Origin of the sequence: Desulfovibrio sp. (assembly GCF_041907885.1) — a bacterium.
GTDB lineage: Bacteria > Desulfobacterota > Desulfovibrionia > Desulfovibrionales > Desulfovibrionaceae > Desulfovibrio.
In genome coordinates, this window is record NZ_JAYRGM010000019.1 from 1 (window position 1) to 52,243 (window position 52,243).

A 52,243-nucleotide genomic window follows, 5' to 3' on the forward strand; every position below is an offset into this window, starting at 1 on the left:
GTGCATAGCCCATACGCCCTTCAATCTTTGGTTGGATGGAGAGGCTAAAGGGCTATACCACCTTGCCTTTTCATTCAACTTTGAGGGTGTTGCACTTGTAAGTTGAATCCGCCCTTGTTGATATCCTGCTGGAGCAGGGACTCTGTAGCCGTGTTGGCTATGATGATCTTGTAGTCGTCGTCCACCCCAAAAATGGGGTCTGGTACGGCGTTGAGCAGATTTTTGTAGCCCTGCACTTCGGTGAGCATGCTTTCAATCTTGTCGAGCAGCTTGTTGAACCACGCGGCCAGCGCGCCGATTTCGTCGCCGGAGTTGTATTGCAGTCGGTTGGCCAGCACTGCCCTGTCTTCGGCGATTTCCTGAATGGTCTGCCTGATGCTTTGAACCGGGCGCAGTACCGTAATGCTCAGGACAACAAAGATCATGAGTAGCGGTACAACAAGCAGGGTGAGGAATGTGGTGGTAATGATGATGCCCGCACGGCTCATGATGTTCTGCTGTTCTGTAAGATCAGTGCTGAACACGAGAATGCCGATCTGCCTGTCTTTGTAATCGGTAATGGGCATGCCCGAAACAAGGGTGGAGCCCACAATCCTTGTGGTAGATCCCTTGCGGGCGGCATCCAGAAATGCCTTGTCCAGCAGGGCCTCGGTCTTGCCTTCCTTGGTGCCGCGCACAAGCACGTACGAGTCGGCAACAATGGGATTTTTGTCCTTGTTTTGCAGACCGGTGGCAACCTTGAGGTGCTCAAGGTTCATGTACAGCAGCGACGATTGCCCTGCGCCTGCGTTGAGGCCATCAAGCACGTGGGTAAAGCTGACCAGTACTTCCACAGACCCCAGGCGGTTGCCCGCAAGGCCTGTCACAGGCGCAAGCCCCCGAATCTCAAAGCCGCCACTGCCGATTTCTACACCGCACAGGGCTTTGCCGTTTTTGTTCACGTCGAGCACCGTGGGGCGGAAGGAAGAAAGGTCGTCTGAAATATCAACCCACTTGTCCCCCTTCTTGGTCTGCTTATCGCGCCAAAGGCGTGCAAAACTGCGGGCAGGGGGCAGATGGTAGTGGATCTGCGGCTTTTCGCCGATCACTGCCGTAAAACCGTCAATCATGGGCGCAAGCGATGTGCGCAGCATTTCACGCCCGTGTTGGGATGCAGCGCTGTTTTCGTCGTTTATGTCCCCTTCCATGGCCTTTTTGTATGCGGCCTCAACTTCGGGCAGTCTGCTCATGAGGGCGGCCATGCGCATGGCCTGCTCGCTGCACAGCTCAATGGCCTGTTGCATCTGTGATGCCTTGGCCTCTACAAGATTTTGTATGTTTGTATCGTTGAGATTTTCAAACTGTTTTTGGATGATAAAATAACAACATACGCCAATGGCAAGTGTAATTGCGGCAATAGGTATGCATACTTTTTCTCGTAATTGCATCAGGTATCTCCATATGCAATAGTTTGATTTTCTTATCGGCAACGTGCAAAAAAAGTTTAGATAACTAACTTGCTGTGCAGAAAGGATAAATTGCGTTTGTCACTATTTTGTAAAATAGGTGAGCTAACTTGGCGGAATTTTTCCAGAAAAAAAGTTGTATTTATACTACCATTTTGATGCAAAAAAACAAGTTGCCAAATGATAATGTTTAACAATGAGAATTAATTCTCAAATTATTGCGGCACAACCAGATGATGTTAAAAATGAGAATTGGCAAGCCCAGCGGGCAATTCAAGGCCAAACATTGGTCACAGCCCTGGCTTGTTGCCCGGCGGCAGCTTGCGCCTGTGCATATGATGATTAGCTAGTATTGTAATATGTTGTATGCTGCTGGTGAGCTTGTGCAAAAAATATTTGCCAGGTGGGCCAATTTTGCCTTTTGGCAGACCTTGCCGTATTTTTACGATGCGGCTGCTCTGGCAGCCCCTTATTGTCAGCCGGAATTGTCCAGCCGCAGGGTGCTTGCGGTCTGGTTTGTTTGACTTTCAGATTACGCGTTGTAACGCCAGGGAGCGTATGAATCCATTTACAGTAGATGCAGATCTGTGCCGCAAAGACGGCATCTGCGCCAAGGTGTGTCCTATCCAGATCATTGATGCCAAGGTGGGCGAATTGCCCACAATGGCCGCCCACAAGGCCAGGGTATGTATTGGCTGTGGCCAGTGCATGGCCTTTTGTCCGGCCAATGCCTGTTCTGCCCCCGGTTTGTCGTCGCGTGAGAGCCAGCCTTTGCAGCCGCAAAATATGCCCACACCCGAACAGGCCGAAGAGCTTGTTTTTTCGCGTCGGTCAGTGCGTACATTCAGAAACAAGCCCGTGCCACGCGAGACCCTGACGCAGCTGCTTGAGGCCGCGCGCTTTGCACCCACGGCAAAAAATACGCAGCAATTGCGCTGGATTGTGCTTGAATCGCGAGAAAAGACAGAAAACCTGGCAGGGCTGGTGATAGACTGGCTGCGAAAATTGTCAGAGGTGGACCCGGAAAATGCCAAGGCTGTACACGCCGAAAGCCTGGTGCGTACCTGGGATTCTGGCTATGATGTCATCTGCCGCAGCGCCCCCCAGGCTGCGCTGATCGTGGCCCCCAAGGGACACTGGGGCGCCCCGGACGCGGCCATTGCTGCCGCCTATCTTGAGCTGCTGGCCAATGCCCGTAAGGTTGGCTGTTGCTGGGGTGGGTACATTTGCTTTGCGATGGGGCATCCCTCTGCGCACGAACTGCGTGCCTTTGCGGGCGTGCAGGAACATGAGCAGGTGTATGCGGCGCAGCTGATGGGCTTTCCCTTGCTGACCCCCCACTTCAGGCCGCCGCGCAAGGCACTGGATGTGACATGGCTGTAATGCAGCCCGTGTGCTGACTTGAATGCAAGGCGGCCCCCCGCGCAGGCTCAGACCTGACGCGGGGGGCCGCCTGAAGTTTGGCGCTTGCCTCTTACTGCTTGCGGCGGCGCACGGTAACGCTTTCGCCACCTATGCCCCAATTGTCGGTGGAAACTTCTTCAATAATAACCACGGTTGTGGCGGGGTTTTTGTTCAGCACCCGTTGCAAAAGTTCTGTGGTACCCTTGATGAGTTCCTGTTTCTGCTCTGCTGTGGGGGCTTCTAATCCCCCAGTAACCTTGATGTTGACAAAGGGCATGGAGTGCTCCGCTATTCTGGATTGTTGGGTAATTTTTCCATTGTAACCTTGATATCTGCCGGTTTGCCAAAATACGGCCAGCTGGTCACCAGCACGTCCACGCCGGTGGCGGCAAACTGGGCGGCATTGTCGCCATTGATGCCGCCAGCGGCAAGAATGACAATGTTGTCGCGTACAGAGCGCAGCGCCCCCACTGTTTCTGCCAGCAATTCGCAGGCGAATTTTTCGCACTGCACAATATCTATGCCCGCTTCTGCCACCAGCATGGCCTGCTCAAGCGAATCTACCTCAGCGCTGATCTTGTGCTCGGGAGACCGGGCGTGCAGTTTTTCCATCATGGCCGCAAGGCTGCGCAACGAGGCCTGCGGCGCGCAGGGCAAAAATGCCCTGTGCTGTTCGAAAACAAGAATACTGTCAGAGAGGTTCTGGCGGTGAACAATGGCCCCGCCGTCCATGGCGGCCTCAAGGCACACAGCCTTGGCCCCGGGAAAATTTTTGCGTGTAACGGCCACCCGCACGCCTGGGTTGACGGCGCGGGCCTGGTCTACCATGTGCGCACAGCGGGTAGCTATGCCGCTCATGTATTCCATAAGGGTCTGGGCAAGCTTCCAGCCACGGTGCTGGGCAGCCGCCGGGCCCGTGGCTTCCAGGCAGGGTTGCCATGCCTGAAGCTTCTGGCCGTTCGCGGCAGCGCGGCTGACATCAAGGCCGCACTTGCGCAACAGCAGCTCTGCCTGTTCGACACCGCTGATAACGCAGTCGCTCTTGGGGGCGAACCGCATGATTCCCTGCGCTGCGCCGATGCCCAGCAGTTCAACGGTAAGATCAAGGCCGGGGCAATCGTCTGCCAGCAGCCCTTCAAGCCAGGAATCGGAACAGGTAAAGTGCATGGCTTGCTCCTGCTAAATACCGGGTGAAATGCAGTGGGGAACCCCGCCGCAAGCTGAAGCTTGCTCCGTTCCACATTGCCCTAAAAAGACCGTTTTTGACACCATTCAATGCCAAGGTACAGCAAAAGGCTGATGATCGCCAGTATGGCGCAGAGCATGGCCGCACGCTGGAATTCGCCAGTGGATACGGCATTGAAGACTTCCAGGGAAAGCGTGTTGGTGCGCCCGGCGATGTTGCCACCAAGGATAAGGCTGATGCCCACCTCGCCCATGGCCCGCGTGATGCCCAGCAGCAGGCCCGCGCCCAGACCGTGCCGGATGAGCGGCAGGGTTACAAGAAAAAAGCAGCTTTGGGGGGATGCGCCGCAAACACGTGCGGCCTGCTCAAGCCTTAGCAGTTCTGGGTTACCAAGGGCTGTCTGCACGGGTTTGATGACCAGGGGCAGGCCCGCCAGCCATGCGGCCAGAATGATGCCTCCCTGCGAGAAAACAAGACTCAGGCCAAGGGCCTGTTGCAGGGCCACGCCACCCCAGCCGTTTCGGCCAAAGAACATGAGCAGCAAAAAACCCATGGCCATGGGTGGAAAAACCAGCGGAAGCGTGATGGCAAAGTTGACCACGCGCCGCAGATACGGTTGTTTTGACATGCCCATACGGGCAAGCGGAATGGCCGTGAGAGCGTGCAGGGCAAGGCACGCAACGCACACCCGCAAGGTCAGGAGAACAGAAAAGCTGACATCGGCGCGCAAAGGGCACGCCACAGGTCATTCAGCTGCATGGATAGGGCGCAGGCCGTTGCCAGCAAGTATGCGCTGCGCTTCGGGCGTTTTCAGAAATTGCAAAAACGAAAGCACATCCGCATTGTTTTCCTGCCCGGCCACAACCCCCGCCACCAGCAGCAGCGGCGTATAGCCTTCGCGCACTTCCATCCAGCCGCCAATGCTGTCGGCCTGTTTGCGGGCCACGGCCTCGTTGACAAAAGCGGCGTCAAGATCGCCTGAAACAAGGTACGAAAAGACCTGAGGCACGGTGGAGAGCATGGAAAGTTTTGCTTTAAGGGGTTCAAACAGCTTGTTTCCTTTCATAAAGGCCACGGCAGCCCGGCCATAAATGGCCGCCTTGGCGTCGGGATAGCCAATTTTGGCAAATTCCAGCCTGTTCAGGTCTTGCGGCGAGGCAAGCTGTAAACCTTTGCGCCAGGCAAGCACCAGCACCGCTTCACCAAGCGGGCGGTATTCCGCAAAGGCAAGGCCGGATTCCTGCAACGAGGCCTTTTCCGAGACAATAATGCTCACGCCGCTGCCAGCCTTGGCCTGTTCGATGATCTGCCCGATATTGCCACTGTACATCTCTGTGGGCTGGTTGCCCGACTGTAGGGCGTAGGCAGCGCAAAGCTGTTGCACCATGGGCTTGTAGCCAAGCCCCGTGGTGATGGACGGCCCGCCAGCGCAGGCACTATGGGCAAACAGCAGGCTGAACACGGTCAGCGTCAGCAGCAGACATATCCGGTCAGGCGAAGCAATGCGTTTCATGCTGGGCTCCTGAAAAACTGTGGGTGGGATGGGGCAAAAAGCCCATCTGGCTGGCCTTGCGCAGGGTGGCATTTATCTCGCCCTGGGCTACAAGGCGGCCACTGCGCAACAACAGCATGCTGTTGCCGAGCGCCTGGGTTTCTTGCAGTGAATGGGTAACGTAGAGCACGGGCACATTCCACTGGCGTGGAATGCGCGCAATATAGGTCATGAGCCCCTCCTTGAGGTTCATGTCCAGCGACGAGAGGGGTTCATCCATGAGCAGGAGGCGAGGGCGGCAGAGCAGGGCACGGCCAATGGCAACGCGCTGTTTTTCGCCGCCTGAAAGATGTTCGGGGCGGCGGTGCAGCAGGGAACCGATGTCGAGCAGATCGGCGACATCGCTCACGCGGGGCGCAGGCTGTAGAAGGCGAGGGGGGTGAAAGCGCAGGCCAAAGCTGAGGTTTTCGAGCACGGTGAGGTGCGGAAACAGGCGGGCATCCTGAAAGACATAGCCAAGGTGTCGTTTTTCCGGCGGCAGATTTATGCCCCGGCCCGCGTCAAAACTGGTTTCTCCATGGCAGACAATGTGTCCGGCATCGGGGGTTTCCAGCCCGGCGATGCAGTTGACCAGGCTTGTTTTGCCAGAGCCGGAAGGGCCAAAAATAACAGCAATGCCGCATTCGGCCAGATGAAAGCCGAGTTGAAGCTCAAATGCGCCGTGCTTCAGACTGATATTCACATCCAGCATGTTCCGCCCCTGGCTGCGGCGCACATGTTTCAGACCGCCGTGGGCGGATGCGTGTCCCGCAATGTCATAAGCATACGGAGCGGGCAGGCCTGCATCAATGAATGCACTGTTTTTTTCAAAAGCGTGATTTGGCAGAATGTTGTGGCGGCAGCAGAACAGCTTCAGCTGCGCAAGCGCGGCAGAAATAATGAAAGGGAAAGCAGAGGGTAGGCAGAAATATGCAGGCAGAAGGGCGCGTTATGCGCCCATGCCCGCATTGCGTTCGATAAGTTTTACAGCACGCGCAATCTGGCGGCCAAGCGTTGTTTCTTTAGAGAGCTCCCGCTCAACGCTGGTGATGCCCTTGATTACCGTTGAATGGCGGCGGTTGAATTTTTCGCCGATTTCTTCAAGGGTAAGTTCTGTATGTTTGCGGGCAAGAAAGTACACCGTGTTGCGGCCAATCACACATTCCTTGCGGCGTGAGCGTGAGTTGAGCTGGCGTTCGTTCAGGCCGTAGCTTTCGCACACCAGGCGCACGATGGTGGGCAGATCGGGGCCGGAAGAAATCTCGGTATACTGGCTGAGAACTTCCATGGCCAGGTCGAGATTAAGCCCGCAATTGAGCAAACGCGCCTTGAAAATCAGGCTGTTGAGGCACGATTCCATCTGGCGCACGTCACCGTCGAGGCGGCAGGCCAGCAATTCGCAAACCGAATCAGGCAAAAGAACCTGATAACTTTTGGCCTTGTGCTCAAGAATGTTGCGGCGCATGTCTTCGTTGGGGCGGCCAATGTCGGTCAAAATGCCCGAACAAAAATGCGAAACCAGCTGGCTGTCGACCTTTTGCAGGTCGCGTGGCGAAAATGACGAGGTAAAAATAACCCTGCCGCCCTTGGCCTGAAGGCTTTTTACAACAGCCAGGGCCATGTCCTGCATTTTTTCCTTGCCCTGAAGAAAATGTACGTCTTCGAGCAGCAGCACATCAAGGTCGCGAAAACGGGATTTGAAATTTTCGATGTCGTGGGTGCGCAGGGCAGCCACAAAGCGCGAGGCAAAATCCTCTGCCGTCAGGTAGCCCACGCGGGCGCCGGTGCGTTCCTCGGCAATGGCACGGCCTACGGCCTGCGCCAGATGGGTCTTGCCCAGGCCGGGAGCGGAATTCATGAACAGGGTGCGCACGCAGCCACTGCTGCGGCTCACATCCTGAGCGGCGGCAACAGCCATGTTGTTGGTGGGGCCAACAACAAAGTCGGCAAAAGAATAACGCCAGTTGGTCGCAAGGCGGTACGCGGGCGCACTGCTGATGGGCAGGGTGGCCTGTATGGGCGGGCGGGCGGCAGAATAAGGCGCAGGGGCGGCTGTGGCGTCCTGATTGGCGCAGGAACGGTCAGAGCCTGCCGCAAGGCCCGAAAATGCCGCATTCAGCACGGCAGAAGCGTGTGCAAAAGAGTCGGCTTCGTCGCGGCTGGTATGGGCCGTTTGCACGGTTGCCGCAAACTGGGGGTGCGTGGGCTGCTGTGCAGATGCGCCAGGCATGGGTGTGGAAGTCTGAGTGGTCTGGGGCTGGCCGTCTGCCACGGGCCTGGCAAAAGCTGGCTGGGCGTGAGTGTCGGTGGCTGCGGTAATGCGCACTTCCACTGCGGCGGGCTCAAGCCCAAGAACCGGGGCGGCAGCCTCGCGCAGGGTAGCGAGCATCTTGCCTTCAAGCCAGCTGGCCACAAAGGCATTGGGCGCGGTAAGCAAAAGCCCCCCTGCGTGGACGTGAGCCTGCAAGGGTGCAATCCATACCTTGAAAACGCCAGAATGCAGCATTTTCTTGAGATTTTCAGAAATTTCCGACCATTGTTCGCGCATGCCGCCTTGTAGCCCAAAATCTGAATTTGGGGCAATTGAGGATTATGAGCCGTTTGAGGCATGGGGCTATTTTCTTATCCCCAAGACAATTTATGGCTAATCTGTTTGAATATCGATTTATTTTCTGTATGCGGCCAGCAGCCCCCTAGGGAGATATCGTTAGGTAGCAACGTTTTCATGTCCGCTTTGGCATGTTTCCACATAGTTAAAAAAAGTTTTACACAAACATAATTTTGTTTTTCTCTGTTTTTCTCATCTATACTTTGTTTTTTATGTTGGGAGCACAGAACCGTGCGCACTGTAAGGGCAGGCAGATTGTCAAGGGGGAAAAAGAAATTTTACGTCTGCAAGCTGAGTATCCCGAAGGGGTAATTTGCACAGTATTTTTTTTGAAACATGCTGATTTAAAAGAAAATCCAGAAAGTTTTGAGTCTCTGCATCTGGGATGTGGGAACTTTGGCAAGCCCTTATGGCGGCAGGGCGCACAACGCAAAAACCCCGGCCAAAGACCGGGGTTTTTGTTCGTGCTGGACGCAGAGTGGCTTACAGTCATGCTCATCGCCCAAAACACATCAATGCCGTCCCTTTAGGGGCGGCACTGCCCCTAAAGGGGCGCATGGGCTGTGCCGAGGCTAGAAGCCGTAACGCAGGCCGAGCATGAATTCGTTGCTGTAGGGGCGGTTGCCAATGTTGTAGTTGTTGCCACCAGAGGAGACCTTCACGTCATTGTAGCCAAGGCTCACAAAACGGTAGCCCGCGTCGATGGCAAAGTGGTCGTTGATGTTGAAGGCCACACCGGTGCCCACATTCCAGGCAAAGTTGGTGACGCGTTCGTCGCCAGAGAACTTGTTGCCTGCGTTGTCGGTAAAGTCATAGCCAGCGTAGTTGAAGGCCATGCCCATACCGGCACCCACGTAAGGGGTCATGATGGAATCGTTGTGGAAATCCCAAAAAAGGTTGGCAAACAGGGTCGAGCTGTTCCAGGTACCCTTGACCTGACGGACTGCGGCGCCGCCGTCACTCCAGGTCTTTTCGTTGTTGCCGCGCATGGCGAATTCAAGTTCGGCACGCAGGGGCAGCATCTGCTGGGGCCAGAAGTCGTAACCCACGGCCAGCGCGCCACCAAGGGTGAACTGGCTGTACTGGTCTACGCCTGAGCCAGCAAGAGCGCGGGAGCGCTCGATCTGACCAGAGTTCTGGAAGCTCATCAAAAATTTGGGGGCCAGATACATACCGTTGCCTTCGGCAGCGGCAATGTTGGGCAGGGCCATGCTCAGCACCAGCGCCAACGCAAGAATAAAGCGTTTCATGACAGTCCTCCTAAGTACTTTCCTTCAAAAAAGAAGGCATCTTCAAAGTTGAAACAATCATTAGAAAATGTCAATATTTTTTCTATATTGCAAGGTGCTGTAATATATATCTGATGTTGTTTTAGCGTGTTACAATCTTGCTGCTTCTGTAACTATGGTCCGTGGGGGCATGCGCGGTGCAAAAAACAAGGCCCGGCTGTTTATGTAAAACAGCCGGGCGATATTTTCTGCGGCTCGTTGGCCTATTGAAAGAGTATGGAATTACAGCGTGTTGCCAAGGGCAATGCGCAAATTAGAACGTATAGCTTAAAGAAACCATGTAGATATTGGCTGAAACATCCTTGGATTTGCCGCCGGTGATGCCCGCCGAACCAGAGATTCCTGAAGCATCGGTTCTGCCGTAGTCCAGCGAATTGATCCACAGGTGGGCGTAGGCAAGATCAAGGTTCCAGTTGTTCCAGTTAAAGCCCGTACCAAGGCTGAGGGTCTGGCGGCCATTGGTGGGAACCATGAAGTCGGCGTGGCGTTCGTTGACAACCGGGGTTTCAATAGAAAATCCGGCGCGCAGGGCCCACCAGTCAAGGGGCTTGTATTCCACGCTGGCATTAAAGTTCCAGCCGTCGCGCCATTCCTTGTTGTTGATGGAGCTGTACCCGTTGTCCATATAGATGTTCAGTGCATTGTAGGTAGACCAGCGGGTCCAGACCGTGCCCAGTTCAAAGCTCAGGTTGTCGAGCGGCTTGTAGGCAATGCCCAGGGCAGCGGAATCGGGCAGCTGCAAAACCGTATTGGCCGAGCAGTTGCTGGCCGGGGGCAGATGTGCGAATTGGGTCAGAACGTTGCCGCCCTGATAGGCAAACTGCACATCGCCGTTGATATTCAGGGTCATCTGGCTCTTGTACGAAAGGCCCACAGACCACTGGTCGTTAAGGCGCATGTGCAGGCCAAGGTGGGCACCGTAGCCCCAGCCATAGCCTTCAAGCTGCATGTCGTTGTCAAACTGTTGCGCACCAACGCGAGTGGGTACCTTGTTGCCCATGTACATGTGGGCATTCATGGCTTCCACGCCCACGGAGACGGAAACCGTATCGTTGAGCTTGAGGGCCAGGGTAGGCACAAACGACAACGTCTGAATGCCGATATCATAAACATTTCTTCTGCCAGCCCAGTCGCCGGCAAAGCTGTTGCCAAGGCCGAAACGCGAAAAAACGCCCAGGCCAATCCAGGCGGTGTCGCTCAGCTGATGGCTGGCATAGGCGTGGGGAGCATTCCAGAGGGCGGGCTTGGTATAGGTGTTGGTTTCCTGGGCGCCATTTTGGGTGGTAATGCTGCCAGAGGGGCTGATAAGGGCAAAACCGCCCATAAAGCGCGTGCCGGGCAGCTGGGTTATGCCCGCTGCGTTGTAGGCAATGGCAGAAACGTCGTCGGCGCGGCCAACCATGCCACCGGCCAGAGAAACACCCCTGGCGCTCCATTCATTGAGGGCGAAACCTTCACCCATGGCCACGGGCGCGCAGCAAACCACGAGGGCCAGCGCCAGACATACCGCACGAAAAACCTTCATCAATTCCTCCACTAAGGCTGCAAAAAAGCGCACAACTGACCACCCGGCCTGCATGCTGCACGCTGGTACGGTTGCTGTGTCGCGGGACGTATGCGGCTGGGGAACCGCCCTCACCAACAGTAATGGGATGTCACAACATATTTATCGGATCAAGGTCAAGGAAAAGTCGCAGATGTTTTGCAGCTTTTTGTGACAGGGCAAAAAAATACAGCGAACGGATTGCCTGCCAGTCCTGCCCTTTAATGAGGCATGTGAAGCGTTTGCGTCCTCGCAGCAGCGCAAGGGGGGCGGGGGCGGGGCCAAGCATCTGCACGCCAAGCTCGGAGGCTTTGCCGCGTAGGGCTTGCGCCAGCTCACCAAGGGCTGGTGCGCCAGCCTGTTCTGTGATGCCGTAAGAAATGCGAATAAGCGCCAGCCTTACAAATGGCGGATACCGGCGCAGTTTGCGCCGGGCCAGCTCTGCCTTATAAAAACCTTCGTAATCGGCATTGCGCACATATTGCCAGCAATAGTGGCTCACGTCGCGCGTCTGAATGAGCACGCGGCCGGGCTTGTCGCCCCTGCCCGCGCGCCCGGCAGACTGCACAAGCAGCTGAAAGGTGCGCTCTGCCGCCCTGTAATCGGGCAGATTGAGGCCAAGGTCGCCATCGGCGATAACGGCCAGCGTGACCAGCGGAAAGTGGTGTCCCTTGGAGAGCATCTGCGTTCCCACAAGTATGGGGGCCTCCTGCCGGGAAAATGCCGCAAGTATTTCTTCCATGCGGCCCGGTCGGCGGGTGCTGTCCCGGTCAAGCCGCAGCACGGGCCCGCCCGCCAGCACGCTCAGCCGTTCGGCCAGCCTTTCTGTGCCTTCGCCCATGGGTAAAAAATTCATGCCGCCGCATTCGGGGCAGGGTGAGGGAAAGGGGCGGCTGTAGCCGCAATAGTGGCAGACAAGTTTTTCAAGACCCTTGTGATAGGTGAGGCCGATTTCGCAGTGCGGGCAGCGCAAGGTACGGTTGCAGTCGAGGCAGTACATGAGGGGGGCGTAGCCCCGCCTGTTCAGCAGCACCACTGCCTGCTCGCCGCGCGCAATGGTTTCGCGCAGGGCTTCTTCACTTTGGGGAGCCAGCAGGCCATCCATGCTTGTAGAAGCGGGCGAAAGGGAGCTGATGTCCACCAGTTCCACCGGCGGCAGGTCGCGGCCGCCCACGCGGCGCGGCAGGCTCAATTTGGGAAGATGGCCGTTTTCCGCTGCATAAAATGTTTTGAGATCGGGTGTTGCGGAGCCCAGCACCAGCAGGCCGCGCGTCTGGGCTATCCTGAACCAGGCCACTTCCTTGGCCTGGTAGGCCAGGCTTTCATCCTGCTTGAACGAGCCATCGTGTTCCTCGTCAAGCACTATGCAGGCCAGATGCGGCACGGGTAAAAACAGGGCCGAGCGCGTGCCCACAACCAGGCAGGGAGTCGTGTGCCCCGCCAGTTGACGAAACGTGGCTTCGCGCCGGGCTGGCGATTGATAGCCGTGATAAAAAAACAGGGGGGCATCGGGCAGGGCACAGGTTGCATCGCGCCGCAGCTTGTGGGCAAGGGCTACCTCTGGCGCAAGCAGCAGCACGCTTTTGCCTGCCGCCAGACAGGCCTTGGCAAGCTCCAGATACACGGCGGTTTTGCCGCTGCCCGTTACGCCAAACAGCAGGCGCGAAGACGCCGTTTGGGCGTGCAGGGCCTCAAGCATGCTCTCGAGCGCCGCTCTCTGGTCATCATTGAGGCTGAAAGGCGGGGGCGGCGGGGGCAGCAGGCTTTGCTCTGTGGCGTCAAGCACATCATCGTCAAGGCCGCTCTCGCGCGAAAGATTGACGTGTCCGGCCTCCAGCAGGGAATGCAGGGCCGGGGCCACGGCCTGTCCCAATGCCTGTACGAGCCGCCTGCGGCTCACGCTGCCGTGCTGGTGCAGATAGTCCAGCACTTCAATCTGTCTTTTGGCAGAAGGCCGCACGGGCCAGGGCGGGTCAACGCGCAGCAGGCAGAATTCCTCGCTGGCGGCATCCGTGCCAGGGGGCAGCATGCGGGCATTGCCGTTGCAAAGAGCCTGTGCCAGTTCCTGCCGCTGCTGCGGCGAGGCCTCGCGGATGCGGGCAAGTGTCCAGGCTGCGGCCTGACCTGATTCGATATGGCGCAGGCGAACCCGCGCAAGACGCAGCCCCTGGGGCAGTACGTGCCCCAGAATATGGCCGGGGTGCAGGCCCTGACGGCGTGCCAGATCTTCGGCCAGTTCCAGCAGACCCGGCGGGAGCAGGGGGGCGTTTTCCAGCGGCCATGCCAGGCTTTTGCACTCAACGCCTTCGGGCATGTCGGCAGTGGGGCTGAGGTGCATCAAAACTGCCGCTCGCAGGGCAGAGCGTTCGCCCTTGCCCAGGGGCACGGCAACACGCAGGCCCGGTTGCCAGAAATCGGCAGGAAATTCGGGGGGCAGCAGATAGGTAAGGCTGGCGTAAGGCGGGGTGAGCAGGGCAACAGTGGCGTACATGAGTGGCAGAGTTACGCAATACGGCCCCGAAGGCAAGCCTCTGCCGGGCGGCAAAAAAGATGCGGCGAGTTGTGGGGGCCAAAACGAACAGGTCTCCCCCGGCAGAACCGGGAGAGACCTGAAGTGCGGTCTGTGTTTTGAGTCTTAATGGAACTGCACAAAATTTTTGAGCAGTTTGAGCAGATCGTAGCGCAGCTCTTCGTCCTGAAGGGCAAAATAGATGTTTGCGGTGAGAAATTCTGCCCAGTCGCCAGCGTCAAAACGCATGCCAGACATGCGCACGGCCATCATGCCCCTTTCCTGGGCCATGGCCTGAAGGGCATCGGTGAGCTGAATTTCGCCGCCGTGGCCGGGTTCGACTTTTTCCAGGTAGTCGAAAATATCGGGGGTGAGCACATAGCGGCCCACAATGGCCATGCGTGATGGGGCGTCCTCGCGGGCGGGTTTTTCCACCATGCTCTTGACGCGGAACACGCCGGGGGTCAGCTCGTCACCGTCGATGATACCGTAACGGCTCACTTTTTCCCACGGAACTTCCATAACGCCGATGACCGGCATTTTTTCTGCCATGGCCACTTCAATAAGCTGGCCAATGCCGGGCGCACCGCCAAACATGAGGTCGTCGCCCACCATGATGGCAAAGGGATCGTCGCGCACCAGTTCGCGCGCACACAGCACCGCATGCCCAAGACCAAGCTGACGCTTCTGGCGCACAGACATGATGTTGACCATCTCGGCCACCTTGCGCACTTCTGCCAGCTTGTCCAGCTTGCCAGCGCGTTCAAGCACACCTTCGAGCTGAAGGTTGTAGTCAAAGTGGTCTTCGATAACCGTTTTATCGCGGTTGGTCACAAAGATCACATCTTCGATATTGGCGCGCTGGGCCTCTTCAACCACATACTGGATGACAGGCTTGTTGTAGATGGGCAGCATTTCCTTGGGAATATTCTTGGTTGCAGGCAAGGAACGGGTTCCCCATCCGGCCACGGGAATGACGACTTTACGAATATTCTTCATGCATGCCTCCAAGGGGGGGTAGACAAATCAATGCGGATTAGCGGCAAACCGATGCAAGCATTATACGCATGGCGGCAATTCTGCAAGTCTGGTCTGCCGTGCAGAATGCCAGGAATTGTTGCCGCATGTCCGAAAAATCAGCGCAGTTCGCGTTCAACCACAACGGCCAGATCTTCGGCAAATGTTTTGACCTTGCCGGGATTTTCGCCTTCCACCATGACACGGCAGAGGGACTCTGTGCCAGAGTACCGCAGCAGAACCCTGCCGCGACCAGCAAGGTCGGCCTCCACCTTGGCAACGGCCTCGCCAATGGCGGGGCGTTCCTCAAAGGGAAGGCGTTTTTCAACCCGCACGTTGATGAGCACCTGCGGGAAGGGCTGGAGCCTGCCAGCCAGTTCCGAGAGGGGCTTGTCCTTTTCTCGCATGATCCGCAAAATTTGCAGGGCCGCCAGCAATCCGTCGCCGGTGGTGCTGTATTTGTGAAAAATAAGATGCCCAGACTGCTCGCCGCCAAGCATGGCACCCTCGCGCCGCATGGCTTCCATAACGTAGCGGTCGCCCACCTTGGTGCGCAGCAGCGATCCGCCGTGATCCTTCATAAAAATTTCCAGCGCCATGTTGCTCATGGCCGTGGCCACCAGCAGATTGCCGGGCAGCTCGCCCCTCGCCATCATGGCCTGGGCGCACATGGCCATGAGTTGATCGCCGTCGATGATGTTGCCGTGTTCGTCCACAACTATGAGGCGGTCGGCATCGCCATCCAGCGCAAGGCCCACATCTGCCCGCACCTCGCGCACCTTGGCCGCCACCACTTCGGGGTAGAGCGAGCCGCAGTGCTCGTTGATGTTGGTTCCGTCGGGGGTTGTGCCAATGCGAAAAACCTCGGCTCCCAGCTCTTCAAGGGCCAGCGGGGCAACCTTGTAGCTGGCCCCGTTGGCGCAGTCAACCACAATGCGCAGGCCTGAGAGTGTCAACTGCGTGGGAAAGCAGCTTTTTGTGTACACAATGTAGCGGCCACCAGCGTCTTCAATCTTGGTGGCGCGGCCAGCACCGCGTGCTTCGGGGTAGGGCCACTTGAAATCGGTATCAAGCACCATGGCAGATATTTCGTCTTCCGTCATGTCGGGCAGCTTGTAGCCCTCGGCGTCAAAAAACTTGATGCCGTTATCGTGGAAGGGATTGTGCGAAGCAGAAATGACCACGCCAAGGTCGGCCCGCATGCTGCGGGTAAGAAAGGAAATGGCCGGTGTGGGCAGGGGGCCTGTCATGATAACGTGCATGCCAGCGGCGCACAGTCCGGCGGTGAGGGCTGATTCAAACATGTAGCCGGAAAGGCGCGTATCCTTGCCGATAACCACCTTGTGCTGGTGGTTGCCGCGCCGAAAGCGCACGCCCGCCGCAAGGCCAAGGCGCAAGGCCACATCAACGGTCATGGGATAGTTGTTGACCGTGCCGCGCAGCCCGTCTGTGCCAAAAAGACGCTCAGCCATGAAGACTCCTTGCCTGAGTATGCTATTGCGCTGCGCCAGCCCGGTTACAGGCGTGTGGGCAGCATTTTGTTTTGCCGTGCCGCGCTTGGCCTGTGGCCGCAACGCGGAATGTTTGCCGTGCGTGTGGCAGTAATTGCCCATGCCGCAAGCCAGCGCAACCTATTTCTTTTTTCTGGTTACAGTAACTTCTTCTGTTACCGGGTTCAAGAGAGTCATGCCCTCTGGCAGTTTGAAGCGCAAGGGTACCTTGATGCTCTCACCCGGCGGAATATCCGGGGTGATGAGCGAAATATCCATTTCAGCAAGGTAACGGCTGTTTTTTGCCAGGGCATCGGGCACTTCTACCAGAACGGCGACCTCATCGGGCTCAACGGTATAGAAGGGCCTGCTTTCCCTGGCAAGTTCAACCTTGCAGCGCCGCGATACAACGGTACGCCCGCTGGTGATGGTATATTGCACCTTAACCGAGGGCGGGGTGGCCGTGACCATGCTTGGCGTATCCAGGGTGATGGACTGGTGTACGGTAGACCCCGCAGACTTGGGATCAAGCATGATGGTGAGCGGCACACTTGAAATGGCCGAGATGACAGATTCCGGCCCGCGAAGCGCCACCGTGGCCGGGGTAACACTGACATTTTCCACAGTCAACGCGCCCCCGCGCAAGGGTGAATCCACCACGGCCCTCACGGGAACGCTGCGTTCCTGAAGATTGTCGGCCTTTACCACAATGCGTGGCGGCTGCACGTCGATAAGTTCAAAAGCGCGAAATCGGGCCCCCAGGTGTTCTGCCGAAAGGGGAACAACCGTGGTGCCCTTTTTGATGGTGGAAAGGTCAACCGCCTGAATTATCTTGCCCTGGGTAACCGAGCGCAGCAGTGTTTCCGGCCCGCGCAGGCGCACCACGGCCTTGCTGATAAGGCCGTCTGTAACCACCAGATTGGTGGGAATGCCCACGTAATCGAGGTTCACTTCGATCTGCGCTTCAAGCCGGTCACGAACGCTGACCATGTACCACATGCTCACGGCGATAAACACGGCCAGCAGCATGGACAGCAGATGCGGCGGGCGGCGGGAGGGATCAGAGGATTTCATCAAGCACCTGCCTGAGACGTACCGCGTCAAGGGCGCGCATGAGTTCGCCCTTGAGGGCTATGGATATTTCGCCCCTTTCTTCAGATACCACAATAACAAGGGCGTCACTTTCGCGGGCAATGCCCAGAGCCGCGCGGTGGCGTGTGCCAAAGTTTTGCCCTTTGGCTTCTGCCAGCGGCAAAATACATGCGGCGGCGGTAATTTTGCCACGGCTGATAATCACTGCGCCGTCGTGCAGGGGGGCCTTGGGGTAAAAAATATTCATGAGCAGCTGACGTGAAAGCTGGGCATCTATTCGCACGCCTTCGCGCTTGATCATGTCGCCAAGGCGCATGCCCCGCTCTATGACAATAAGAGCGCCCACGCGCAGGCGGGCCATTTCCACGCAGGCGGTAACCACTTCTTCCACGCCGGTTTTCTGTATGCGTGAACGGTGAAAAATGGGCCGTGCGCCCATTTCTCCCAGGGCCTGACGGATGTCAGCCTGAAAAATGACCACTATCAGAATGAACAGGGAACTGAAAATGTGTTGCAGCAGCCAGGTGAGGGTGTAAAGCCCCAGGGCATTGGAAAAAAAGTACAGCAGGGTGAGCAGACCCAAACCCGTAAGAACGGTCAGCGCCCGCGAACCGCGCAACATCTGGATAACCTGGTACAGCAGTATGCTGACCACGGCTATATCCATAATGTCACGCCAATCTATGGCAATATGGTCAAACACTGTGTGTTCCTTGCGGCAATATGTATGGTGCAGCCGTAGCGCACAGCCAGATTTTGTCTTCCATGCCAGCCCCATACTGCGCGCACAGATTTTGTGGCAACCGGGCAGGCCGGTGTGTGCGGGGGCCTGTGCTAGTCATGGGCCTTTGCGCGTTGTTTTTCAAGGTACATGGCTGCATCCGCGCAAGAGAGCAGCCCGTCAGCCGTATGGGCATCATCCGGGTAGAGAGCCCTGCCCATGCTGAACGTGATGGGGCCAGGAATTTTCAGCGTCGGCAAGCCTTGTGCGAGATCCCTGCGCATGGCTTCAAATGTCGCCTGATCGCGCTGGGGGGCTGGCGATCCGTTAAGCAGCAGTACAAATTCATCACCGCCAATACGGCCCAGGGTGTGGGTCACGTGGGCATGCGCGCGCACAACCTCTGTGAAGAGTTGCAATACTCGGTCACCGGCCTCATGTCCATAGGTGTCATTGATGGCTTTAAATTTATTTAAGTCAATGTAATATATGGTAAATTTTTTCTTTGCTGGGGAGTCAATCCGTTTTTGCAACTCATCAAACAGCCCACGCCTGTTAAGGGCGCCGGTAAGGGCATCTCTGTAAGCAATAGCTTCCAGATAGTTGCGTATACCCGTAAGGTCATAATTTCTTTGAACAAGACCTGAAAGAAAGAGGCTTAAAAGAAGGCTCATGCCCACATAAAGCCATGTCTCCAACGATTGGTACCATATCTCGCCAGAAGCAATACGTATATGCCATTTGGCGTTGAGAATATTCAACGGCATTTCAACGTTCACGGGGCCATTTGCCGATTCAAGGCTGCCAGCCAGCAGAATTTTTTCGTTTTGTTGCTTTTCGGCACGCCACAGGCCAAAGGGAATGTGCATGTTGTCCAGCATATAGAGGTCTGAAACTGTCAGCACATCAGGAAACCGTAAAAAAATGGCGGCAGTGCCCCAGTATCGGGCGTGTCCCTGGGAATCGTTGAGATAGAGTGAAAGCCGCCCCACAAGCGCCGTGCAGCCGCAAGGCAACTCAATCGGGCCCGTAAGTGTGAGCCGCGATGTGTGGCGGGCTGCCATGGATTCATTGCAGCCCAGGCCGCCTGTCAGCATATTCTGGCCCAGAAGCTCATTGTTGGCCGGGTTGCAAGGATACACCGTGCTGATGATGCCGCCGGGGGCCAGAGCAAAAGCCTGAATGGTGTTGTCGTCACGCAGGGCAGCCGCTACCCGCTCAAATTCTTCAATCCGGCCATCCGCATCTACAACCAGCGCACTGAGAGTTTCTATTTTGAAAACAAGGCGCAGCAGTTCATTGTGCAGATTATCGCGCTGCGAGCGGGCAATGCTCTCCAGCTTTATGCGGTCAACCTGCTGCCCGCGATCGACCAAAACCCATGTGAGCAGTAAGTTTACCGTCAGCGTAACAAGCAGGACTCCAAGGAAAGGGCGAGTTGTTAAAAATCGCACCATACCGGCATGCTCGCGGTTAAAAAAGGTTTTTGATCAGTGGGCCTCAAGAGCCAGGGCAACAGTCATTGCCTGACGGGCTGCGGCCACATCATGTACCCTGTGCCAGTAAACACCCTTACTGCGCAGCATGGCCGTGGCTGTGGCCGTGGCAAGCCCGCGCTGTTGCGGCGGCAGGCCGAGCAGCCCGCCAAAGACAGATTTCATCGAAAGCGCCATAAGCACAGGCCGCCCGAACTCAAGCCAGTCTTCGGGATGCGCCAGCAGGGCAAGGTTGTGCTCAAGCGTCTTGCCAAAGCCGATGCCCGGATCAAGCACAATGCGGTTTTCTGGCAGGCCAGCGCGCACAAGGCGCGACATTTCGCGTTCAAAAAATTCCCGCACCTCGCGGCGCACGTCGGCGTAGCTGGGGTTGTGCTGCATGGTCTTGGGGCGGCCCTGGCTGTGCATGAGCACATAGCCGGGTTTGTACTGCACCAGTACGTCCAGCAGGGCCGGATCAAAGGCACAGGCAGAAATATCGTTGATGATGGATACGCCCATTTGCAGCACGGCTGCCGCTGTTTCGGCATGGTACGTATCCACGGAAACGACCGCCGCAGGTGCCACGCGCCGCAGGCCAGCCAAAACCGGCAGCAGGCGTTGTGTTTCCTGACCGGGTGAGAGCTCAGCCGCGCCTGGGCGAGACGATTCAGCGCCCAGATCAAGAATGTCGGCCCCCTGATCGCGCAGGGCGAGAGCATGCCTGATGCCTGGGGCCGGGCTGTCGTGCTGGCCGCCGTCATAGAATGAATCGGGTGTCAGGTTGACAATGCCCATGACGCCAAAGGGGGAGGGCGTCATTAACGCCCGCCCCCCAAGAATATGCCAGTCTGCGCTTGTGCTAGAAGCGGATTGGCGAATGCTATCGGTCATTTTCGTTACGGCTGGTGTCAGCCTTGTCATCCGTTGCGCCAGTGCTGGTGGTGCTGGCTTTTGGTTCCGCGCTCTGGGCGTTATTGTCAGGTTCGATGACAAATTCTGCCGAGGGCTTGGCGGGTTTGCCCTTGGTGGGGGCTGCCGGTTTGCCGTTGTTGTCGAGAGGCGGCAGTTCCTTGTTGTCCATGAGCAGCTCAAGGTCGTCGCCCGTGATGGTTTCGCGGTCAAGCAAGGCCTGGGCAATGCGGTGCAGGGCATCAAGGTTTTCTTCAAGCAGCTTGCGGCAGCGGCTGTGGGCTTCTTCCACTATGCGCTTGACTTCAGAATCAACCAGCCGGGCCGTGTCTTCGCTGAAGTTTTTGTTCTGCACCCATTCGCGGCCGATAAACACTTCTTCGCCGGTTTCGCCAATGGCAAGCGTGCCCACGGCTTCGCTCATGCCCCATTCGCAGACCATCTTGCGGGCCATGCGGGTGACGCGTTCAATATCGTTGGAGGCACCGGTGGTGATATCGTCAAAAATGATTTCTTCAGCCACGCGGCCACCAAGCAGCACCACCAGATTGTTGCGCAAGAAGGTGCGCGAGTAGCCGTGGCGGTCTTCTTCGGGCAGCTGCATGGTCACGCCCAGGGCGCGGCCACGCGGGATGATGGTGACCTTGTGAACCGGGTCAGAGCCGGGCAGCAGGCGGGCCGCAAGAGCGTGGCCGCCCTCGTGGTACGCGGTGATGCGCTTTTCTTCTTCGGAAAGAATAAGGCTGCGGCGTTCGCGGCCCATGAGAACCTTGTCCTTGGCATACTCGAAATCGTGCATGTCCAGGCGGTCCTGATTGAGCTTGGCAGCCTGAAGGGCAGCTTCGTTGACCAGGTTTTCCAGATCAGCGCCCGAAAAGCCCGGTGTGCCACGCGCAAGGGTTTCGAGGTCAACATCGCCAGCCAGGGGCGTGCGTTTGGTGTGTACCTCAAGAATGCGGCGGCGGCCACGCAGATCGGGCGTGGGAACCATAACCTGACGGTCAAAGCGGCCAGGACGCAGCAGGGCGGGGTCGAGCACATCGGGGCGGTTGGTGGCGGCAATGAGGATAACGCCCTCGTTGCTTTCAAAACCGTCCATTTCCACCAGCAGCTGGTTAAGGGTCTGCTCGCGTTCATCGTGCCCGCCGCCAAGGCCAGCACCACGCTGGCGGCCCACGGCGTCAATTTCGTCAATAAATATCAGGCAGGGAGCATTTTTTTTGCCCTGCACAAAAAGGTCGCGCACGCGCGAGGCGCCCACGCCCACAAACATTTCAACAAAGTCAGAGCCAGAAATGGAGAAGAAAGGAACCCCGGCCTCGCCAGCAACTGCGCGTGCCAGCAGGGTTTTACCTGTACCGGGAGGGCCCACAAGCAGTACGCCCTTGGGAATGCGGCCACCAAGGCGGGTGAACTTTTTGGGGTTGGAAAGAAATTCCACCACTTCCGAAAGTTCGTCCTTGGCTTCGTCAACACCGGCCACATCGGCAAAGGTAACGCGGGCGCTGTCCTGATTGAGCAGGCGCGCACGCGAACGGCCAAAGCTCATGGCCTTGCCGCCGCCGCCCTGCATCTGGCGCATAAAGAAAATCCACACGCCCACAAGCAGCAGCATGGGAAACCACGAGACAAGCAGGGTCATGTACCAGGGCTGCTCTTCCGGCGGTTCAGCTTTTACTTCGACCTTTTTTTCAATAAGGCGGTTAACCAGGCCGAGATCCTGCGGGGCATACGACTGCACCATCTTGCCGTCAGAGGTTCTGCCGGTAAGGGTGTGGCCCTGTATGGTGACAGACAAGAGCTGGCCGTTGTCCACCTGACTGAGAAAGTCCGAATAGGGCACCCGCTGGGTTATCCCCTGCGGCTGCTGGAACATATTGAAGAGCATGACCATCGCCAGGACGATTATCGCCCACAGCATCAGGTTGCGACTTATCTGATTCAACACTGCCTCCGTTACGTTTTCCGCGCGCGGGGGCGCACGGCCAGGCCTTATATATGGCCAGCACGGTTACCAAATTACTACCTGCACACGGGCGGTGTCAAATGTTCGTAGGCATTTGCGCCCTGTGCAGCAGGCTTTGCAACCGAGCCTGTCTTGTTGATTATAATGCACAAAACAATATTGGCAATGGATAAAATACTTCACAAGAGTGCGAACGCGGCGTGGCGCTTTGGCGCAAACTTCTATTTCAGGCTGCTGCATGCCCAAGCCCGCTGGTGCATGCGCCCCCTTGCGGGCAAAGACCTTTTGCCCTATGGTGCGCCCATGCGGAGACGTTTCGTCACCGGTGTGGCGCCCGGTCTTCAAAACCGGTGGCAGGCCTTGCGGTCTGTGGTAGGTTCGACCCCTATACGTCTCCGCCAATAAAGTTTTTGTTTCGTCTTGCCGAGCTCGGCTTGCGATTTTTACCCCGGTTTTGCCGGGGTTTTTCTGTTTCTGCCGCCGGGTGCGCGTGGGGCCAGCCTGTTGCAGCTGGCCCCGTGGCAGAATTATTTGTCTGATTTCTTTTTGTGGCTAGAGCGAAGGTGCAGCCGCATGGGTGCGTGCGTGATGCCAAATATCTTGCGCAGGGCGCGTTCAAGATAGCGGGTATAGCTTTCGGGCACGCGGTCTGCGTCGCTGACAAAGCACACAAAGGTTGGCGGCGCGGTTTCTGCCTGGGTGAGGTAGAAAAATTTGGCGCGCACGCGCTTGACCACCGGCGGCTGGTGTTTTTCCAGCACTTCTTCCATGGCGCGGTTGAGCTTGCCGGTAGAAATGCGCACGCTGCATTCTTCGTGAATCTGCGTTGCCAGGGGCAGAATTTTTTTCAGGCCCGTGCCCTTGAGGGCCGAAACGTTGATGATGGGCACGTGCGGGCAAAAAGCCAGCATTTCGGCCACATTCTTTTTGAGCCTGTCCAGCGAATCGCGGGGGGCCAGATCGCATTTGTTGATCAGCACCATAAAGGGTGTCTTGCGCGTGTTGAGCATGTCCATAAGGCGTTTGTCCTGCTGGCTCACGCCTTCGGCGGCGTCGAGGGTTAGCAGGGTGACATCGGCCTTGGTGCTCGATTTGATGGCCGAGTTGACCGAGTATTTTTCCACGCTGTCGGTGATCTTGGTGCGGCGGCGAATGCCTGCGGTATCCACAAAAACGTAGTCGCGCCCGTCGCGGTTGAAGCGCACGTCAACGCTGTCACGCGTTGTTCCCGCCACGTCGGAAACAATCATGCGGTCCGAACGGGAAATGGCATTGATGAGCGAAGACTTGCCCGCATTGGGGCGGCCAAGCATGGCCAGCTTGAGGGTGGGCGGCGCGGGCGGTTCGCTGGAGGTGTCCTCTGGCAGCAGGGCCACCAGTTCTTCGACCAGAGCGTTGATGTTGTGCCCGTGCTCGGACGAAATTGCCAGCACTGGAAAGCCCAGAACGTGGAATTCGGCCATGTGCTCGTCTTCGCGCTCTATGCCGTCTACCTTGTTGACCACGCAGATGGTGGGCAGGCCCTTGCGGCGCACATGGGCGGCAAGGTGCTCGTCGAGGGGCAGCAGACCATCGCGGCCATCTACCACAAAGGCCACAGCGGCGGCACCAACCAGCGCTGCTTCGGTTTGCGCAAGGATATCGCGCTCAAAACCACGGATACCTTCGGGGCCTTCGACCACGGCGGCATGGGAATCAAGGGTGATGCCGCCCGTATCCACTATGCCGAAAACGGGGGTGTCCTTGCGGCGCACCACACCGTCCATGCGGTCGCGGGTAACGCCGGGGCGGTCATGGGTGATGGCCCGATTGCTGCGAATAAGCCTGTTGAACAGGGTGGATTTGCCCACATTGGGGCGGCCCACCAGAATGACGCGGGGCAATATATCTGCCATGAGAATACCTTAGTGTGCGCCTGGCCCATGCCAGGCATGATTGCGTGCGTGAAGTGGAGTGCGCCGTCACAGTGTTATGCGCTACGACAAGAAGCAGGCTTGAGTTAGAGCGCTGCGTGCTGCGGCGCCTGGCTGCATTGCCGGGCAACATGCCCCGGCGGCCAGTGACAGTTTGGGTTTATGACGGCATTACTGGCGTAAAAATTTATTTGTAGCACTTTGTTCTGTTAAAGGGAAGGCCCCACAGCCGCCCCCATGTTCCGGGGTTTCCGCCGTTGCCACTGGGTCGGGCATCTGCTCAAGGGCGTGTTCGCCCGCCCATTCAGGCAGGCACGAAAAAACACGGCCACAGGGCATGGTTATGCGCAGGGCGTGCAGCAAAAGGCTTTCGGCTGGCAGCAGTTTTGCCTTGTCCGCGTCGCCCATGCGGGCGGGTGCGGGAAGGGAGCTGCCCCCACGCGGCACGTGCCGACGCGGTGCGCTGCCGTATTTGGAATCGCCCACCACAGGATGCCCCATGGCCGCCAGCTGCACACGAATCTGGTGTGTTCGGCCTGTGAGCAGGCGCACAAGCAGCAGGCTTTGGCGCGCGCCCACGCGCAGGGGGCGCACAATACAGAGGGCCTCGCGGCTGTCGGCCTCGCCGGGCGCTGCGGGGCGCACCTTTTCATAACCCTGGGCAGAATCCTTGCGCAAAAAATGGCGCAACAGCTGGGTTTCGGCATAGGGCCAACTGCCCTGAACCCACACCACATATTCCTTGGACATGGTTCCAGAGCGCAGGGCGTCCTGAGCCTTGTTCAAGGCTTCATACGAGGCGGCCACCAGCAAAACGCCAGAGGTTTCCTTGTCCAGCCGGTGAACGGGCACTGGCTTGAAGGGTGCGTCTGTAAAATATGCGGCCAGGCGCGAGCTGAGGCTGTCGTCGTGCCCCGTGCCAGGGTGGGTGGGCAGGCCTGCCGGCTTGTTGAAAGCCCACAGGTAGCCATCTGTACCGATCATGGGGGGCAATGGCGGCGAATCGGCCTTGCGAGCGCCGGATTCGAAATCCGTCGGTTCATCGGGCCCGGCAGTTGCGCTGCTTTCTTCTGCCATTTTAAAGGCAAAAGGAGGCAGGCGAACAATATCGCCGGTCTGGACGCGCGCAAAGGGTTTGCACCGGCTGCCATTAATGCGCACCTGACCTGTACGCACCCAGCGGTGCAGCAGGGTGGGTGGCAGGTTCAGCCGCCTTTGCAGGAACTGTAACAACTTTTGGCCGCTTTCGGTCTCTTGCACCATGGGTTGTTCTGGCAGCGATTGCGCGCCCGAACCTATGGCAGAGCCCTGGGCCTGCGTAGGGGGAGGGTTATCTTCCGACATGCGGATACTGTGGCGTAAAGCCCGCCTTGCGTCAAGAGCACAAACTGGTGCAGTGCCGCCTTGCTGCACAATGGTGGTTACCGATAGCGGCAGTCGTTGAGAGAAACCCTGGAATTTGTGTGGCTTTCTATCCAGCGTTTGATGAGCTGGCGCGTTTCCGACCTTGTTGTAAGCTTGTGGCGCAGCATGGATCTGTCGGCTTCAACAATGGCGCTGGCAATGGTTGTCTGCATGGTTTCGGCACAGGCCGAACCCATGGCGAGCAGCACCGGCGGGCGGGTATGGCCCTCGTTGTGCCGTTCAAAGCGTTGCAGCAGCGAGTACATGATTTCGGCCACTGCCTGCATGTTGCAACCGGGCAGAAGCACAGCGTATTCATCACCGCTCATGCGTGCCACGCAGGCCGCAGAATCAAGCCCGCCGCGCAGCAGCAGGGCCGCCTGACAGAGTACGGAATTGCCTTCTTCGTGCCCCAGATGGTCGTTGATCATCTTGAGCCCGTTCACATCCGCCGCAATCACCCCCACAGGGCGCACTGCCTGCTGCTCCAGATCGTCCACGGTCATGGTAAAAAAGGTGCGGCTGCGCAGCCCGGTGAGTGGGTCGTTGCGCACCAGGTCTTCCAGATGCGCCCTGTCAGCCTGACTGGCGCTGATGTCTGTGTGCAGCCCAACAACTCTGGTGGCCTGCCCATCGGCATTGCGCTGGGTTACGTTGCCCCGGCCAAGAATCCACGCCCATGTGCCGTCAGCCCTACGCATGCGGTAGGTGCATTCAAAGGTATCGCCGTGCTCTGGCGAGGCGATGATATCCTTTTGCATGGGAACAACATGAACGTAATCATCGGGATGGATTTTTTCTTCCCACGAGCTCAATCTTGCCGGAAAGGTTTCGGCCGTATAGCCCAGCATTTCGATGTAGCGCGGGCTGTAGTACACAGAGTTGGTACGCGCATCCCAGTCCCACAGGCCATCGCCCGATGCGTTGAGCGCCAGCATGAGCCGGGCATGGTCTTGCGCCATGTGCGATGTTGATGCCTGCTGTATGGAAAACCGCGCAGAAGGCAAAAGGCCGGGTGACTGCCTGTCGATGGCGCTGATACAGCCGACGATGCGCTCTGCCCGGCCCTGAAGGTCGCGCGTGAGCGTTACAAGCTGGGTGCGGGCCAGTATGCCATTGACAGGAAAGCACAATTCCACATGTGCCCCAATATGGCCCTCAACAAATGTTTGCAGAGATTGTTGCAGCAGCTCCCTTTTATCTTCGTGGCATGCAGAAAGAAGGGCAGCCATGCTTTCGGGAGCCTTTGTTTCCACGCCGAGCATGCGTTGCGCGCCACGGCTTATGCACAAGGTGTCGGAAATAACGCGCCATTCCCATACGGCATCGTTGGTGTCCATCTCGATAATTGGCTGATGCGGAGAAAATGGGAGTATTCGCATGACAATCCTTGGAAAACCAGGATTTATGGCTTGCCCACAGAAAAGGTAAATGTGACGTGGTTAAACCGTTGCTGGCGAGAGTACTCTTGCTCAGGAAAAATTGCTAGTAAGAATTTATATATGTAAGGGGATAATCAGCAGGAATGGTGCTGCCAGAGTGGCATTTGGCAATGGCGGACAAGACAGATCGGCAAGTCGATGCCGCCTTGTGGCGGCAGTGCCGCAATAGGGCATCAATGCTCGTGGGGTTCGTTGCCCAATGGGTGGGCGTGCATGTGGGCGTGCGCAAACGAAGGGGCGCAACTGTGAAGGTGGTTGTGGGCAATGGTGAGGTACTGGGTAGAGGTTTGTGCCAAAAAATCCCAGTCATGAGAGATTGTTATACGTGCAGTGTCCAGACTGCTCAAAATGTCGATTATGCGCTGGCGGGCATCGTTGTCGAGCCCGTTGGTGGGTTCGTCAAGCAGCAGGGCTTCGGGTTGCATGGCCATGACAGCCGCAAGGGAAACCAGTTTTTTTTCGCCGCCAGAGAGGCGGTGGGTAAGGCGGTCTTCAAAACCTGCAAGCCCCAGGTCGCGCAGTGTCGCAACGGCGCGCTCCCTGGCTTCGTCGGCGGCAAGGCCAAGATTCAAGGGGCCAAAGGCCACATCTTCCAGCACGGTGGGGAAAAACAGCTGGTCTTCGGCGTGTTGCAGCACAAAGCCCACCTTGCAGCGCAGGGCGTAAAAGTCGTTTTCGGAGTTGAGCGGCAAACCGTGAAACAGCACCTGACCGCTCTGGGGGCGGGCCAGCCCCGTGATACATCTGAAAAGGGTGGTTTTGCCGCTGCCGTTGGGGCCATACAGGCCTATGCGCTGGCCTGGGTGCAGTGAAAAATCCACATCGTGCAGCACGGGACGCATGCTGTCATTTTGGCCATAGCCAAAGCTGATTCCCTTGAGACTGAAAATGGCCGTAGTGTGATGCTCAGACATTGGGAACCCCCAGGCATTCAACCGCAATTATACTCGCCATGCACAGCAGCAGGCCCAGCGCAAAAAAATAGTCGCCCGCGTGCGCGCGAAAAGACGAAACCGATCTGAAGTGGCCGGAAAAGCCGCGTAAAAGCATTGCCTCGCGCACGCGTAACGAACGCTCGTAGCTGCGCACAAGCAACAGCCCCAGCAGTGACGCAAGGGTGCGGTAGGTGTGCATGTTGGTGCGCGAGCGAAATCCGCGCAGGCGGGCGGCCACAAGCAGGGTGCGCCATTCCTGGGCAATCACATGCACGTAACGGGCAGTAAAAAGAAAAAGAAAAACAAGCTTTGGCGGGCAGTGCAGTCTTTCAAGAGCATGCCCGGCGGTAGGGGCGTTCATGCTGGCAACCAGCGCCAGAAAGGCGCAGGCAATGGCATTGGATTTTATGCTCACCAGCAGGGCCAGATGCACACCCTGCTCACTGACCACAAAAAATCCCCACTGTGCCAGCGGGGTTCCGGGTGTCGTCAATGGGGTAACACACCACAAAAAAAGCACAAAAATATTGATGGCCCCCAGGCGTTGGCACAGTGGGCGCAAGGGCGGTTTGGCTGCGGCCAGCAGCATCACGCCAAGGGCAAGACCAAGACCACAGGCCGGCAAGCTGTGCAGCAACGAAACACACAGAGCAAAGGCCCCCGCGCAGGCCATGCGAAAGCGGGGGTCGATACGCTGTATGAGCGAAGGGCGTACAAAGGGCTGGTCAAACACTCCCAGCCTTTACCCCCGACGCCCCTTGAAGTAAAGAGCAATGCCCGCCAGCCCCACCAGCCAGCCGATGCCGCCAAAGATTTCAGAAAAACCGGGACGGGCCACGCGCATTTCGGCCAGTTCCCTGCGGATGGGGCCGAGTTTCACATCCAGAGCCGCGTTGACAATGTTTTGCAGCTCAGCGGCGCTGATGTTTGCCGCCGGTTGCGGCGAGGTTTTTTCTGCTTTTGGATTTGGTTGGGCCTGCGGGCCGGAATTTGCGGCAGGGGCAGTGCCCGCAGCCACCGCAGCCGGAGCCAGAGCGGATGATGCGGCGGATGATGCGGTAGGTGATGCGGCGGAAGCCGGGGCAGCAGGCTGAACAGAGGCCAGTTCTGCGGCGTCCACGGTCCATTCGTTCTGGTGGCCTTCGCCAGCCTTGATGACTATGCGCACGCCGTGGGCCTTGCCAGCGGCAGACACGGAAAAGCGGTACACGCCCTGATCGTCCGTAAGGCCTTCAACAAGTTTAGTGCCTGTGGCGGCGTCAAAAACCACCACCTGACCCTGCTTGACCTTGTTGCCGCCGTTAAAGCCACATTCGGCCACAACATGATCGCCTTCTGTCCACGCAAAAATATTTACCCTGTGGGCAAGGGCGCTGGCGGCTGTTCCCATAATAAAGGCCGCAAGCACCAGCGGTACAACAGCCAGCCATGCAGCGTTGGCCGTCAGGGATTTGTGATTGGACAACATGGATGCTCCTTGCGGTATCAGGCTGTTGTGAGGCGCAGCATTTCGGGGCGCACCCTGGCTATGAAGCCCACGGTGATCATTGTGATAAGCCCCTCGGCCAGCATGATGGGCAGATGTGCCAGAAACAGCAGGCGGGCTGCTGTGGCAAAACCCTCTTCGCTAAAGGCCAGGGCCACAGCCGTGAGCAGGCCCGCCCCCATAACACCCAGCGCACCGCCGCAGAAGGCGGCAATTTTTTGCCCTGTGGGGCTGGGCCACACACGGCTCAGGCCGCAGTACACATAGCCCGCCAAAACCCCAGAAAAAGCCATGGTAAAGGTGTTGACGCCCAATACCACAAGGCCGCCAAACTGAAAAAGAAGCGCCTGCAAGGCCAGCGCCACCAATATGGCGGGAAAGGCCGCCCAGCCCAGTAAAACGCCCAGCAGTCCATTGAGAATCAGGTGCGCGCTGGTGAGGCCGATGGGCACATGGATAAGCGAACCCACAAAAAAAACAGCGGCCAGAATGGCCACCGTCATAAGCCGGTCGTAGTCAAGTTTTTTCAGGCCCAGAGCCGTTCCGGCGGCGGTAAGGGCGTATCCTGTGGCCAGTACGGCGGGTGAGAGAACGCCTTCGGCAATATGCATGGTCAGTCCTTTATTTGGTCTGGGGCAGGCCAGAGCCGAACCGGAAGGGGGCAGTTTCCGGTTCGGCCAGCCGCATCCATACTTGGCGTTTAACTACTTGGTCTTGGGAGCGGCAAAATTCACCCACATCACTGCGCCCAGTTCCACTTCCTTGGCTTCACCCTTGTATTCCATTTTTTCAGCGGCGGTGTTCAGGGCCGCAAAGCCCCACCAGCCAGCCCAGGGAATACCGTAGGAGAATACGCCGTTTTCATCGGCCTTTACAACCTGGGTAACAAAAAAGTCGTTGGGGGCGGTGTGGGCCTTACCCTTGTTGTAGCATTCCACTTCCACTTCCGCACCGGGAACAGGCTTGCCGTCAAGCATCACACGTCCGCGAAAAACATTGCCGGTGTAGTTGGCAAAGGGGCGGGTGAGCGGCACGATTTCCGTTTTCAGGCCCAGGGGGGCATCCCAGCCTTCTTCTTCACCAAAGGCGGCAACAACAGTCTTGGTGTAGTGGATGATAAACTTGTCTTCCGCCGGTTCAAAATAGGGGGCAGGCTCTACGGCAAACTGGTACACGCCGGGCTTTTTGATGCCGAATGCGGTTTGCCACGCCTTATGGCCCAATACTGTGGCGGGCTTGAGGGTCGCCTTGAGGTCTTCGGTCTTGCCGTCATGGGTGACAGTGGCGGCAGTGGGAGCGGCCATGTCCATGCCCTGCATTTCCATGGGGTGTATGAAGGCTATTTCCAGTTGCACATTGGCATCCTTCTTGTCCGTAACCGTAGGGGTAGAAGGAATAACCATGCCAAAATGTGCATGGGCCTGGGTTCCCAGCAAAAGCAGCAGGGCAAGGCTGGCGCAGCAAGTTTTCCACATAGAAGGTTTCCTGTTGTTGAGGTGGAGGGGGCTGCCGCAGTGTCATGACGTGGCTGAATCTTTAGTAACAAAAAAAAATAAAAAGTAGCAAGGTGTTTTTGCCAACCCCCTTTGCATTCTTGCGCTTCACCTTCAAGCTGCGTAACATGGGGATATTAGATTGCAGCCCTGACCATGCCGCCGAGCAATTGGCCGGGCTGCATGTTTTATCCCTGGCTTGCTGAGCGCACACCGTTTCCCCCCGGCGTTCAGAATGCCCGCCATTGGACGGGCGCAGGGCCTGCCCGCCTTGCTGCGGTTTGGGCGGCCTGTGTACCTGCATTTATGATCGGGAGGCAGTATGAAGCGTTGCGTAGCTATTCAGCATGTGGCTTTTGAAAATCTGGGTGTTTTTGTGCAACCCATTGAAGAAGCAGGGTTTGCCATCAGTTATGTGCAGGCTGGCGTAGTTCCCCTGGAACCAGAACTGTGGAAGGACGCAGACCTTGCCGTGGTTCTGGGCGGCCCCATTGGCGTGTACCAGGACGATCTGTATCCCTTTCTTGCCGAAGAAAAGGCCCTGGTGGCAGGGCGGCTTGCATCGGGGCGGCCCCTGCTGGGTATCTGCCTTGGTGCGCAGCTTATGGCCAGCGCGCTTGATGCCGCCGTATATCCCGGCACTGCCAAGGAAATTGGCTGGGGACAGGTTGACCTGACACCCGCAGGCCTCAGCGGCCCGCTGGCCGAGCTTACGTCTGCTCCCGTGCTGCACTGGCACGGCGATACATTTGATCTGCCAAGAGGCTGCGATCTGCTGGCCTCTACCGCCATCACGCCGCACCAGGCGTTTCGCCCCGGCCCAGGGCAGCTTGCCCTTCAGTTCCACGCCGAAATGGACGCGGCCATGATGGAAACATGGCTTGTGGGGCACTGCTGCGAGCTGGGTGCAAACGGGTTTGACCCGCGCGCCATACGTGAAGATGCCCGCACTCTGGGCGCTCGCGCCCGCAGCGCCGGTGTGGCATTCATGCGGCGCTGGCTGGCCGAAGAGGTGCGCTGAGCCCCGGTTTCGGTATCTGAACGCAGGAGCAAGGCAGGAGAACCCTGATGAGCGGCCCCATTCTGAACATCACCATTCCCGTTTTCAACAGGTATCACCTGACCCAGAAAACGCTGCTGGCCCTGCGCAAAACAGCGCCCGGCATCCCTTTTGTGGTGACGGTGGTAGACAACGGCAGCGCGCCCGACCTGCGTGAACGGCTGGTGAATCTGCACAGTGACGGGCTCATCGACAATCTCTTTCTGCTGCCTCGCAACATGGGCATATCGTGCGCCTGCAATATCGGCTGGCGCGCGGTGGATGCCCCCTATTACATGAAGCTTGACAACGACATGGTTGCCACCACGCCCATCTGGCTCGACCATGTTTTCAGGCTGTGGGCACATGGCGAACCTGTTTCCATCATCGGGCCGACTTTTGAGCAGAAAAAGCTGACGGCTGACCCCGGCACGCAGCAAACGCCCGATGGCATACTGGGTATCTGCCGGGGGAATGTGCCGGGGGGGGCCACCATCATTCCCAAGAGCGTTTCAGACAATATTGGTTACTGGAGCGAAGACTACGGGCTGTACGGCGCTGACGATGGCGACTACGGTGCGCGGCTGGAGTGCGCCGGGGTAATACAATACTGCTATGATGTGCATGACTGCTTTGAACACTGCGGCAGTTTTGACAATTCGGAATATGAAGATACAGAGCTCAACAAAAGCGAAGAGCATGCCCGCCTTTTCAAGGATGAATCTGGCGGCGTTGGAATGTTTTTGCTGAACTATTATCTTTACAATATGTGTGCGCGTAACTGGAAGGTTCCGTTGCGCTACCGCATCAAGGACATGGACGGCTACAACGTGGTGCTGGAAGAAGATCCTGCCTACGAGCCCATCAAGGTGGCCCTGCGGCGCAGCAAGGAACTGCTGGACAATCTTCAGGCTGCTAACAGAAATAACGACCTATATTCCGAGGTAGTGGTGCAGCGCATGAAAAGAATCTGGCGTTCGTGCGGGCAGGGCTGCGGCGACTAAGACCGATTTTTTTGCCACATACGCCAACGGCCCGACAGAATACTGCCGGGCCGTTTGTTTTGCAGATATGTGGGGCAGGCCTTGCGGCCCGGAGTGCTCAGAATTTGGGCAGCAAGTTGGCATATTCCGCGCTTTTTACATAGCGCTTGATAAAGGCCAGGCCCAGCTTGCGGTCGCCGGTGATGGTGGTGACCATAAAAATGTCGCCCATTCCCGCCACCCACGATTGCCCAGGCGTTTGCTGCTGCGTAAAGGCAAAGGTGAACTGACCGCCTTTTTCCACCGGGGGTTTGGGGGATTTGAACTGCGTGGCAAAGGTTTCGGCCACGGTTTTAAGATCCGCGCCGCCGTTGGGGCCGGTAACAAAATTTACCGTTGAGTTGCCCGCAGCGTTGGTAAAGATAACCGTGGTAACGCCCTGATTTTCTGTGGGGGGCATAACGGCCTTCCAGTTGTCGGGCAGATCAACAGAAATATACTTGGTGCTTACGTCGTCTGCCAGGGCAGGGATAGCAAGGAGCATGACAAAAAGAAAAATCGCGAGTTTTCTGAACATGAAAATTCTCCTGCTTGGTGGCGCACCCATGATCAGGATTCCCCAATGGCCGCATCAGGCCAGCATTGGGCAGTGTGCGCGCAATCAGCCAGTTGTATGCAATGGCCCCTGAAAACACAATGTCTTTTAGCCGTCCGAATCCGGCTGAAAAAAACGTCCTGCCACACTGGGCGGCAGGACGCGTAAATTCAGGCCACAGCACCACAGCATGACAGCACCGTGGCAGCAGGGCAGCAGGCAGCTTGTCTAGCCAAGAGCCTGGGCAAGGTCTTCAATAATGTCGTCCACATGCTCAATGCCAATGGAGAGCCTGACCGTATTGGGCAGAATGCCCGTTTCGGCCAGTTCTGCCTCGGTGAGCTGCGAATGCGTGGTGGAAGCGGGGTGGATAACCAGCGACTTGGCATCGGCTACGTTGGCCAGCAGCGAGAATACCTGCAATCTGTCGATAAAGGCCCGTGCCTCGTCCGCGCCGCCCTTGACCTCAAAGGTAAAGATGGAGCCGCCGCCCTTGGGAAAGTAGCGTTTGTACAGCGTATGGCTTGGGCTTGTGGGCAGGCTGGGATGGTTGACCCTTTCAACCCTGGGGTGTCCGGCAAGGTATTGCACCACAGCCAGGGCGTTGCTTACGTGCCGTTCCACCCGCAGCGAGAGTGTTTCCAGCCCCTGCAAGAGCATAAAGGCGTTGAAGGGCGACAGTGTGGCCCCAAGATCGCGTAGCAGAATGGCTCTGGCCCGCACTGCAAAGGCCGCAGCACCCACCGCACGCGCAAAGCTCAGCCCGTGGTAGCTGGGGTCTGGATCGCACAGATGGGCAAACTTGCCCGATGCCTCCCAGTCAAACCTGCCGCCGTCAACGATCACGCCGCCAAGGGTTGTGCCGTGCCCGCCCATAAACTTGGTGGCCGAGTGTACCACAATATCCGCACCGTGTTCGATGGGCCGCAGCAGCCAGGGCGTGGCAAAGGTATTGTCCACAACAAGGGGGATGCCGTTGCTGTGGGCCAGGGCCGCAAGGGCTTCGATATCCACAATATTGCTGTGCGGGTTGCCAAGGGTTTCGATAAAGATGGCCTTGGTTCGCGGGGTAATGGCGCGTTCAAAGGCTCCGGCTTCGTCGGGGTCCACAAAGGTGGTGTCGATGCCCCAGGCCTTGAGCGTGTGCGCCAAAAGATTGTAGGTTCCGCCATAGAGGGTTTTTTCTGCCACAATATGGTCGCCCGCGCTGGCAAGATTTTGCAGGGCGTAGCTTACGGCTGCCGCTCCGCTGGCTGTGGCAAGAGCTGCCACGCCGCCTTCGAGCGCGGCCACACGCTGTTCAAGGGCATCCTGCGTGGGGTTGGTGAGGCGGCTGTATATGTTGCCCGCGTTGCTGAGGTTAAAACGGGCCTCAGCGTGCGCACAGTCGTCAAAAACAAAGGATGTGGTCTGGTAGATGGGTACGGCGCGCGCGCCTGTGGCCTGATCCGGCTGTTCCTGCCCCGCGTGAACCTGAAGGGTCTCAAAACGGGGTTTCTTTTTTTCGCTCATTTCTGCCCCCTGATCCAGTTGCAGTTTATTATTTGTACCTGACAAGATCTTTCTTAGTAAATTGGTAAGGAATGTTTGACCGAGAACTCCCGCCTTGTCAAGCGCAAGCGGCGCGCAAGGCCTGATTCTGCCGGTTGCGCATCTTGCGCAGAGCAGGCGGCGGGTCTAGGATGCTCGGCTGAAAGCAGTGCCAGTCCAAAACACTGGCGCGTCAACAAACCGGAGGCCGCATGAAGGCGGAAATCATATCGGTAGGCACAGAGCTGCTGCTGGGGCATACGGTAAACACCGATGCCAGCCATGTGGCCCGCGAGCTCTCTGCCCTTGGCATGGATCTGTTGCAGGTGCACACGGTGGGCGATAATCCGCAGCGGCTGGAAAAAGCCCTGCGCGAGGCCCTCACGCGTGCGGATGTGGTGATAACCACCGGCGGCCTTGGCCCCACCGAGGATGATCTGACCAAGGAAACCGTGGCTCTGGTGGCCAACGCGCCACTGGAGGAGCACGCCGACAGCATGGCCCGGCTGCGCGAATATTTCGGCACGCGCCCCATGTCGGCCAATCAGGCCAAGCAGGGCATGCTGCCGCGCGGGGCCGTGGCCTTTCCCAATCTGGCGGGAACAGCGCCGGGCTGCGCCACGCCTGCGGGCGACGGGCGCTGGGTGCTCATGCTGCCCGGCCCACCTTCAGAACTGCTGCCCATGCTGCACGAAAGTGCCGTACCCTTTTTGCAGCGCATGAGCGGGGCTGTCATAGCCTCGTTCATGGTAAAGACATTTGGTATTGGCGAGGGCACTGCCGCCCTGCGCATAGCGGAATTGACCGGCGGGGCAAACCCCACGGCGGCCACCTATGCGGGCGATGCCGAAATGTTTGTGCGCGTGACGGCCAAGGCGCAGGATGCCGCCGCTGCCGAGGCACTGGCCGCGCCCATGGTGGCCGAGGTGCGCAGGCTGCTTGGCGACGTTGTGTACGGTGTCAATGTTGCGGGACTTGAAAGCGTGGTTGTGTCAGAGCTGGCACGGCTTGGCAAAACGCTGTCCACGGCAGAATCGTGTACTGGCGGCCTTTTGGCCAAGCGCATTACCGACCAGCCCGGATCGTCGGATGTCTTTGGCTACGGCATGGTGACTTATGCCAATGAGGCCAAGCAGCGCATGCTGGGCGTGCAGGAATATCTGCTGCGCACCCACGGCGCGGTAAGCCCGGAGGTGGCGCGGGCCATGGCCCGTGGCGCGCGCGAATTCAGCGGAGCGGATTATGGCATTGGCATTACCGGCATTGCCGGCCCAGGGGGCGGCACGCCGCAAAAGCCCGTGGGGCTTGTGTATATTGCCCTGAGCGAAGAAGAAAATATCTGGGTGCGCGTCATGCGGCCGCAGGGGCGGTATCTGGGCCGTGAATGGACCCGCCGCCTGGCCTCAAGCCATGCGCTGGACATGCTGCGCCGTTGCCTTGCCGGACTGCCGGTTGAAGACCAGTGGGGGCTCAACCCCGCCTAGCCGTATCACAACACAATGCAAACCGCCGGTGGGCGTAGCCTGAATGCTGCGCTTACGGCGGTTTTTTTATTACATTGGGAGGAAACCCTAGTTCTTTTCAGTGCAGGTGATGCCGAATTCCACAGGAATTTTCATGTAGAAGATTTGCAGCTGTTCCTGCGCAATGCGGGCAAAGAGCTGCTCGCTGTGTTCCGGGCTCACGGCCATGGTCACTTCCATGGGCTGTTCGCCCACGTCAAAAAAGCGCGCGCTGTGGTACTTGCCATCGCGCCCGTAACCACCCTGCGCAGCGGCGAATGTTGCGCCCTCAACGCCCAGGGCCTTTGCCTCCTTGAGCAGCCATTCTGCAATGCTCATGTGGTTGTGAGAGCGCCCCTGCTGTGTATAGAATGTCAGCCTGTATCCGTTCATGGTCTGCTCCTAGCGAAAAAGGGATTTGAGAAGCGATACTGCGCCAAGCCCCATGAAAAAGCAGATCAGCGAGCCACAGACATGCAGGGTGATGGCCCCGGCGGCCATGACCAGGCGTTGTTCCTGCAAGAGCGTGCCAATTTCTGCCGTAAAGGTTGAAAAGGTCGTGAGCCCGCCCAGAAAGCCGGTAATGACCAGCAGCCGCCATTCCGGGGCCAGACCGGGCATGGCATTGAATACCCCCAGCGAAAGTCCGATGCCAAAGCCCCCGATAAAATTGGCAGCCACCGTACCCAGCGGAATGGCGGGAAAGATGGAGTTGAGCAGCATGGAGAGCACCCAGCGAAGGCAGGCCCCGGCCCCAGCCCCCACGGTAATGACAAGAACATTTTTGAGCATGACGTATGTCCGTTGTGCGGGGCAGGCCCTTGCCTGTGGCCGGCCCCGAATGCTGGCTTGCCGTGGCAGCGGTATGCCCCGGCGTTGCATAAAAAAAGCAACCGCGCTTTGGCGCGGTCGCAAAAAAGTCTACCAACGCCATGGCCCTGGTAGGAGTTATCAGCAAATGCGGTTCAAGGGGAACTCCATCCCCTGCCTGATTTTTCTACATCCGCCCGTGGCAGAAGTAAACACGTTACCGCCCGGTGCTGGCCCGGTCAGGCCTTTTTGCGGCTGCACAGGCGGTAGTAGAACAGCAGCACGTACAGGGGGGCCAGGTAGGCAGCTGCCATGATTGCCTCTGTGGCGCTGAAAAATTCCATGCACACGATCATTATCAGCACGTTGTTGATGACGCCAAACGAAATGAGGTAGGCCATGCCCACCTGTCTGCTCATGCGGCGGGCCAGGGGCATGGCGGCAAGGGTCATGATGAGGCACAGCAGCGAGGCCGCAGCCAGCGACTTGAGCAACAGCTCTGGCGATTGCCGCAGCAGATCGCCGTAATGGCTGAAAATGGCGATGTTGGAAACTATAATGGAAACCGTCACCAGCGGAAACTGCCAGCGCAGCAGGGTGTTGCGCAGGGTATCAAGGTGGATGCGGGTGAGGTGGGCAGCGGCAAAGGGCACAAGAATGGTCACGCAGAGCGAAAGGCTCATGTGCCCCAGTTCCAGGTGTGCGGGCATGTCGAGCGGGGTCAGGCCAAGCAGGCGCAGGCCTGCATCGGTGGCAGAGAGCACGGCGGGCAGGCTGGCGGGCAGCAGCAGTGATGTGGCCATGTTGGCCACAAGAATCATGGCTGTGTTGGCCCCCACCATCAGCGAAAAAACGGCGGCCATCACACCCACCGGGGCAGCGCCCAGCAACAATGCCCCCAGCGCAAACTGCGGCATGAGCAGCCGGAACACCGCAAGGCACACCAGGGGCAGCACCAGCAGGCGCAGGGCTATAAGCAGGCAGACCGTGCCGGTCATGTGGCGTATTTCGCGCACCAGCGCCTCCATACCCACAGCCAGAAAACTCATGTAGAGCATAAATATGAGAATAAGGCGCGGCATGGCGGCAAGCGGCTCTGCCACTTGCGGCAGAAATACGCCTGCCGCCATGGAAAGCAGCGAAGACATGACCATGATAAGGTCGCGGGAATTCATAAGGCCTCAACTTTTTTGCCACATTGCCCAAGATGCCTGCCCTTGGCAAGTGTGGGCGTAGGCGGCGCTGCCAGCCTCCGGCTAGCCCCCTGCTAGCCCCCTGCCAGCGCCATGACGGGCGGCAGGGCTTATGGGGCCTGCTTTTGCAGCCTGTCTGGCGGCAGGGAGGTCAGGGGCGTGTGCTTTTTGATATAGGCAGACAGCACATCCGCATCCACCGGGTCAGGGGCGTCCACGGGCATACCCTTGGCCAGCATGGCGTAGCCGTCGCCCCTGCGCTCAAGGTAATCCACAAGAGCCACCCGGTAGCGGGCTGTGGCAACAAGGGCCGTGGCTTTTCCGCCTTCATCAAGCAGTTCTGCGCGTACAATACGTTTGCCCGAAGGCAGGGCGGGATTATAGACGTAGCGCAGCCCCGCCGTGTGCAGCACGGGCGCGCCCACGCCCTTGTGGTCGGAAACGCCGTGCTCCAGGGCCAGCAGCAGTTGTTCGCCAGTAAAATCGCGGATGATAACCTTGTTGCCAAAGGGCAGCACAGCCAGCATATCGCCAAAATTCAGCACGCCCTGCCGCAGCGGTGCGCGGAGGCCGCCGCCGTTGATCAGCGCAATCTGCGCGCCATAGGCGCGGCCATACTCCAGCATGGAATCGGTTGTGATCAGCCCGGAAAGGCATTCGGCCACACGGCACTGGTGCAGGCCGTCGGGGGCGCTGAGGTTGTTCTGGCCAATGACAACAGAGGTAAAGACTTCGAGTTTTTTATTGTACTGGGCGATTTTTGCTTCCACCGCCGGGTCGGGCGGCACGGAGTCATCAAGCGGCAGGGCCGCGCCCTGCCAGCGCACGGGTACGCCCTGCGCGTCAAAGCTCACCTCAAGTTGGCCCATGTACTTGGCAAGCGCACCGGCGGTAACCACCAGCACGGGCTTGCCAGATGGCGAATGTTTCACCTGCGGATACGGCCCCTTGGGAGAGCCGGGGCCGAGGTAATCGTGGGTGTGGCCGCCAACGATCACGTCAATGCCCTCAATGCTGCTGGCAAGTTCCAGATCCTTGGGTAGGCCCAGATGCGTGATCACAATAATATGGCGCACGCCCTGTTTTTCCAGTTCGGCCACGGCTTTTTTCAGCGTGGTCTCGGTCTTGTGAAACCATGTTTCCGGGCAGGCCGCAGAAAGCGTGCGCACGCTGGGGTTGGCAATGCCAATAATGCCCACCTTCACGCCGCGTATTTCCTTGATAAGCCATGGGCGGTAGGGCGTTCCCCGCAAGGGGCAGCCGGGGCGGGCGTCCAGGTTGGCGGCCAGCACGGGGTAGGGTTGCGCCCGCACAAATCCCGCTGTGGCCTCGCAGCCATCGTCAAATTCGTGGTTGCCCAGAGTCATGGCATCGTAGGGCAGCAGGGTGTTGATGTCGGCCAGCATGGGCCACCTGTTGGCCGTAAAGAACAGGGTTCCCTGAAACTGGTCGCCCGCATCTAGCGCCAGCACATTGTCGTGCCCGGCGCGCACGCGCTTCATGGCAGTGGCAAGACGGGCCAGGCCACCAATACAGCCCTCTGACTGCAAACAGGCATTGCCGTGGGCGTCCCTGCCTGCAAGGTAGGAATGCAGATCGTTGGTGTGCAGCAGAATGAGCTCAAGGCCGGGAGCCTCCTGCGCTGTGCAGGGCGCAGAAAAAAGACAAAGACCAGTGAGCAGGCTGGCACAAAATATCAGCGCACGTGCGGCAAGGCCAAAACGTTTCGGCAGAATGGTCATGGTATTCCCCTGCGGGTGGATGTGTCTCTTCGGGGAGGCTCGGTGGCCTTGCGTGGCACATGCAAGGCTGCGGCCCGCATGTGGCAAGGCTGGCGGGCCTGTCAGGCGATGCTGGCGCACATTTCGCGCGTGCTCATGACCTTGGCAAAAACCTGGCCAAGGGCTGCCATGTACGCGGTTTGCACCTGGGCGGCTTCCACGGTTTTTTCCTCGTGCGCAAGGTCGCGCGTTGCGCAGGCATCGTGCGCCAGATGACAGGTAAAACCAAGGTCAAAGGCGGCGCGGGTGGTGGTGTCCACACACATGTGGGTCATCATGCCTGCCAGGGCAATGCTGGTGATACCCCGTACTTTCAGCAGATCAAGCAGGGCCGTGTCGCGAAACGAATTGGGAAAATGTTTTTTTACAACCGTTTCGTCCTCCTGCGGGCAGACAAGCGGGTGTATCTGCACGCCCGGCGTGTCTGGTAAAAAAAATGTGGCCGTAGGTGCAAGAGAAATGTGCTGCACATGAAATATTGGCCGCTGCGCCTTGCGAAAAGCTGCAAGCAGCAGGGCGGCATTTTGCGCAGCCTCAATGCTGCCTACCAGTTCCATGTTGCCGCCGGGGAAGTAATCGTTTTGAATATCTATTATAATGAGGGCTTGCATGGTGTGCCTCATGCGGATGAACCGCTCGTACAGGATTGTGCGGAATGCTGGCGCATTGATTGGACGTGTACTGTTCGATAACAGCACGCGCTTTGCATGGTCAAGCGGGGTTATGCCGCACTTGACGCTGTATGGTAAATGGTGACAATTGAGCTGGAATATACAGCTGTTTTGTCCCACAATCCGCATTCTGAGCTGGGAGGAGTATGCAATTTCTGTTTTCGGTTGCGCGTGTGGCTTTTTTTGCGCTGGCCCTCTGCCTGGGAACCGGCTTTTTCGGCGCACGTGCTGCCAGTGCTGCCTCTGGCCCCGCGGTCAACACTGGTGCTGCAAAAGCCGGTGGCGCGCATGTTGCCAAGGCTGCGCCAGAGCTGGACATGATGATCGGTTCCATGCTCATGCTGGGTTTTCGCGGGGCAGATTTGCCCCCCGGCGATCACTTTCTTGCCCAGGTGCGCGCGGGGCATGTGGGCCATGTCATACTGTTTGACCGCGATGTTACCACCGGCGGAGAACGCAACATCACCTCTCCCCAACAGCTGCGGCAGCTTACAGCAACATTGCGGGCGGCTTCGCCCGGCCCGCTGCTGATAGCCGTGGATCAGGAGGGCGGGCGCGTGCGCCGGCTCAAGACGCAGAAGGGTTTTGCCGATCTGCCCTCAGCCCAGAGCATGGGGGCGGGCCAGCCCGATAAAACCCGCGCCATTGCACGGCAACTGGGCAAGGAACTGGCCGGTCTTGGCATCTCTGTAAATCTGGCCCCCGTGGCTGACGTAAACAGCAATCCGGCCAATCCTGCCATTGGCGCGCTGGAGCGCAGCTTCAGCCCCAATCCCGCCCTTGTTGCGGCCCATGCGCTTGCCTTTGGTCAGGGCCTGGCGCAGCAGGGGGTTATACCTTGCCTCAAGCATTTTCCCGGTCAGGGCGGAGCGCAAAAAGATTCGCATCTCGGTTTGACGGACATTACCCGCTGCTGGAATGCCAAGGCAGACCTCGCGCCCTATGCCCAGGCTTTTGCCCAGGGCTGGCCGGGCATGGTCATGCTGGGGCATCTGTTTCATACGGGGCTTGATGCCAACTATCCTGCCACACTTTCGCACGCCGTTGTTGCTGATCTGCTGCGCGGGCGCATGGGCTGGCGGGGGGTAATTGTCAGCGATGACATGCAGATGAAGGCCATAACCGACCACTACGGCCTGGAGCAGGCCGTGCTGCTGGCGGTAAACGCGGGGGTGGACATTTTGCTGTTCGGCAATAACTTGTATTGGGACGAAAACCTGCCCCAAAAAGCCTTTGCCACCCTTAAGGGGCTTGTGGAAAGCGGGCGTATTTCGCAACAGCGCATAGTGGAATCGTGGCAGCGCATTTGCAATCTGTACACAACCCGTGGCACTGCCGCCAGGGGCGCAGCCGATGGTTCGGCAGCACTCTACCCCTGGGGCCGCTAACACGGCGGAGGTTTTATGGATATATTGATACTTTTATCGGTATTTGGCGGCATTGCCGCCCTGTACCTGTTTGCCCTCAAAAAAGGCTGGCTGCCCACAGACCGCCTGAACTGCGGTTGAATCCCCTTTGACAAGCAGCGTGCCCTGCTTGATGACGAAGAAAGGCGCTTGCGCAGAAAGGCCAAAAAAGAGGCCCAGAAGCAGTGCAAGTAGGTGCCCCGGTTTTTATGACCGGTAATCCATTCAAAAATAATCAGTGTTGACGGCAAAGCCCCCGTTCCATCAGGAGCGGGGGCTTTGTTATGGGCGTGGCATTCTGGCTACCTGCCAGTGCGGGTCTCAGTTTTTTTGTGCGCTGCTCGAAAGCTGTTGCTGATTATGGCCAGATCTTCGCGCACCTTGGCAGGCTGGTTGCGGTATGCGGGCATGCCCGTGCCTGGGTAACCCTCTGTAATAATTTTAAGTGCGCGCTCGTGGCTCACGCTGCTGCGCCTGAAATCGGGCGGCGGCGGCTGCATGGCCTTACCTGTGGCAGTGACACTGCCGTCGGCAGCATGGCACTTGGCGCACATGCCTATCCACACTTCCAGCGATTCCGGGCTGATATCTCGCGGAGGGGGCGGGGTTGCCGCAAACATGGCAAAGCGCCGGTCAAGGGCATCCAGCAGGGCGTCGATTTTTTCGCGGTCAAACATGCGAAAATAGGGCATGCCTGTGCCCGGAGTGCCGTCACATATCATTTCATAGGCGTAGTCGCGGTCGATACGCAGGGCGGCAAGGTCTGTGGCGGGGGTGCGCAGCCGGTGTGATTCCGGCCCGACGCCGCGCCCATCCAGACCGTGGCAGGGTTCGCACGCACCGTCGTAAATGGTGTCGCCATTGTCGTACACGGTGCGCAGTTTGACGGCAAAGGCATCAAGCGCCTTTTGGCTGAAGGGGGCCAGCTCCTCAACCTTTTGCTGGCGCTGCGCCGTGGCCTCTGCCTGGGTTGGTCCCATGGCCTCCAGTTGCAGCAGCTGGCGGGCCAGCAGCATGGTTACAAAAATAATGGGCAACAGGGCCAGCAGTCGGTAATCGGCCGCTGCCGATTCGGGGCGCAGTATCCACAGGGCCGTGCCCAGGGCCAGCGCCCCAAGGCTGATGGCCGTCAGCACTGGTGAAGATAACTGCGGCAGTATGGTTGCCAGCAGGGCAAATCCCACAACAGCCTGAACAGCCAGCGAGCCGATAAGCCACTTGCGCAGCAGCCGGGCCTTGGGGGCATCATTTCTGGCGGAATAAAAAAGGTGAAATGCCGCGCCAAAGGCCAGCGCCGCGCCCACAATATGCAGATAGCGCAGCACCCAGTGGGGCATCCAGTCTGTATCCATGCGTATGCCACGGGCGGCAAAGTCGGCCCAGCTTGCGGGCCGTTCCATAAGGGTCAGCGCGCCGGTAAAGATGGCCGGTACTGTGAGTAGGGCGCCAACGCCCACCAGCCCGCATATGAGGGCCAGCCACGCGTTGGCGCTCAGTTTGTGGGCAAAGGCGTCAAAGAGCAAAAAGGCCGTGATCAGCAGCGGAATAATGGCCAGCCACGCATACGAAAAGAGCACCGTGACCGTAAAAAACGCGTGTGAATGGCTTACCTGCATGATCAGCAGCGGCCCAACGCCCAGCACCACGGCCAGGCTCTTGAGCCCCATGTGCGAATGCGCCACATGTTCGTTCCAGTGCTGCGGGGGCGAGGGCTGCCGCAGCAGATCGCGCAAAAAGAACAGCAGGCTCAAAATCGCCGTGCCCAGCATAAGCAGCACAAAGAGCAGATGCAGGCCAAAGGTGATAAAAAGCAGGCCGCGCATCCAGCTTTCTGGCAGGGGCATGTTGAGGAAAAGATCAGTCCATTGCTGCATGGCTACTTCTCCCTGGCTGCCTGTTGGCTGCGGCGTGAATAGTTGGATGTAAGCTCGAAAAGGTATTCGGTCAGCAGGGTGCGTTCCTGTTCCGAGCCCACAAAGGGCGTCATGTACGGGGCTAACCGCTGGGTGATGCCCAGCATGGCATTGATGCCGTCGGCAGAGCGGCCCGCCAGACGCTGGTCGATACCGTTGATGCCGCTCTCTGCATGGCAAACGCCGCAGTTGGCGGCGAACAGCGTTTTTGCGGCCTGTGTTGTCGGGGTCTGGCTGTCGCTGGTGTTGACCCAGCGCAATCTGGGCAGCAAAGCCTTGTTTTCTGCGGCCAGAGCTTCGCTTTCCACAAGGGTTATCTGGCTGGCGTGCATGTAGCCCGGCATCAGATACGGGCCGCGAATAAACTCGCGCACGCGTTCAAATTCCATCACAAAGCAGATGCTGAGCAACAGGGCAGGGATGCACAGCAGGCGGCTCAGCAGGGGCTGGCGGATCAGAGCCACCAGTGCTGTCAGCAGCAGTACCAGCACAGCGGCCACATTGGCCGTTGGCAAAAAGTCGGGCATCTGCGAAAGGTGGGAGGTGGCGACCGCAAATTTCCAGTGCGTGAGATATGTGAGCGGAACACGCGAAAAGTATACGTAGCTTGATACTGCCGTTACGATCAGGGAAAGCAGCAGGGCAATGCCGCAGGCCCGCAAGGCACGTCCACGCTCTTGGGGAGTGCCCTTGAACCGCCAGGCAATCCAGGCCAGTAGCAGCAGCACGCCCATGCCAAGGCCGCCGCCCACACGCAAAAAACACTGTGGCACAAAGGTGGGGTTAAAATAGGCCTCGGTAAAGCTGCGTGCCCAGGGCCACCCCTGGGGCGTGAGCATGAAGCCCAGAATGCCCGTGATCAGAATTGCCGAAACAAGCGATGTGGCCACGTAGGCCCAGCCAATTGCCGCCAGCGTGCCGGGTTTGGTAGTGATCAGCTTGTCCCACCGGTAATAGTAGCAAAGCAGCAGTATGACCTCGGCGGTAAAGGCAAACCACTCGATAAACCAGGGCCAGAAAAAAAGGTGGATCAAGGCACCTATGCCCTCTGGGGCCAGGCTGCCCGTTAGAATCCAGATTCCAACGCCGGTTACAGCACCTATGGAGGTGGTGACCACCACAAGCGGCCCAAGCAATTTACGGGCAATATCAGCCCAGAACTGGCCCTTGCCCTTCCACGTCAGTGTCTGAAACAGCACCAGCATGGCCATGAGGCCAATGGCCAGACCGTGGCTGATACAGACATGCAGAACAGCATTGAGCGCAATGGTCATGCCATCGCCAACAACAGGAATATGCAGGATGGGAAAGTTCATGATCACTTCCCCTGTGGCGGTTTTTTGTCACTGCCGGGGGATTGGGCGGGAACAAAATGGGGGCGGGGTTGCGCATCCACATAAGCCGCAACATCAAGTGCCTGTTCTGGGGTGAGCGTAGCTGCTTCTGGCGGCATAAAGCGGTGGGTGTACACGGCCAAGGTGTCTATGTTGTGCAGGGTAGAGCCATCTGTATAGGCCCCCTTGCCCCACAGCGGGGGAGATCCGTCGCCAGCATCGCCGTGGCAGGCGGCGCAATGTTCCGCATACACTTTTTCACCTGCTGCGGCATCTGGCTTGTGCGTGCTGTCCAGCTTTGCTGGCAGTGCCCAGGGCAAACTGGCGTACACGGGAATATCTTTTGAAATCCATTGCAGATACGCAAGCACGCCCTGCATTGCGGGGCTGTCGTGCGCCGGGGGGGAAGCATTGAGGTTGCGGGCAAAGCAGTCCTGTACCTTTTGCGCCAGATCAATGCTGGTTCCGTGACTGGCTGAAAAACGCGGATACGTGGCAGCAGCGCCCACAAGCGAGATGGAGCCCTTGCTGGTGCCGCCTTCAAGGTGGCAGGTAGCACAGGAAAGTTCGTTGCCCACGTGGTCTGGGGCATATTGTGCGGTATCATTGATGATGTTGTACCCAAGCATCACCGCCTCGCGCAGGTCCTCTGGGGCATTTTGAGGACGTGGGGGCGCGTATTTGAGATCGGCAGCAGGAGCGGGCTGAAGAGTGGGCAGCACCTGGGCCGCAGGAATTTGCCGTACAGGCGCGCTGTAATGGAAAAAGGCAAGCACCCACGCACCCAGGCTGAGCAAAATACAGCAAAGGGCAAGGGCATAGAGAAGATTGCGGTTGTTCATGGCGGCTCCGGTTGGCGGTGACCGTTAATCAATGAATCAATCAGACCCCAGTTCAAGATGTAATGGCAAAGACAGGAAGGGAAACAAAAAACTCGCTTGTATTCTAATGGTTATCAGAACATCACGCTATGTCAACTGAACGGGTATTATCGTCAGGAATGTCTGACAGCACAAGCCTGCTGCAAAGGGCTTACGTATGTTGTAAGAAAATATGACCAATTCAGGTGATACAGATGTGTTATTATGCGCTACGATAAATTATGCATGCAACACATCGGATATACAGGTATTTATTGATGGTTCCGTCACAGAGCCGAAGTGTGGTTCGCAAAGCATGTTGCGGCCATTGCAGGCTCTGCACTCGTTTGACCGTATTGAGCAGGATGCATTTACGTGTAACCAACGGCAACACAGAGGGTTTCCCCGCAAAGTGAAGTTGATCCAGTGGCGTGCGCATGCTGTCGTAACTTCAAAAACTCGCGGCTGCGTGTGCGCGTTTTGTGCTGCCGCAATGGCTGGGAAATTGATCAGAAACCTGTCGGAAAAATTGCCCGTTGAAGGGGCTTGCCCCTGTCTTTGGTGGAGAGCCAGAAAAGCTGCCCCTCGAGGGCGATTGCCCCGTTTTTTGTTTAGAGCCAATAATCGTCGCCATGAGCATAAGTACAGATGGCTGGCAAGCCACACGTCGCTGGAGTAACGCGGCACAGCACAGAGAAAGCTGACAGCCACAAGCCGTAAATACCGTGGCTGTCGCTGTGCGTGGTACCGGCCGGGGTGGTGGCTGAACATGCGACGGGGTTGCTCTTGCCTGTGCTTGAATGAGGACAGCCCAATTACAAACAGAGAAAAGCACTCCGCCAGAGAAAAGCACTCCGAAAGCAAAGCGCATAAAAAAAGGCGGAACCCGAAGGTTCCGCCCCAAAAAGCACGGTAAAACCGAACTTACTTGATTTCGACAGTGGCGCCAGCTTCGGTGAGCTGCTTCTTGGCGTCTTCGGCTTCTTCCTTGGAAACGCCTTCCTTCAGGGTGGCGGGGGCGCCGTCAACCTTTTCCTTGGCTTCCTTGAGGCCAAGGCTGGTCAGGGCGCGCACAACCTTGATGACGCCGATCTTGTTGGCGCCAGCTTCCTTCAGCACCACGTCGAATTCGGTCTTTTCTTCGGCAGCGTCAGCGGCGGCAGCCGGGGCAGCCATAACCATGGCGGCGGCGGGGGCAGCGGCGGAAACACCAAACTTTTCTTCCAGTTCCTTGATGAACTCGGAGAGTTCAAGAACGGTCATATTGGAGATAAATTCAACAACTTCTTCTTTGGTAACGGCCATGATAAGTCTCCTGATCTTTGGCTTGAGTGCAAATAATTCGATGGCTGATAGCTATGCAGCGTTGGCTTTCTGATCTTCGATGCCCTTGAGGGCATAAAGCAGGCCACGAAGCACATTGGCGAACAGCGAAACAAAGTTGGTGGGCACGGCGTTCATGGTGCCGAGCAAATGGCCGAGCAGCTGTTCCCTACCGGGCAGCTTGGCCAGAGCGTCAATCTGGGCGGCATCCAAAGCCTTGCCGTCCAGGCTGGCGCAGCGCAGCTCAAAGAGCTTGCTTTGCTTGGCGAAATCGCTGAGCGCCTTGGCCACCGCCACGGGGTCATCGAACCCAAAGGCCACGCCGCAGTTATCATGGAAGTTATCCTTGATAGCGTCGTGCGTGCCGTCGGTCAGAGCAATTCGGGCCAGCGTGTTTTTAACGACGAGATATTCGCCGCCTGCATTACGCAGGGAAACACGCAGGTTCGTCAGCTCTTCCACCGTCATGCCCTTGAAGTCCGTGATAACCGCAAAAGAAGCTTTGTCGGCACGTGCCTTAACGGCTTCAATAATAGCGGCTTTTCCAGACCTGTTCACGTGATACCTCTCACGTTCGGGGTTGCCAGGTGGAATGCCGAGCCAAAGAAGATGTGTCTAGACAGGGTATTAAGAGCTTTCGCCCACCTGTCGTCTTCGACTCGAATTCCGTTTCCTTAGACAGACTGTGGGCGCACTGCAAAACAGCGCGCCCACAAACTTGAGAGCTTAGCCCTCAAGAAATTTTTTAACCTGAGTCATGTCAACCTTGAAGCCGGGACCCATGGTGGTGGACACTGCCATGGAGAGCATGTAGCTGCCCTTGGCGGCAGAAGGCTTAAGGCGGTTGACGGCGTCAAGCAGGGCCTTGAGGTTGCCCAGAATCTTTTCGGGGCCAAAAGAAACCTTGCCGAGCGGAGCGTGCAGCACGCCAGCCTTGTCAACCTTGAAGTCGACGCGACCGGCCTTGAGTTCGGTGACGGCCTTGGTTACGTCAAAGGTGACGGAGCCGGTCTTGGCGTTGGGCATAAGACCACGGGGGCCAAGCACGCGGCCGATCTGACCCACAAGGGCCATAACGTCGGGGGTGGCGACGGCTGCGTCAAATTCGAGCCAGCCTTCCTTGACCTTGGCGACCAGTTCTTCAGCGCCAACAACATCTGCGCCGGCTTCGCGGGCTTCGGCCTGCTTTTCGCCCTTACAGAAAACGGCAACGCGCACAGTTTTGCCAAGCCCGTGGGGCAGGGTCACAGCGCCGCGCACCATCTGATCAGAATATTTGGGGTCAACGCCGAGGCGAACGGCCACATCGACAGTTTCATCAAATTTGGCAAATGAAGCGCCGAGCGATTTGCTCACTGCGTCTTCAATGCTGAAGCGATCCTGAAGGTTGCTGCCTTCAAGCGCCTTGCGGAAATTCTTGCCATGTCTGGGCATGAGATAATCCTTTCGTTTTGCATCTCCTGCCGAACTTTGTCTTGCGCAAAGGCGGCAGTACAATTGATTTCAACGATGGCCGTCAGGCGTATGCCGTCAAGCCGTAAGGCTGGTTTGCCGTATATGCAACGAGCGCCCAGAGGCGCTCACGGCGTAAAAAAGAGCCTTACTTAACGTCAATGCCCATGCTGCGAGCGGTGCCAGCAATGGACTTCACCGCAGCTTCAACGCTGGCAGCATTCAGATCGGGCAGCTTCAGCTTGGCGATTTCTTCAACCTGAGCCATGGTCAGGCTGCCAACCTTGTTACGGTTGGGTTCGCCGGAACCCTTTTCGATCTTGGCGGCTTTCATGATCAGCACCGAGGCCGGAGGGGTCTTGGTGATGAAGGTGAAAGAGCGGTCAGCATACACGGTGATGACCACAGGAATGATCGTGCCCTTCTGTTCCATTGTGCGGGCATTGAATTCCTTGCAGAAACCCATGATGTTCAGGCCATGCTGACCCAAAGCGGGACCCACCGGCGGCGAGGGGTTAGCCGCGCCTGCGGGGATCTGCAGTTTGATTTTGGCAACTTCTTTCTTGGCCATTTGCGTTATCCTTCATCGCTGCTCGCGCTGGTCAGGGTAAACCAGGCCGCGCGGGGGCAAGTCATTAACCTTTGGATACCTGCACAAAATCCAGTTCCACAGGGGTCTGACGACCAAAAATGGAAACGGAAACGCGCAGTTTCCCCTTGTCGTAGTTGACGTCTTCCACAACGCCATTGAAGCCGCCAAACGGCCCTTCAATAACGCGTACTTCGTCGCCGCGGTCAAAGTTGAACTTGGGCCTTGGCGTTTCCTGGCGCGACTCCATGAGATCGAGTATGCGCTGGGCTTCGCTTTCACGCATCGGGGTAGGACGGTTTTTGCCGCCAACAAACCCCGTGACCTTCGGGATGGACTGAACCAGATGCCAGGAAAGATCCGTCATGGTCATGCGAACCATGACATACCCGGGGTAGAACTTGCGAGTAGAGGTACGTTGCTGACCACCCTTGGTAGGTTCAATGACCTTTTCCGTGGGTACAACAATTTCCTCAATAAGCCCCTCATCCTGCCCGGTGCGGCGCAACTCGTTAATGGTCTTCTGCACACGCTGCTCAAAACCAGAGTAGGTGTGCACGATGTACCAGCGAGCCTTTTTGCAGAGCTCGGAAGTTTCGTCGATAACAGGGTCTTTCATATTGGCCTTCAGGACAGTAGGGTCTTGATCAGGGAAGACAGACCAAAGTCCACCAGCCCCAGAATAACAGCCATCACGGCTACGAAGCCCAAAACGGCCAAGGTGGCTTTGCGAGTTTCCTGCAGCGTAGGCCAGGTAACCTTGCGCAATTCGGCCTTGGCATCCTCAACGTAGCGTGTAAACCGTACGACAGGGTTGGGGCCTTTGTCAGCCTTAAGGTCGGCAGCTTGAGCTTGTTTTTTTGCCATGGTGTAATCCGGAGATAAAAAATGGCAGGGCAGGAGGGATTCGAACCCCCAACATGCGGTTTTGGAGACCGCCGCTCTAGCCGTTAGAGCTACTGCCCTGCACACCGTCCGGGGGGCTTAACGCCCCCCGGCGGAAGTTTGTATTACCTGGTTTCGCGATGCACAGTGTGCTTCTTGTCCCAGGGACAATATTTCTTCATTTCCAGCCGACCGGTGGTGTTTTTCTTGTTCTTCCGGGTGCTGTAATTGCGGCGCTTGCACTCGGTGCAGGCCAGAATGATATTAATACGCATATGCTACTCGATGATTTCGGTCACCACGCCGGAACCAACGGTGCGGCCACCTTCACGAATGGCGAAGCGCAAACCGGATTCCATGGCGATGGGGGCGATGAGTTCCACGATAAACTGGGAGTTATCGCCAGGCATAACCATTTCCACGCCTTCGGGCAGGTTGATGATGCCGGTGATGTCCGTGGTACGGAAGTAGAACTGAGGACGATAGCCAGAGAAGAACGGGGTGTGACGGCCGCCTTCTTCCTTGGAGAGAACGTACACTTCAGCCTTGAACTTCTTGTGGGGCGTGATGCTCTTGGGAGCGGCAAGAACCTGGCCGCGTTCCACGTCGTCACGCTTGGTGCCGCGAAGCAGGGCGCCGATGTTGTCGCCGGCCTGACCCTGGTCAAGCAGCTTGCGGAACATTTCCACGCCGGTGCAAGTGGTCTTAACGGTGGGCTTGATACCCACGATTTCGACTTCGTCGCTGACCTTCAGGATGCCGCGTTCCACACGACCGGTAACAACAGTACCACGGCCGGAGATGGAGAACACGTCTTCGATGGGCATCAGGAAGGGCTTGTCGATGTCGCGTTCCGGTTCGGGGATGAAATCGTCGCAAGCCTGCAGAAGGTCAAGAATGCACTTGGCTTCGGGCGCGTCGGGGTTATCGCATTCCAGGGCCTTGAGGGCGGAACCACGGATAACAGGCACATCATCGCCGGGGAAGTCGTAGCTGGAGAGCAGTTCGCGAACTTCGAGTTCCACGAGTTCCAGCAGTTCTTCGTCGTCAACCAGGTCGCACTTGTTCAGGAACACCACGAGCTGGGGAACGCCGACCTGACGGGCAAGCAGAATGTGCTCACGGGTCTGGGGCATGGGACCGTCGGTGGCGGCCACAACGATGATACCGCCGTCCATCTGAGCAGCGCCGGTGATCATGTTCTTGATGTAGTCGGCGTGGCCGGGGCAGTCAACGTGGGCATAGTGACGGTTGGCGGTTTCGTATTCCACGTGTGCGGTGGAAATGGTGATGCCGCGTTCCTTTTCTTCGGGGGCCTTGTCGATTTCGTCATACGAAATGAACTTGCCCGAGCCCTTCAGGCCGGCGATCTTGGTGATGGCGGCGGTAAGGGTGGTCTTGCCATGGTCGATGTGGCCGATGGTGCCGATGTTTACATGGGGCTTTTTGCGTTCAAATTTTTCCTTGCCCATTGTACGTCTCCCTGGAGAAAAAAATGTTTGCGTTTTACCTGCGT

The 52,243-nt window shown here is 57.9% G+C and carries 50 protein-coding genes, 2 tRNA genes and 1 riboswitch; of the genes, 8 read left to right on the forward strand and 44 right to left on the reverse strand.

Features of this window, described 5'->3' with window-relative positions:
* Positions 1 to 74 precede the first annotated feature (74 nt).
* Positions 75 to 1,427, reverse strand: coding sequence for a cache domain-containing protein (locus tag ACE3NW_RS09825; protein WP_374282884.1), 1,353 nt, complete (start codon positions 1,425 to 1,427; stop codon positions 75 to 77).
* Between the two features lie 576 nt (positions 1,428 to 2,003).
* Between ACE3NW_RS09825 and ACE3NW_RS09830 the strand changes: the two genes are divergently transcribed.
* A complete protein-coding gene (locus ACE3NW_RS09830) occupies positions 2,004 to 2,828 on the forward strand; it encodes a nitroreductase family protein (RefSeq protein ID WP_374282886.1) in 825 nt (274 codons plus the stop codon).
* A gap of 91 nt (positions 2,829 to 2,919) precedes the next feature.
* Here the strand turns inward: ACE3NW_RS09830 and ACE3NW_RS09835 are convergent, their stop codons facing one another.
* The 6 genes from ACE3NW_RS09835 to ACE3NW_RS09860 form a co-directional block, all read right to left on the reverse strand.
* Positions 2,920 to 3,126, reverse strand: coding sequence for a 4-oxalocrotonate tautomerase family protein (locus ACE3NW_RS09835; RefSeq protein ID WP_374282888.1), 207 nt, complete (start codon positions 3,124 to 3,126; stop codon positions 2,920 to 2,922).
* An 11-nt stretch (positions 3,127 to 3,137) separates the two neighbouring features.
* Positions 3,138 to 4,016: a ModD protein gene (gene modD / locus ACE3NW_RS09840; protein WP_374282890.1), complete on the reverse strand. Its 879-nt coding sequence runs from the start codon at positions 4,014 to 4,016 to the stop codon at positions 3,138 to 3,140.
* Between the two features lie 80 nt (positions 4,017 to 4,096).
* On the reverse strand, positions 4,097 to 4,765 hold the full coding sequence (locus ACE3NW_RS09845) for a molybdate ABC transporter permease subunit (protein WP_374282892.1): 669 nt from the start codon (positions 4,763 to 4,765) through the stop codon (positions 4,097 to 4,099).
* Positions 4,766 to 4,780: 15 nt separating this feature from the next.
* Positions 4,781 to 5,548, reverse strand: a complete 768-nt coding sequence (locus ACE3NW_RS09850) for a molybdate ABC transporter substrate-binding protein (protein WP_374282894.1) — start codon at positions 5,546 to 5,548, stop codon at positions 4,781 to 4,783.
* Complete coding sequence (locus tag ACE3NW_RS09855) at positions 5,526 to 6,278, reverse strand: molybdenum ABC transporter ATP-binding protein (RefSeq protein WP_374282896.1); 753 nt, start codon at positions 6,276 to 6,278, stop codon at positions 5,526 to 5,528. The genes ACE3NW_RS09850 and ACE3NW_RS09855 overlap by 23 nt, the downstream gene beginning before the upstream one ends.
* 237 nt (positions 6,279 to 6,515) lie before the next feature.
* Positions 6,516 to 8,114 (reverse strand): DnaA ATPase domain-containing protein, encoded by a 1,599-nt coding sequence (locus tag ACE3NW_RS09860; protein ID WP_374282898.1) that lies wholly within the window; start codon positions 8,112 to 8,114, stop codon positions 6,516 to 6,518.
* Between the two features lie 233 nt (positions 8,115 to 8,347).
* Here ACE3NW_RS09860 and ACE3NW_RS09865 point away from each other — a divergent pair, with 233 nt between their 5' ends.
* Positions 8,348 to 8,704 carry a hypothetical protein gene (locus ACE3NW_RS09865; RefSeq protein WP_374282900.1) on the forward strand — a complete coding sequence of 119 codons (357 nt, stop codon included), beginning with the start codon at positions 8,348 to 8,350 and terminating at the stop codon, positions 8,702 to 8,704.
* Positions 8,705 to 8,746: 42 nt separating this feature from the next.
* On the opposite strand, the gene ACE3NW_RS09870 is transcribed toward ACE3NW_RS09865, so the two are convergent.
* The 8 genes from ACE3NW_RS09870 to ACE3NW_RS09905 form a co-directional block, all read right to left on the reverse strand.
* Positions 8,747 to 9,424 carry an outer membrane protein gene (locus ACE3NW_RS09870; protein ID WP_374282902.1) on the reverse strand — a complete coding sequence of 226 codons (678 nt, stop codon included), beginning with the start codon at positions 9,422 to 9,424 and terminating at the stop codon, positions 8,747 to 8,749.
* A gap of 292 nt (positions 9,425 to 9,716) precedes the next feature.
* On the reverse strand, positions 9,717 to 10,988 hold the full coding sequence (locus tag ACE3NW_RS09875; protein WP_374282904.1) for an OmpP1/FadL family transporter: 1,272 nt from the start codon (positions 10,986 to 10,988) through the stop codon (positions 9,717 to 9,719).
* Between the two features lie 130 nt (positions 10,989 to 11,118).
* Positions 11,119 to 13,497 (reverse strand): primosomal protein N', encoded by a 2,379-nt coding sequence (priA, locus tag ACE3NW_RS09880; protein ID WP_374282906.1) that lies wholly within the window; start codon positions 13,495 to 13,497, stop codon positions 11,119 to 11,121.
* Positions 13,498 to 13,641: 144 nt separating this feature from the next.
* Positions 13,642 to 14,514, reverse strand: coding sequence for a UTP--glucose-1-phosphate uridylyltransferase GalU (gene galU, locus ACE3NW_RS09885; protein ID WP_374282908.1), 873 nt, complete (start codon positions 14,512 to 14,514; stop codon positions 13,642 to 13,644).
* Positions 14,515 to 14,651: 137 nt separating this feature from the next.
* Positions 14,652 to 16,004: a phosphoglucosamine mutase gene (glmM, locus tag ACE3NW_RS09890; RefSeq protein WP_374282910.1), complete on the reverse strand. Its 1,353-nt coding sequence runs from the start codon at positions 16,002 to 16,004 to the stop codon at positions 14,652 to 14,654.
* Between the two features lie 159 nt (positions 16,005 to 16,163).
* The gene (locus ACE3NW_RS09895) at positions 16,164 to 17,096 is read right to left on the reverse strand and encodes a YbbR-like domain-containing protein (RefSeq protein ID WP_374282912.1); all 933 of its coding nucleotides are present in this window, start codon (positions 17,094 to 17,096) and stop codon (positions 16,164 to 16,166) included.
* Positions 17,083 to 17,817, reverse strand: a complete 735-nt coding sequence (cdaA, locus tag ACE3NW_RS09900; protein WP_374282914.1) for a diadenylate cyclase CdaA — start codon at positions 17,815 to 17,817, stop codon at positions 17,083 to 17,085. Before cdaA ends, ACE3NW_RS09895 begins: the two co-directional genes overlap by 14 nt.
* A 131-nt stretch (positions 17,818 to 17,948) precedes the next feature.
* The gene (locus ACE3NW_RS09905) at positions 17,949 to 18,716 is read right to left on the reverse strand and encodes a GGDEF domain-containing protein (protein ID WP_374282916.1); all 768 of its coding nucleotides are present in this window, start codon (positions 18,714 to 18,716) and stop codon (positions 17,949 to 17,951) included.
* 168 nt (positions 18,717 to 18,884) lie between these two features.
* Between ACE3NW_RS09905 and ACE3NW_RS09910 the strand changes: the two genes are divergently transcribed.
* Positions 18,885 to 19,229, forward strand: coding sequence for a hypothetical protein (locus ACE3NW_RS09910; protein WP_374282918.1), 345 nt, complete (start codon positions 18,885 to 18,887; stop codon positions 19,227 to 19,229).
* A 96-nt stretch (positions 19,230 to 19,325) separates the two neighbouring features.
* Here the strand turns inward: ACE3NW_RS09910 and folP are convergent, their stop codons facing one another.
* Positions 19,326 to 20,132 carry a dihydropteroate synthase gene (gene folP, locus ACE3NW_RS09915; RefSeq protein WP_374282920.1) on the reverse strand — a complete coding sequence of 269 codons (807 nt, stop codon included), beginning with the start codon at positions 20,130 to 20,132 and terminating at the stop codon, positions 19,326 to 19,328.
* Between the two features lie 61 nt (positions 20,133 to 20,193).
* Positions 20,194 to 22,143: an ATP-dependent zinc metalloprotease FtsH gene (gene ftsH / locus ACE3NW_RS09920; protein WP_374282975.1), complete on the reverse strand. Its 1,950-nt coding sequence runs from the start codon at positions 22,141 to 22,143 to the stop codon at positions 20,194 to 20,196.
* 352 nt (positions 22,144 to 22,495) lie between these two features.
* On the opposite strand from ftsH, the gene ACE3NW_RS09925 reads away from it, so the two are divergent.
* Positions 22,496 to 22,589, forward strand: a tRNA-Sec gene (locus tag ACE3NW_RS09925).
* Between the two features lie 126 nt (positions 22,590 to 22,715).
* Here ACE3NW_RS09925 and der read toward each other — a convergent pair.
* The 8 genes from der to ACE3NW_RS09965 all read right to left on the reverse strand — a co-directional run bounded on the left by der (position 22,716) and on the right by ACE3NW_RS09965 (position 30,843).
* Positions 22,716 to 24,074 carry a ribosome biogenesis GTPase Der gene (gene der, locus ACE3NW_RS09930; protein ID WP_374282977.1) on the reverse strand — a complete coding sequence of 453 codons (1,359 nt, stop codon included), beginning with the start codon at positions 24,072 to 24,074 and terminating at the stop codon, positions 22,716 to 22,718.
* Positions 24,075 to 24,272: 198 nt separating this feature from the next.
* Positions 24,273 to 25,445 carry a pseudouridine synthase gene (locus ACE3NW_RS09935; protein ID WP_374282922.1) on the reverse strand — a complete coding sequence of 391 codons (1,173 nt, stop codon included), beginning with the start codon at positions 25,443 to 25,445 and terminating at the stop codon, positions 24,273 to 24,275.
* 77 nt (positions 25,446 to 25,522) lie between these two features.
* Positions 25,523 to 26,887, reverse strand: coding sequence for a diguanylate cyclase domain-containing protein (locus ACE3NW_RS09940; RefSeq protein ID WP_374282924.1), 1,365 nt, complete (start codon positions 26,885 to 26,887; stop codon positions 25,523 to 25,525).
* Between the two features lie 233 nt (positions 26,888 to 27,120).
* Positions 27,121 to 27,861: an energy-coupling factor ABC transporter ATP-binding protein gene (locus tag ACE3NW_RS09945; protein ID WP_374282926.1), complete on the reverse strand. Its 741-nt coding sequence runs from the start codon at positions 27,859 to 27,861 to the stop codon at positions 27,121 to 27,123.
* Positions 27,854 to 28,615, reverse strand: a complete 762-nt coding sequence (gene cbiQ / locus ACE3NW_RS09950) for a cobalt ECF transporter T component CbiQ (protein WP_374282928.1) — start codon at positions 28,613 to 28,615, stop codon at positions 27,854 to 27,856. Before cbiQ ends, ACE3NW_RS09945 begins: the two co-directional genes overlap by 8 nt.
* Before the next feature lie 9 nt (positions 28,616 to 28,624).
* Positions 28,625 to 29,350: a cobalamin biosynthesis protein CbiL gene (locus tag ACE3NW_RS09955; RefSeq protein WP_374282931.1), complete on the reverse strand. Its 726-nt coding sequence runs from the start codon at positions 29,348 to 29,350 to the stop codon at positions 28,625 to 28,627.
* Between the two features lie 17 nt (positions 29,351 to 29,367).
* Complete coding sequence (cbiM, locus tag ACE3NW_RS09960) at positions 29,368 to 29,979, reverse strand: cobalt transporter CbiM (RefSeq protein ID WP_374282933.1); 612 nt, start codon at positions 29,977 to 29,979, stop codon at positions 29,368 to 29,370.
* Positions 29,980 to 30,072: 93 nt separating this feature from the next.
* The gene (locus tag ACE3NW_RS09965; protein ID WP_374282935.1) at positions 30,073 to 30,843 is read right to left on the reverse strand and encodes a DUF4198 domain-containing protein; all 771 of its coding nucleotides are present in this window, start codon (positions 30,841 to 30,843) and stop codon (positions 30,073 to 30,075) included.
* 340 nt (positions 30,844 to 31,183) lie between these two features.
* Between ACE3NW_RS09965 and ACE3NW_RS09970 the strand changes: the two genes are divergently transcribed.
* Both ACE3NW_RS09970 and ACE3NW_RS09975 read left to right on the forward strand, forming a co-directional pair.
* Complete coding sequence (locus ACE3NW_RS09970; RefSeq protein WP_374282937.1) at positions 31,184 to 31,882, forward strand: glutamine amidotransferase; 699 nt, start codon at positions 31,184 to 31,186, stop codon at positions 31,880 to 31,882.
* A 47-nt stretch (positions 31,883 to 31,929) separates the two neighbouring features.
* Positions 31,930 to 32,904, forward strand: a complete 975-nt coding sequence (locus ACE3NW_RS09975; protein WP_374282939.1) for a glycosyltransferase — start codon at positions 31,930 to 31,932, stop codon at positions 32,902 to 32,904.
* 97 nt (positions 32,905 to 33,001) lie between these two features.
* On the opposite strand, the gene ACE3NW_RS09980 is transcribed toward ACE3NW_RS09975, so the two are convergent.
* Together ACE3NW_RS09980 and ACE3NW_RS09985 are read right to left on the reverse strand one after the other, a co-directional pair.
* Positions 33,002 to 33,460: a hypothetical protein gene (locus ACE3NW_RS09980; RefSeq protein WP_374282941.1), complete on the reverse strand. Its 459-nt coding sequence runs from the start codon at positions 33,458 to 33,460 to the stop codon at positions 33,002 to 33,004.
* A gap of 246 nt (positions 33,461 to 33,706) precedes the next feature.
* Positions 33,707 to 34,990, reverse strand: coding sequence for an O-acetylhomoserine aminocarboxypropyltransferase/cysteine synthase family protein (locus ACE3NW_RS09985; RefSeq protein ID WP_374282943.1), 1,284 nt, complete (start codon positions 34,988 to 34,990; stop codon positions 33,707 to 33,709).
* A gap of 230 nt (positions 34,991 to 35,220) precedes the next feature.
* Between ACE3NW_RS09985 and ACE3NW_RS09990 the strand changes: the two genes are divergently transcribed.
* The gene (locus tag ACE3NW_RS09990) at positions 35,221 to 36,492 is read left to right on the forward strand and encodes a competence/damage-inducible protein A (protein WP_374282945.1); all 1,272 of its coding nucleotides are present in this window, start codon (positions 35,221 to 35,223) and stop codon (positions 36,490 to 36,492) included.
* Positions 36,493 to 36,579: 87 nt separating this feature from the next.
* On the opposite strand, the gene ACE3NW_RS09995 is transcribed toward ACE3NW_RS09990, so the two are convergent.
* From ACE3NW_RS09995 to ACE3NW_RS10015, 5 genes are all read right to left on the reverse strand, one after another.
* Positions 36,580 to 36,903: a DUF190 domain-containing protein gene (locus tag ACE3NW_RS09995; RefSeq protein WP_374282947.1), complete on the reverse strand. Its 324-nt coding sequence runs from the start codon at positions 36,901 to 36,903 to the stop codon at positions 36,580 to 36,582.
* Between the two features lie 9 nt (positions 36,904 to 36,912).
* The gene (gene crcB, locus ACE3NW_RS10000) at positions 36,913 to 37,302 is read right to left on the reverse strand and encodes a fluoride efflux transporter CrcB (protein WP_374282949.1); all 390 of its coding nucleotides are present in this window, start codon (positions 37,300 to 37,302) and stop codon (positions 36,913 to 36,915) included.
* A gap of 143 nt (positions 37,303 to 37,445) precedes the next feature.
* A riboswitch (Fluoride riboswitch) is annotated at positions 37,446 to 37,504 on the reverse strand.
* A gap of 55 nt (positions 37,505 to 37,559) precedes the next feature.
* On the reverse strand, positions 37,560 to 38,495 hold the full coding sequence (locus ACE3NW_RS10005) for a symporter (protein WP_374282951.1): 936 nt from the start codon (positions 38,493 to 38,495) through the stop codon (positions 37,560 to 37,562).
* 128 nt (positions 38,496 to 38,623) lie between these two features.
* The gene (locus tag ACE3NW_RS10010; protein WP_374282953.1) at positions 38,624 to 40,255 is read right to left on the reverse strand and encodes a bifunctional UDP-sugar hydrolase/5'-nucleotidase; all 1,632 of its coding nucleotides are present in this window, start codon (positions 40,253 to 40,255) and stop codon (positions 38,624 to 38,626) included.
* 101 nt (positions 40,256 to 40,356) lie between these two features.
* Positions 40,357 to 40,905 carry a cysteine hydrolase family protein gene (locus tag ACE3NW_RS10015; protein ID WP_374282955.1) on the reverse strand — a complete coding sequence of 183 codons (549 nt, stop codon included), beginning with the start codon at positions 40,903 to 40,905 and terminating at the stop codon, positions 40,357 to 40,359.
* Positions 40,906 to 41,111: 206 nt separating this feature from the next.
* Between ACE3NW_RS10015 and ACE3NW_RS10020 the strand changes: the two genes are divergently transcribed.
* Positions 41,112 to 42,353 (forward strand): glycoside hydrolase family 3 N-terminal domain-containing protein, encoded by a 1,242-nt coding sequence (locus ACE3NW_RS10020; protein WP_374282957.1) that lies wholly within the window; start codon positions 41,112 to 41,114, stop codon positions 42,351 to 42,353.
* Positions 42,354 to 42,673: 320 nt separating this feature from the next.
* Here the strand turns inward: ACE3NW_RS10020 and ACE3NW_RS10025 are convergent, their stop codons facing one another.
* The 12 genes from ACE3NW_RS10025 to tuf form a co-directional block, all read right to left on the reverse strand.
* The gene (locus tag ACE3NW_RS10025; protein WP_374282959.1) at positions 42,674 to 44,245 is read right to left on the reverse strand and encodes a cytochrome c; all 1,572 of its coding nucleotides are present in this window, start codon (positions 44,243 to 44,245) and stop codon (positions 42,674 to 42,676) included.
* 2 nt (positions 44,246 to 44,247) lie between these two features.
* Positions 44,248 to 45,600, reverse strand: a complete 1,353-nt coding sequence (locus ACE3NW_RS10030) for a cytochrome C (RefSeq protein WP_374282961.1) — start codon at positions 45,598 to 45,600, stop codon at positions 44,248 to 44,250.
* A gap of 2 nt (positions 45,601 to 45,602) precedes the next feature.
* A complete protein-coding gene (locus ACE3NW_RS10035) occupies positions 45,603 to 46,460 on the reverse strand; it encodes a c-type cytochrome (RefSeq protein WP_374282962.1) in 858 nt (285 codons plus the stop codon).
* 942 nt (positions 46,461 to 47,402) lie between these two features.
* Positions 47,403 to 47,783: a 50S ribosomal protein L7/L12 gene (gene rplL, locus ACE3NW_RS10040; protein ID WP_374282964.1), complete on the reverse strand. Its 381-nt coding sequence runs from the start codon at positions 47,781 to 47,783 to the stop codon at positions 47,403 to 47,405.
* 51 nt (positions 47,784 to 47,834) lie between these two features.
* Complete coding sequence (rplJ, locus tag ACE3NW_RS10045; protein ID WP_374282966.1) at positions 47,835 to 48,359, reverse strand: 50S ribosomal protein L10; 525 nt, start codon at positions 48,357 to 48,359, stop codon at positions 47,835 to 47,837.
* A gap of 168 nt (positions 48,360 to 48,527) precedes the next feature.
* The gene (rplA, locus tag ACE3NW_RS10050) at positions 48,528 to 49,235 is read right to left on the reverse strand and encodes a 50S ribosomal protein L1 (RefSeq protein ID WP_374282968.1); all 708 of its coding nucleotides are present in this window, start codon (positions 49,233 to 49,235) and stop codon (positions 48,528 to 48,530) included.
* A 166-nt stretch (positions 49,236 to 49,401) separates the two neighbouring features.
* Entirely contained in the window at positions 49,402 to 49,824 is a 423-nt protein-coding gene (gene rplK, locus ACE3NW_RS10055) for a 50S ribosomal protein L11 (protein ID WP_136400160.1), read from the reverse strand.
* A 64-nt stretch (positions 49,825 to 49,888) separates the two neighbouring features.
* Complete coding sequence (nusG, locus tag ACE3NW_RS10060; protein WP_136400159.1) at positions 49,889 to 50,461, reverse strand: transcription termination/antitermination protein NusG; 573 nt, start codon at positions 50,459 to 50,461, stop codon at positions 49,889 to 49,891.
* An 8-nt stretch (positions 50,462 to 50,469) separates the two neighbouring features.
* Complete coding sequence (gene secE, locus ACE3NW_RS10065) at positions 50,470 to 50,709, reverse strand: preprotein translocase subunit SecE (protein WP_022658436.1); 240 nt, start codon at positions 50,707 to 50,709, stop codon at positions 50,470 to 50,472.
* A 22-nt stretch (positions 50,710 to 50,731) separates the two neighbouring features.
* Positions 50,732 to 50,808: transfer RNA gene (locus tag ACE3NW_RS10070), tRNA-Trp, on the reverse strand.
* 44 nt (positions 50,809 to 50,852) lie between these two features.
* Positions 50,853 to 51,002 carry a 50S ribosomal protein L33 gene (gene rpmG, locus ACE3NW_RS10075; protein ID WP_022658437.1) on the reverse strand — a complete coding sequence of 50 codons (150 nt, stop codon included), beginning with the start codon at positions 51,000 to 51,002 and terminating at the stop codon, positions 50,853 to 50,855.
* Between the two features lie 3 nt (positions 51,003 to 51,005).
* Entirely contained in the window at positions 51,006 to 52,199 is a 1,194-nt protein-coding gene (gene tuf, locus ACE3NW_RS10080; protein WP_374282973.1) for an elongation factor Tu, read from the reverse strand.
* Positions 52,200 to 52,243 lie beyond the last annotated feature (44 nt).

Coding starts and splice junctions, on each gene's coding strand:
- ACE3NW_RS09825 (WP_374282884.1), bottom strand. CDS start 1,427: ATGCAATTACGAGAAAAAGTATGCATACCTATTGCCGCAATTACACTT.
- ACE3NW_RS09830 (WP_374282886.1), top strand. CDS start 2,004: ATGAATCCATTTACAGTAGATGCAGATCTGTGCCGCAAAGACGGCATC.
- ACE3NW_RS09835 (WP_374282888.1), bottom strand. CDS start 3,126: ATGCCCTTTGTCAACATCAAGGTTACTGGGGGATTAGAAGCCCCCACA.
- modD (WP_374282890.1), bottom strand. CDS start 4,016: ATGCACTTTACCTGTTCCGATTCCTGGCTTGAAGGGCTGCTGGCAGAC.
- ACE3NW_RS09850 (WP_374282894.1), bottom strand. CDS start 5,548: ATGAAACGCATTGCTTCGCCTGACCGGATATGTCTGCTGCTGACGCTG.
- ACE3NW_RS09855 (WP_374282896.1), bottom strand. CDS start 6,278: ATGCTGGATGTGAATATCAGTCTGAAGCACGGCGCATTTGAGCTTCAA.
- ACE3NW_RS09860 (WP_374282898.1), bottom strand. CDS start 8,114: ATGCGCGAACAATGGTCGGAAATTTCTGAAAATCTCAAGAAAATGCTG.
- ACE3NW_RS09870 (WP_374282902.1), bottom strand. CDS start 9,424: ATGAAACGCTTTATTCTTGCGTTGGCGCTGGTGCTGAGCATGGCCCTG.
- ACE3NW_RS09875 (WP_374282904.1), bottom strand. CDS start 10,988: ATGAAGGTTTTTCGTGCGGTATGTCTGGCGCTGGCCCTCGTGGTTTGC.
- priA (WP_374282906.1), bottom strand. CDS start 13,497: ATGTACGCCACTGTTGCCCTGCTCACCCCGCCTTACGCCAGCCTTACC.
- galU (WP_374282908.1), bottom strand. CDS start 14,514: ATGAAGAATATTCGTAAAGTCGTCATTCCCGTGGCCGGATGGGGAACC.
- glmM (WP_374282910.1), bottom strand. CDS start 16,004: ATGGCTGAGCGTCTTTTTGGCACAGACGGGCTGCGCGGCACGGTCAAC.
- ACE3NW_RS09895 (WP_374282912.1), bottom strand. CDS start 17,096: ATGAAATCCTCTGATCCCTCCCGCCGCCCGCCGCATCTGCTGTCCATG.
- ACE3NW_RS09905 (WP_374282916.1), bottom strand. CDS start 18,716: ATGCTGGACAACATGCACATTCCCTTTGGCCTGTGGCGTGCCGAAAAG.
- folP (WP_374282920.1), bottom strand. CDS start 20,132: ATGACGCCCTCCCCCTTTGGCGTCATGGGCATTGTCAACCTGACACCC.
- ftsH (WP_374282975.1), bottom strand. CDS start 22,143: ATGCTGTGGGCGATAATCGTCCTGGCGATGGTCATGCTCTTCAATATG.
- ACE3NW_RS09935 (WP_374282922.1), bottom strand. CDS start 25,445: ATGTCGGAAGATAACCCTCCCCCTACGCAGGCCCAGGGCTCTGCCATA.
- ACE3NW_RS09940 (WP_374282924.1), bottom strand. CDS start 26,887: ATGCGAATACTCCCATTTTCTCCGCATCAGCCAATTATCGAGATGGAC.
- ACE3NW_RS09945 (WP_374282926.1), bottom strand. CDS start 27,861: ATGTCTGAGCATCACACTACGGCCATTTTCAGTCTCAAGGGAATCAGC.
- ACE3NW_RS09955 (WP_374282931.1), bottom strand. CDS start 29,350: ATGTTGTCCAATCACAAATCCCTGACGGCCAACGCTGCATGGCTGGCT.
- cbiM (WP_374282933.1), bottom strand. CDS start 29,979: ATGCATATTGCCGAAGGCGTTCTCTCACCCGCCGTACTGGCCACAGGA.
- ACE3NW_RS09965 (WP_374282935.1), bottom strand. CDS start 30,843: ATGTGGAAAACTTGCTGCGCCAGCCTTGCCCTGCTGCTTTTGCTGGGA.
- ACE3NW_RS09970 (WP_374282937.1), top strand. CDS start 31,184: ATGAAGCGTTGCGTAGCTATTCAGCATGTGGCTTTTGAAAATCTGGGT.
- ACE3NW_RS09975 (WP_374282939.1), top strand. CDS start 31,930: ATGAGCGGCCCCATTCTGAACATCACCATTCCCGTTTTCAACAGGTAT.
- ACE3NW_RS09980 (WP_374282941.1), bottom strand. CDS start 33,460: ATGTTCAGAAAACTCGCGATTTTTCTTTTTGTCATGCTCCTTGCTATC.
- ACE3NW_RS09985 (WP_374282943.1), bottom strand. CDS start 34,990: ATGAGCGAAAAAAAGAAACCCCGTTTTGAGACCCTTCAGGTTCACGCG.
- ACE3NW_RS09990 (WP_374282945.1), top strand. CDS start 35,221: ATGAAGGCGGAAATCATATCGGTAGGCACAGAGCTGCTGCTGGGGCAT.
- ACE3NW_RS09995 (WP_374282947.1), bottom strand. CDS start 36,903: ATGAACGGATACAGGCTGACATTCTATACACAGCAGGGGCGCTCTCAC.
- crcB (WP_374282949.1), bottom strand. CDS start 37,302: ATGCTCAAAAATGTTCTTGTCATTACCGTGGGGGCTGGGGCCGGGGCC.
- ACE3NW_RS10005 (WP_374282951.1), bottom strand. CDS start 38,495: ATGAATTCCCGCGACCTTATCATGGTCATGTCTTCGCTGCTTTCCATG.
- ACE3NW_RS10010 (WP_374282953.1), bottom strand. CDS start 40,255: ATGACCATTCTGCCGAAACGTTTTGGCCTTGCCGCACGTGCGCTGATA.
- ACE3NW_RS10015 (WP_374282955.1), bottom strand. CDS start 40,905: ATGCAAGCCCTCATTATAATAGATATTCAAAACGATTACTTCCCCGGC.
- ACE3NW_RS10020 (WP_374282957.1), top strand. CDS start 41,112: ATGCAATTTCTGTTTTCGGTTGCGCGTGTGGCTTTTTTTGCGCTGGCC.
- ACE3NW_RS10025 (WP_374282959.1), bottom strand. CDS start 44,245: ATGCAGCAATGGACTGATCTTTTCCTCAACATGCCCCTGCCAGAAAGC.
- ACE3NW_RS10030 (WP_374282961.1), bottom strand. CDS start 45,600: ATGAACTTTCCCATCCTGCATATTCCTGTTGTTGGCGATGGCATGACC.
- ACE3NW_RS10035 (WP_374282962.1), bottom strand. CDS start 46,460: ATGAACAACCGCAATCTTCTCTATGCCCTTGCCCTTTGCTGTATTTTG.
- rplL (WP_374282964.1), bottom strand. CDS start 47,783: ATGGCCGTTACCAAAGAAGAAGTTGTTGAATTTATCTCCAATATGACC.
- rplA (WP_374282968.1), bottom strand. CDS start 49,235: ATGCCCAGACATGGCAAGAATTTCCGCAAGGCGCTTGAAGGCAGCAAC.
- rplK (WP_136400160.1), bottom strand. CDS start 49,824: ATGGCCAAGAAAGAAGTTGCCAAAATCAAACTGCAGATCCCCGCAGGC.
- nusG (WP_136400159.1), bottom strand. CDS start 50,461: ATGAAAGACCCTGTTATCGACGAAACTTCCGAGCTCTGCAAAAAGGCT.
- secE (WP_022658436.1), bottom strand. CDS start 50,709: ATGGCAAAAAAACAAGCTCAAGCTGCCGACCTTAAGGCTGACAAAGGC.
- rpmG (WP_022658437.1), bottom strand. CDS start 51,002: ATGCGTATTAATATCATTCTGGCCTGCACCGAGTGCAAGCGCCGCAAT.
- tuf (WP_374282973.1), bottom strand. CDS start 52,199: ATGGGCAAGGAAAAATTTGAACGCAAAAAGCCCCATGTAAACATCGGC.